At 35.1% G+C, this 57671-nt stretch carries 53 protein-coding genes (1 of these 53 running past the window's edge); 36 read left to right on the top strand and 17 right to left on the bottom strand.

Annotated features, from left to right (window positions below):
- On the top strand, positions 1-2429 hold the 3' portion of the coding sequence (locus UGRO018_RS06220; protein ID WP_416325604.1) for a YhgE/Pip family protein. It extends 118 nt beyond the left edge of the window; 2429 of the gene's 2547 nt are visible here — the last part of the coding sequence; the start codon falls outside the window, past its left edge; its stop codon occupies positions 2427-2429.
- 122 nt (positions 2430-2551) lie between these two features.
- On the opposite strand, the gene UGRO018_RS06215 is transcribed toward UGRO018_RS06220, so the two are convergent.
- Positions 2552-2986, bottom strand: coding sequence for a hypothetical protein (locus tag UGRO018_RS06215; protein ID WP_416325603.1), 435 nt, complete (start codon positions 2984-2986; stop codon positions 2552-2554).
- Positions 2987-3789: 803 nt separating this feature from the next.
- Between UGRO018_RS06215 and nadA the strand changes: the two genes are divergently transcribed.
- From nadA to UGRO018_RS06155, 12 genes are all read left to right on the top strand, one after another.
- A complete protein-coding gene (nadA, locus tag UGRO018_RS06210; protein ID WP_416325602.1) occupies positions 3790-4695 on the top strand; it encodes a quinolinate synthase NadA in 906 nt (301 codons plus the stop codon).
- 24 nt (positions 4696-4719) lie between these two features.
- Positions 4720-5937 carry an L-aspartate oxidase gene (locus UGRO018_RS06205; RefSeq protein WP_416325601.1) on the top strand — a complete coding sequence of 406 codons (1218 nt, stop codon included), beginning with the start codon at positions 4720-4722 and terminating at the stop codon, positions 5935-5937.
- Entirely contained in the window at positions 5906-6760 is an 855-nt protein-coding gene (nadC, locus tag UGRO018_RS06200) for a carboxylating nicotinate-nucleotide diphosphorylase (RefSeq protein ID WP_416325600.1), read from the top strand. The genes UGRO018_RS06205 and nadC overlap by 32 nt, the downstream gene beginning before the upstream one ends.
- A gap of 34 nt (positions 6761-6794) precedes the next feature.
- Entirely contained in the window at positions 6795-7343 is a 549-nt protein-coding gene (locus UGRO018_RS06195) for a transcription repressor NadR (RefSeq protein WP_416325599.1), read from the top strand.
- A 427-nt stretch (positions 7344-7770) separates the two neighbouring features.
- Complete coding sequence (locus UGRO018_RS06190; RefSeq protein WP_416325598.1) at positions 7771-8607, top strand: PRD domain-containing protein; 837 nt, start codon at positions 7771-7773, stop codon at positions 8605-8607.
- 81 nt (positions 8608-8688) lie between these two features.
- Positions 8689-10098, top strand: coding sequence for a PTS transporter subunit EIIC (locus UGRO018_RS06185; protein ID WP_416325597.1), 1410 nt, complete (start codon positions 8689-8691; stop codon positions 10096-10098).
- Positions 10099-10114: 16 nt separating this feature from the next.
- Complete coding sequence (locus tag UGRO018_RS06180) at positions 10115-10864, top strand: ChbG/HpnK family deacetylase (protein ID WP_416325596.1); 750 nt, start codon at positions 10115-10117, stop codon at positions 10862-10864.
- Positions 10865-11023: 159 nt separating this feature from the next.
- Positions 11024-11347 (top strand): PTS lactose/cellobiose transporter subunit IIA, encoded by a 324-nt coding sequence (locus UGRO018_RS06175; protein WP_416325595.1) that lies wholly within the window; start codon positions 11024-11026, stop codon positions 11345-11347.
- Positions 11341-12741: a glycoside hydrolase family 1 protein gene (locus UGRO018_RS06170; protein WP_416325594.1), complete on the top strand. Its 1401-nt coding sequence runs from the start codon at positions 11341-11343 to the stop codon at positions 12739-12741. Before UGRO018_RS06175 ends, UGRO018_RS06170 begins: the two co-directional genes overlap by 7 nt.
- Before the next feature lie 12 nt (positions 12742-12753).
- Positions 12754-13047 (top strand): PTS sugar transporter subunit IIB, encoded by a 294-nt coding sequence (locus UGRO018_RS06165; RefSeq protein WP_416325593.1) that lies wholly within the window; start codon positions 12754-12756, stop codon positions 13045-13047.
- Between the two features lie 26 nt (positions 13048-13073).
- Positions 13074-14375, top strand: coding sequence for a PTS sugar transporter subunit IIC (locus UGRO018_RS06160; protein WP_416325592.1), 1302 nt, complete (start codon positions 13074-13076; stop codon positions 14373-14375).
- 13 nt (positions 14376-14388) lie between these two features.
- Positions 14389-15183: a Nif3-like dinuclear metal center hexameric protein gene (locus UGRO018_RS06155; protein WP_416325591.1), complete on the top strand. Its 795-nt coding sequence runs from the start codon at positions 14389-14391 to the stop codon at positions 15181-15183.
- A 31-nt stretch (positions 15184-15214) separates the two neighbouring features.
- Here UGRO018_RS06155 and UGRO018_RS06150 read toward each other — a convergent pair whose 3' ends face one another.
- Positions 15215-17110: a BglG family transcription antiterminator gene (locus tag UGRO018_RS06150; protein ID WP_416325590.1), complete on the bottom strand. Its 1896-nt coding sequence runs from the start codon at positions 17108-17110 to the stop codon at positions 15215-15217.
- A 247-nt stretch (positions 17111-17357) separates the two neighbouring features.
- Here UGRO018_RS06150 and UGRO018_RS06145 point away from each other — a divergent pair, with 247 nt between their 5' ends.
- The 8 genes from UGRO018_RS06145 to UGRO018_RS06110 all read left to right on the top strand — a co-directional run bounded on the left by UGRO018_RS06145 (position 17358) and on the right by UGRO018_RS06110 (position 27471).
- Positions 17358-19295 (top strand): InlB B-repeat-containing protein, encoded by a 1938-nt coding sequence (locus tag UGRO018_RS06145; protein WP_416325589.1) that lies wholly within the window; start codon positions 17358-17360, stop codon positions 19293-19295.
- 162 nt (positions 19296-19457) lie between these two features.
- A complete protein-coding gene (locus UGRO018_RS06140) occupies positions 19458-20234 on the top strand; it encodes a hypothetical protein (protein ID WP_416325588.1) in 777 nt (258 codons plus the stop codon).
- Entirely contained in the window at positions 20231-21061 is an 831-nt protein-coding gene (locus UGRO018_RS06135) for a hypothetical protein (RefSeq protein WP_416325587.1), read from the top strand. The genes UGRO018_RS06140 and UGRO018_RS06135 overlap by 4 nt, the downstream gene beginning before the upstream one ends.
- Positions 21058-22296 carry an exo-alpha-sialidase gene (locus tag UGRO018_RS06130; protein ID WP_416325586.1) on the top strand — a complete coding sequence of 413 codons (1239 nt, stop codon included), beginning with the start codon at positions 21058-21060 and terminating at the stop codon, positions 22294-22296. The genes UGRO018_RS06135 and UGRO018_RS06130 overlap by 4 nt, the downstream gene beginning before the upstream one ends.
- A gap of 464 nt (positions 22297-22760) precedes the next feature.
- Positions 22761-23078 carry a hypothetical protein gene (locus UGRO018_RS06125; protein WP_416325585.1) on the top strand — a complete coding sequence of 106 codons (318 nt, stop codon included), beginning with the start codon at positions 22761-22763 and terminating at the stop codon, positions 23076-23078.
- A 55-nt stretch (positions 23079-23133) separates the two neighbouring features.
- Entirely contained in the window at positions 23134-25152 is a 2019-nt protein-coding gene (locus tag UGRO018_RS06120; protein ID WP_416325584.1) for a DUF1430 domain-containing protein, read from the top strand.
- Complete coding sequence (locus UGRO018_RS06115; RefSeq protein WP_416325583.1) at positions 25139-25765, top strand: ATP-binding cassette domain-containing protein; 627 nt, start codon at positions 25139-25141, stop codon at positions 25763-25765. Before UGRO018_RS06120 ends, UGRO018_RS06115 begins: the two co-directional genes overlap by 14 nt.
- A gap of 548 nt (positions 25766-26313) precedes the next feature.
- The gene (locus tag UGRO018_RS06110) at positions 26314-27471 is read left to right on the top strand and encodes a MupG family TIM beta-alpha barrel fold protein (RefSeq protein WP_416325582.1); all 1158 of its coding nucleotides are present in this window, start codon (positions 26314-26316) and stop codon (positions 27469-27471) included.
- 397 nt (positions 27472-27868) lie between these two features.
- Here the strand turns inward: UGRO018_RS06110 and UGRO018_RS06105 are convergent, their stop codons facing one another.
- On the bottom strand, positions 27869-28579 hold the full coding sequence (locus UGRO018_RS06105) for a hypothetical protein (protein ID WP_416325581.1): 711 nt from the start codon (positions 28577-28579) through the stop codon (positions 27869-27871).
- 336 nt (positions 28580-28915) lie between these two features.
- Here UGRO018_RS06105 and UGRO018_RS06100 point away from each other — a divergent pair, with 336 nt between their 5' ends.
- The 6 genes from UGRO018_RS06100 to UGRO018_RS06075 are packed head-to-tail and all read left to right on the top strand — an operon-like array spanning position 28916 to position 34440.
- On the top strand, positions 28916-29710 hold the full coding sequence (locus tag UGRO018_RS06100; RefSeq protein WP_416325580.1) for a PTS mannose/fructose/sorbose/N-acetylgalactosamine transporter subunit IIC: 795 nt from the start codon (positions 28916-28918) through the stop codon (positions 29708-29710).
- Complete coding sequence (locus UGRO018_RS06095; protein ID WP_416325579.1) at positions 29707-30546, top strand: PTS system mannose/fructose/sorbose family transporter subunit IID; 840 nt, start codon at positions 29707-29709, stop codon at positions 30544-30546. Before UGRO018_RS06100 ends, UGRO018_RS06095 begins: the two co-directional genes overlap by 4 nt.
- Positions 30546-30989, top strand: coding sequence for a PTS sugar transporter subunit IIA (locus tag UGRO018_RS06090; protein WP_416325578.1), 444 nt, complete (start codon positions 30546-30548; stop codon positions 30987-30989). Before UGRO018_RS06095 ends, UGRO018_RS06090 begins: the two co-directional genes overlap by 1 nt.
- Positions 30964-31452, top strand: a complete 489-nt coding sequence (locus UGRO018_RS06085) for a PTS sugar transporter subunit IIB (RefSeq protein ID WP_416325577.1) — start codon at positions 30964-30966, stop codon at positions 31450-31452. Before UGRO018_RS06090 ends, UGRO018_RS06085 begins: the two co-directional genes overlap by 26 nt.
- The gene (locus tag UGRO018_RS06080) at positions 31453-32517 is read left to right on the top strand and encodes a tyrosine-protein phosphatase (RefSeq protein ID WP_416325576.1); all 1065 of its coding nucleotides are present in this window, start codon (positions 31453-31455) and stop codon (positions 32515-32517) included.
- A 45-nt stretch (positions 32518-32562) separates the two neighbouring features.
- Positions 32563-34440, top strand: a complete 1878-nt coding sequence (locus UGRO018_RS06075; protein WP_416325575.1) for a BglG family transcription antiterminator — start codon at positions 32563-32565, stop codon at positions 34438-34440.
- 883 nt (positions 34441-35323) lie between these two features.
- On the opposite strand, the gene UGRO018_RS06070 is transcribed toward UGRO018_RS06075, so the two are convergent.
- The 6 genes from UGRO018_RS06070 to UGRO018_RS06045 all read right to left on the bottom strand — a co-directional run bounded on the left by UGRO018_RS06070 (position 35324) and on the right by UGRO018_RS06045 (position 42387).
- Positions 35324-36241: an ABC transporter ATP-binding protein gene (locus UGRO018_RS06070; protein ID WP_416325574.1), complete on the bottom strand. Its 918-nt coding sequence runs from the start codon at positions 36239-36241 to the stop codon at positions 35324-35326.
- Positions 36242-37327: an ABC transporter ATP-binding protein gene (locus UGRO018_RS06065; protein ID WP_416325573.1), complete on the bottom strand. Its 1086-nt coding sequence runs from the start codon at positions 37325-37327 to the stop codon at positions 36242-36244. It abuts the gene before it with no gap.
- 3 nt (positions 37328-37330) lie between these two features.
- Entirely contained in the window at positions 37331-38257 is a 927-nt protein-coding gene (locus UGRO018_RS06060) for an ABC transporter permease (RefSeq protein WP_416325572.1), read from the bottom strand.
- A gap of 1 nt (position 38258) precedes the next feature.
- The gene (locus tag UGRO018_RS06055) at positions 38259-39203 is read right to left on the bottom strand and encodes an ABC transporter permease (RefSeq protein ID WP_416325571.1); all 945 of its coding nucleotides are present in this window, start codon (positions 39201-39203) and stop codon (positions 38259-38261) included.
- An 84-nt stretch (positions 39204-39287) separates the two neighbouring features.
- Positions 39288-40919 (bottom strand): peptide ABC transporter substrate-binding protein, encoded by a 1632-nt coding sequence (locus UGRO018_RS06050; RefSeq protein WP_416325570.1) that lies wholly within the window; start codon positions 40917-40919, stop codon positions 39288-39290.
- A 481-nt stretch (positions 40920-41400) separates the two neighbouring features.
- Complete coding sequence (locus UGRO018_RS06045; RefSeq protein WP_416325569.1) at positions 41401-42387, bottom strand: Gfo/Idh/MocA family protein; 987 nt, start codon at positions 42385-42387, stop codon at positions 41401-41403.
- Between the two features lie 240 nt (positions 42388-42627).
- Here UGRO018_RS06045 and UGRO018_RS06040 point away from each other — a divergent pair, with 240 nt between their 5' ends.
- From UGRO018_RS06040 to UGRO018_RS06025, 4 genes are all read left to right on the top strand, one after another.
- Positions 42628-43017 carry a (deoxy)nucleoside triphosphate pyrophosphohydrolase gene (locus tag UGRO018_RS06040; RefSeq protein ID WP_416325568.1) on the top strand — a complete coding sequence of 130 codons (390 nt, stop codon included), beginning with the start codon at positions 42628-42630 and terminating at the stop codon, positions 43015-43017.
- The gene (locus tag UGRO018_RS06035; protein WP_416325567.1) at positions 43014-44177 is read left to right on the top strand and encodes a PstS family phosphate ABC transporter substrate-binding protein; all 1164 of its coding nucleotides are present in this window, start codon (positions 43014-43016) and stop codon (positions 44175-44177) included. Before UGRO018_RS06040 ends, UGRO018_RS06035 begins: the two co-directional genes overlap by 4 nt.
- 51 nt (positions 44178-44228) lie before the next feature.
- The gene (locus UGRO018_RS06030; RefSeq protein WP_416325566.1) at positions 44229-45470 is read left to right on the top strand and encodes an HD domain-containing protein; all 1242 of its coding nucleotides are present in this window, start codon (positions 44229-44231) and stop codon (positions 45468-45470) included.
- A gap of 115 nt (positions 45471-45585) precedes the next feature.
- Positions 45586-46155 carry a GNAT family N-acetyltransferase gene (locus UGRO018_RS06025; RefSeq protein ID WP_416325565.1) on the top strand — a complete coding sequence of 190 codons (570 nt, stop codon included), beginning with the start codon at positions 45586-45588 and terminating at the stop codon, positions 46153-46155.
- Positions 46156-46188: 33 nt separating this feature from the next.
- Here UGRO018_RS06025 and UGRO018_RS06020 read toward each other — a convergent pair whose 3' ends face one another.
- Genes UGRO018_RS06020 through UGRO018_RS06005 form a run of 4 tightly spaced genes read right to left on the bottom strand, consistent with a single transcriptional unit; the run spans position 46189 to position 49566 of the window.
- Positions 46189-46611: a winged helix-turn-helix transcriptional regulator gene (locus UGRO018_RS06020; protein ID WP_416325564.1), complete on the bottom strand. Its 423-nt coding sequence runs from the start codon at positions 46609-46611 to the stop codon at positions 46189-46191.
- Positions 46612-46660: 49 nt separating this feature from the next.
- Positions 46661-47893 carry a redoxin family protein gene (locus UGRO018_RS06015; RefSeq protein ID WP_416325563.1) on the bottom strand — a complete coding sequence of 411 codons (1233 nt, stop codon included), beginning with the start codon at positions 47891-47893 and terminating at the stop codon, positions 46661-46663.
- A gap of 1 nt (position 47894) precedes the next feature.
- Positions 47895-48209 carry a thioredoxin gene (gene trxA, locus UGRO018_RS06010; RefSeq protein ID WP_416325562.1) on the bottom strand — a complete coding sequence of 105 codons (315 nt, stop codon included), beginning with the start codon at positions 48207-48209 and terminating at the stop codon, positions 47895-47897.
- Between the two features lie 19 nt (positions 48210-48228).
- Positions 48229-49566, bottom strand: a complete 1338-nt coding sequence (locus UGRO018_RS06005) for an FAD-dependent oxidoreductase (RefSeq protein ID WP_416325561.1) — start codon at positions 49564-49566, stop codon at positions 48229-48231.
- Between the two features lie 230 nt (positions 49567-49796).
- Here UGRO018_RS06005 and UGRO018_RS06000 point away from each other — a divergent pair, with 230 nt between their 5' ends.
- The 5 genes from UGRO018_RS06000 (at position 49797) to recQ (ending at position 54793) form a co-directional block, all read left to right on the top strand.
- Complete coding sequence (locus UGRO018_RS06000) at positions 49797-50675, top strand: RES domain-containing protein (protein WP_416325560.1); 879 nt, start codon at positions 49797-49799, stop codon at positions 50673-50675.
- A 20-nt stretch (positions 50676-50695) separates the two neighbouring features.
- Positions 50696-51697, top strand: coding sequence for an NERD domain-containing protein (locus UGRO018_RS05995; RefSeq protein WP_416325559.1), 1002 nt, complete (start codon positions 50696-50698; stop codon positions 51695-51697).
- Positions 51698-51809: 112 nt separating this feature from the next.
- Positions 51810-52151: a PTS lactose/cellobiose transporter subunit IIA gene (locus UGRO018_RS05990; RefSeq protein ID WP_416325558.1), complete on the top strand. Its 342-nt coding sequence runs from the start codon at positions 51810-51812 to the stop codon at positions 52149-52151.
- A gap of 38 nt (positions 52152-52189) precedes the next feature.
- Positions 52190-52975, top strand: coding sequence for a Cof-type HAD-IIB family hydrolase (locus UGRO018_RS05985; protein ID WP_416325557.1), 786 nt, complete (start codon positions 52190-52192; stop codon positions 52973-52975).
- A 21-nt stretch (positions 52976-52996) separates the two neighbouring features.
- Complete coding sequence (gene recQ / locus UGRO018_RS05980; RefSeq protein ID WP_416325556.1) at positions 52997-54793, top strand: DNA helicase RecQ; 1797 nt, start codon at positions 52997-52999, stop codon at positions 54791-54793.
- 41 nt (positions 54794-54834) lie between these two features.
- Here recQ and UGRO018_RS05975 read toward each other — a convergent pair whose 3' ends face one another.
- Genes UGRO018_RS05975 through UGRO018_RS05960 form a run of 4 tightly spaced genes read right to left on the bottom strand, consistent with a single transcriptional unit; the run spans position 54835 to position 57544 of the window.
- Positions 54835-55260 carry a DUF3021 family protein gene (locus UGRO018_RS05975; RefSeq protein ID WP_416325555.1) on the bottom strand — a complete coding sequence of 142 codons (426 nt, stop codon included), beginning with the start codon at positions 55258-55260 and terminating at the stop codon, positions 54835-54837.
- Between the two features lie 10 nt (positions 55261-55270).
- A complete protein-coding gene (locus UGRO018_RS05970; protein WP_416325554.1) occupies positions 55271-55711 on the bottom strand; it encodes a LytTR family DNA-binding domain-containing protein in 441 nt (146 codons plus the stop codon).
- 11 nt (positions 55712-55722) lie between these two features.
- Positions 55723-56625: an ABC transporter permease gene (locus UGRO018_RS05965; protein ID WP_416325553.1), complete on the bottom strand. Its 903-nt coding sequence runs from the start codon at positions 56623-56625 to the stop codon at positions 55723-55725.
- A 1-nt stretch (position 56626) separates the two neighbouring features.
- Positions 56627-57544, bottom strand: a complete 918-nt coding sequence (locus tag UGRO018_RS05960; protein WP_416325552.1) for an ABC transporter ATP-binding protein — start codon at positions 57542-57544, stop codon at positions 56627-56629.
- Positions 57545-57671 lie beyond the last annotated feature (127 nt).

Below are 57671 nucleotides of genomic sequence, written 5' to 3'. Positions count from 1 at the left end.
ATGGAAATACAGGAGATATTCCGGTTGCGGTAGTAAATCAAGATCAAGCAGTGGAGTATCATGGCACAACATTGGATGTTGGAAATGAGCTTGTAAAAAATCTGAAAGAGAATGAATCAATGAAATTTTCATTTGTAGATGATAGCACCGCTAGAAAAGGATTAGAGGATGGAAGTTATTATATGATCATTTCCATTCCTTCTGATTTTTCTAAAAATGCGACGACATTATTAGAAGCACATCCGCAAAAAATGAAATTGGAATATCAAACAAATCCTGGTACCAATTATATTGCGACAAAGATGGATGATTCAGCAATGGCGAAAATCAAGGAAAGCGTGTCAGAATCTGTGACGAAAACTTATGCGGATACCTTGTTTTCTACAGTTAAAGACTTAAGCAATGGTTTAAAAGATGCAAGTGATGGCAGTGCACAGTTAAAAGATGGTGCCTATTCAGCACAAGATGGAAGTAAACAAATAAGTGACAATTTAAAGACCCTCGCAAGTAGTACATTGACCTTTGAAAATGGTACGGAAACATTAGAAAAAGGGTTATCGGAATATACAAAAGGCAGTGAAGCCATTGATCAAGGAGCAGGTAAATTAAAGGATGGTATTGCTTCTTTACAAGAACATTCAGGTACTTTGGTGAATGGTGTCGCTCAGTTAAAAAAAGGTAGTAATGATGTATCCTATGGTGTATCTAGCTACATGCAAGCTGTCAAATTATTGGATGATAGCAGTAAACAATTGATATCGCAAAATGCGGTATTGCTTCATGGTGTAACCCAACTATCACAAGGGAATCATGATATGTATCAAGGTAGTGAAGTAATCAAAAAGGGTATGGAAACAATGTCCGATACCATTGGTGAAAACTTAACAAGTAACGCACCTACTTTAGAAACACTTCAAAAAGGCAATCAACAAAGTATCGTCATGATGTCAAATTTAAAAACAGACGCAGAAACGTTAAAAAAGGTAATTGATCAAGCAAGTGAACAGCAGCAAAGCGTCATTGCTGCATTAACGAACATCAAAGATAGTACTACTGATAACGTAACAGCAACACAGTTAGAAGAAATGATAACTGATATGAATCAGACCCAACAAAACTATAGCGCATTATCTCAATCATTAGAAAAATTGATGACAAGTAGCGATGATATGCAAGCGTTGATTCAAGGAAATCAAGAAATGCTTCAAGGTCTAAGTGAAGGGCTTCAAGCCGTCAAACAGAATCTCGATAAGCAAGGCACAACCATAGATTCCATGGGCTTGATTCAAGGAGTGACAAGCCTACAAGATTCTTTGAAATTAATGGAGGAAGGGTTCAATGGATCTCAAGGTCTTACAAATGGAGTGAAAGCCTATACTGATGGTGTAACTGCGTTATCTAACGGAGTCACAAGTATAGATGAAAACAGTTCAACTTTAACGCAAGGCTCAGCACAACTTGCACAGGGAATGAATGATTTATATGAACAGATGCCTTCCCTGGCTAACGGTATTCAACAATTATCCTTAGGAAGCAATGATTTATATCAAGGAACATCAACGTTAATACAAAACAATCCGACCTTATTAAACGGCGCAAAGCAACTAAATGATGGTAGCATTCAGTTAGCATCAGGAGCTCATCAATTATCCCAAGGATCAGATACATTATATAGTGGATTGATTCAGTTAAACGATGGCACCTCAACACTTCAAACATCGTTACAAGAAGGCGCAAAACAAAGTGATATCAAAGTGAGCGATTCCACAACAGATATGCTGGCTAATCCAATACAATTAAATCATCAAGAGATTAGTACAGTAGAGAACAATGGTCATGCAATGGCACCCTATATGATGTCTGTAGGTTTATATGTAGCATGTATGGCATTTACTTTGATGTATCCACTGTTGAAAAATAATATTCATACAAGATCCGGACTGAAATTATGGGCTAGTAAGGCCGGTGTTATGTATGTCGTTTCTACACTTATGGCGGTAGTCATGATTGCTGCCTTGATGCTGTTTAATGGATTATCTCCATATCAAATAGGGATGACCTTTGCTCTTGCGGTTTTAGTGGCGGCAGCATTTATGTCCATGATCGTTTTCTTCAGTATCACATGTGGAAAGATCGGAAGTTTTATCGTATTGGTATTTATGGTTTTACAACTAGGTGGTGCAGCGGGGACATATCCTATCGAAACATCTGGAGCATTCTATCGTATGATTCATCCATTTATGCCATTTAGTTATAGTGTTGATGCATTCCGTCATACGCTTGCGTGTGGAGGAGCAATCACCCAAGATATTCTGGTATTTGTTGGTATGATTCTGGTATTCTCCTTATTATCCATTCTTTTCTATCGTTGGAAAGCCGGTATCAGTGAGGAACAATATGAATCTACGTTATTAGCAAAATTTCATTAAAGGATATAGACAGCCATTGATTTGACTGTCTTTTATATGATAGAAAATACCCACAAAGATGATGTCTATCTTTATGGGTAACGATCATACTTGGTTCCAAGCTTTTTATGTTATGGAAATCCTTATGAAGGATATATTGTTGCATCTAATGAAAAGTCTAATATAATTTCTTTATGATATTCTACTTTTTTATTATCGTTGGTTATCGCAGTCCCATTATAATTTAAAACTGTTTTACCATTTACTTCTTTGATATCTAAGCTGATATTAGATTCTTTGTAGCCATCCTTGACTTGTTGTATGACATTCTCATGTTGCATAATCAAATCACTAACATCATGCACGATGGCTGAAGCAGGATCATCATACCATTTCCCCGCAATAGAAATTGCCGGAGTATCTAGTTTGAGATTTTCTGCAATGCTACTACCTTCACTGATTCTTATATTGATTACAGGATGATAAGCACACCAAACATAATACCCACCTATACTACAAATCATTACAACCAAAATACCAACAATGAAAAGATACCTCTTTTTAATATGTTTTTTCATATGATCACACTCCATAAAAGCTTTACCTATATTTGCTTTCATCATAAAACGTTTTCTCATGTTAGTCAATCTTTAAAGAAAAGAGTGAAACATTTTGAGTGAAATTTATATCATAACATAAAAATCAGGAACAAATGTTCCGAAATGATTAAAACGCAAATTTTATGCATAACACGTATAGAAAAGTCAACGATCTTGGTTTAAACGTATCAAATGTTTGTTTATTCGTTAAGTGTTATCAATTTATGTAATTTTATATTATAACATCCATATTAGGAACAAATGTTCCAAAATGGATAAGATGCAGATTTTGCGTATAACACGTATCAATAAGTCAACGGTTTTTTGTTTAAACGTATTAAATGTTTGCTTATTCGTTAAGTGCAATCAATTTTTATGTAACTTTATATCATCTCTTAAATTCATTATATTATCAATAACAAATGAGGAATTTTACAATGAGTGACGATATTCTGCAACGAGTGAAGCATTTTGAGTGAAATTTATGTCATAACATGAAAATCAGGAACAAATGTTCCAATATGATAAAAATGCAGATTTCATGTATTAAAAGTCAATGGTTTTTTGTTTAAACGTATCAAATGTTTGCTTATTCGTTACATCATAAGTATTACCATACTGATTCTAATAAGTGTGATATCATCTTATGGACAATTTGTGTAATCTTTCTTTACAGGTGTCTTGTCATATGAAAGATGGTATGTTATACTGATGCGGATACATTAAAAAATAAGAAAGGGAGTTAAAGATACCGTTGTTCTTACAATGGTAAAATCTAGGATATGACAAAACAGGAAGAAATTAAACAGTTGAAAGAAGAAAAGGACGCCGTATTGCTTGCTCATTATTATGTGAATCCAGAGGTTCAGGAAATTGCTGATTATGTAGGAGATTCTTTTTATTTGAGTAAGGTTGCGGCTGAACTATCAAATAAAACCATCGTGTTCTGTGGAGTATCTTTTATGGGAGAAAGCGGAAAGCTTTTAAATCCAGAGAAAGCTGTATTGATGCCGGATGCATCAGCCGATTGTCCTATGGCACATATGGTCACGAAGCAAGAGGTTGAAGAAGCTAGATTACGTTATGAAGATTTAGCAGTGGTATGTTACATTAACTCAACTGCAGAGATTAAATCTTGGTCTGATGTTTGTGTCACTTCTGCTAATGCAGTACAAATTGTGAAAAATCTACCGAATAAGAATATTTTATTCATACCGGATAAAAATTTAGGACGTTATGTTGCTCAACAAGTGCCAGAAAAAAATGTTGTACTTGTCAATGGTTATTGTCCGATTCACGAAAAGATGTTGGCAAAAGAAATCAAGGATTTAAAAGAACGATATCCACAAGCTGAAGTATTGGCTCATCCGGAATGTAATGAAGAGGTAGTAGCACTTGCTGATTATATTGGTTCGACAACAGGAATTTTAAAACAAGCAACCAAAAGTGATGCTACTCAATTCATTATCGCAACAGAGGTTGGTGTACGATATGAATTGGAAAAACAAAATCCGACAAAACAATTCTTTTTCCCTGAAACAACACCGATTTGTGCGGATATGAAAAAGATTACCTTAGATAAGATCATACAAGTATTAACAACAGGGGACAATGATGCAATCGTTCCACAGGCAATTGTGGAACCTTCAAAGAATACATTAAAACGTATGTTGGAGCTGGCAAAATAAACGGCCTTAAAGGAGGCACGAAAGATGCAAAAGGATTTATATTATGATGTTGTCATAGCTGGCTGTGGTGTAGGAGGATTATATACCGCTTTAAATCTTCCGACATCTCTTCGAATTCTTATGATATGCAAAGAGGATTTAAAAAGCTGTGATTCTATGCTCGCTCAAGGTGGCATCTGCGTGCAAAGGGATCAAGAAGATTATGAGCCTTATTTTGAAGATACTATGCGTGCCGGGCACTTTGAAAACACAAAAGAAAGTGTAGATATCATGATACGTTCCAGTCGTGAAATCATCGATCATCTAATGGCATTGGGCGTCGATTTTGATAAGGATGAGCATGGTGAACTGTTATATACAAGAGAAGGGGGACATTCTAGAAATAGAATTTGTTTCCATAAAGATATAACCGGAAAGGAAATCACCACGACACTACTTGAACAAGTACAGAAACTTGCTAATGTTACCTTGATGGAATATACAAAAATGACAGATATCCTTGTGGAAGATGGTGTTTGTAAAGGAATGATCGCTGTTGATCAACATCAGGATACGTTGTACTTACACAGTAAATTCAGTGTAATGGCTACTGGAGGAATCGGTGGATTATATGCTCATTCTACCAATTATCCTTGTTTAACAGGGGATGCTTTAAACATTTGTAAACAACATGAAATTCAACTAGATCATTTAGATTATGTACAGATTCATCCTACAAGCTTGTTTTCAAAAAGAGAAGGAAGAAGCTTTTTGATATCAGAATCTTGTCGAGGAGATGGTGCTATTTTATTAAATGATAAAGGTGAACGTTTCGTTAATGAATTATTACCTAGAGATATCGTATCGAAAGCAATCTTTGAAGAAATGGAAAAGGATGGGAAAGATCATGTTTGGCTTTCCTTTGCGAATGTGCCTTTAGAAACGATAGAGAGTCATTTCCCTAATATATATGAAGAATGTATGAGAGAAGGCTATGATATTACCAAACAGGCGATTCCTGTAGTACCTGCTCAACATTATTTTATGGGAGGTATCCATGTAGATAGTAATTCCGAAACTACCATGAAACATTTATATGCAGTAGGTGAAACAAGCTGTAATGGAGTCCATGGGAAGAATCGTCTTGCCAGCAATAGTTTGTTGGAAAGTCTAGTTTTTGCGAAAAGAGCAGCTGTATCTATGACAGCTTGCCGGAAAGGAAGAAGAGAAAATGAATCCGATTACGATGCAGTTGGTTGCTGATAAATTTATCAGAATGGCTTTAGAAGAAGACATTAATGGAGAGGATGTATCTACCGTTTCCATAATGCCGGATTATAAAAAAGGTGAGGTACAGCTGATTTGTAAAGAGGATGGTATCATTGCCGGATTACAAATATTTGAACGAGTGTTTACAATGCTTGATCCGAATACTTGTGTTAAATTTGAAGTAAAGGATGGTGATTCAGTTACCAATGGGCAATTGATGGCTACCGTTACCGGAGATATTAGAGTGCTTCTTTCCGGTGAAAGAACTGCACTTAATTATTTACAAAGAATGAGTGGAATCGCAACATATACCAGAGAAGTAGCTGATATGTTAAAAGGTTCAAAAACGCATTTGGTAGATACTAGAAAAACAACGCCATGTATGAGAGTATTTGAAAAATATGCAGTACTAGTAGGTGGTGGTTATAACCATCGTTACAATTTATCTGATGGCGTATTGTTAAAGGATAATCATATCGATGCTGCAGGTGGTATCAAAGAAGCTATCGATGCCGCAAGAAAGCATGCACCTTTTGTTCGTAAAATTGAAGTAGAAACAGAAAATTTAGAGATGGTAAAAGAAGCAGTAAAGGCCGGTGCTGATATCATTATGCTTGATAATATGACACCTGCACAGATGAAGGAAGCCATTACTTGGATCGATGGTCGTGCAGAAACAGAATGTTCAGGGAACATTACAAAAGAAAATATTAAGTGGATCATTGATCTAGGTGTAGATTATGTATCAAGTGGAGCTTTGACACATTCTTCACCGATTTTAGATATCAGTCTGAAACATTTAAAGGTTGTCGAATAGTATTAATGTGATTCGAAGGGAGGTTGATAGTTACATGGCACAGGTTTTAAGTGGTACACAAAGACGAAAAAAAATTATTCAATTAATGCGAGAATCATCAACGCCTTTATCCGGAGGTGCACTTGGTAAAGAAACAGGTGTCAGTCGACAAGTAGTTGTACAGGATATTGCACTCCTTCGAACACAGGGTTATCCGATTATGGCAACAGCACGTGGATACTTATTGAATGATGCAAAACAGATGGTGCGTTTATTTAAAGTTCATCATACCAATGAACAACTTGGAGATGAGTTAGAAACAATCATTGATTTAGGTGGTAGCGTGTTAGATGTGATGGTCAATCATCGTGTATATGGAAAAATGTCCGCACCCTTAAATATTAAGAACCGTCGTGATATTCAATTATTGCTTCATGATTTAGCTACAGGGAAATCTACTCCTTTGATGTCTGTGACTTCAGGCTATCATTTTCATCATGTATCTGCAGAGTCAAATGAAATATTGGATGAGATAGAAGAAAGTCTAAGAAAAAAACAATATATCGCAGAGTTGTTTCCTTATGAGGAAGAATCGGAAGAATAAAACCTTATTTCTATCGTTATCTTCATCAGTAATTTTCGAATTACTGATGTTTTTTTCTTTAAAATGATCTTCTATTATTTTCTTGACCTATTTCTTACTTTGCGAAGAATCATAACCCCTTTCGCAATATCATCTCATCCTCTTTGATCCTCTTGTTCTGTTTCTTCTATGATCTGATCTATAGATTTTATTTTTTCTATTGACAATTATGAAAACGCTTGCTAAAATGTAAACACAACAGGGATTGTCACTCTTCGGGAGGCATCACCTTCAAGAAACAGGTAATATGTATCTTGGGTGAAGTTCATCTTGAAGAGTTTTTATTTGTTTCTAGCAAAGGGAAATGTGTTAAAATAGAAGAAAGAAGGGATAAACATAATTGGGCAAAACATAAAGTTGAGCATCATAAAAAGGAGCGTGTGAATCGATGAAGGTGATAAAAAAAATAAACAACAATATTGCGTTATGTATGGATGATCATCATCGAGAGTTGATAGCTGTGGGAACCGGTATTGGATTTCACGCCTGTCCTTATGAGATTGAGGATCTAAATGTGATACAACGTACCTTTTATGATGTGGATACCATGTATTACAATCTATTGAATGAGTTATCAATCGAAGTGCTTGAAGTTGCGGCCAAAATTGTTGATATCGCAAGAATGAAAATTGACAGTGAACTAAGTCCAAACGTTGTGTTTACACTAGCTGATCACATCAATTTTGCGATAGAACGAGTTAGGAAAAACATCCATATTCAGACACCTTTATATAATGATATTCAGCATCTATATGAAACTGAATTTGCATTAGGTGAAAGTGCAGTGAAAATGATCCAACAAACCTTAAAGGTCAAACTGCCTAAAGGGGAAGCGTGCAATATCGCTATGCATTTTGTAAACGCTGAAACTGTGACATCCATATCGTCACAGATGCCAAACAATGATGAAGTAATTCATGAAATCACTGATTTGATAGGGGCTGATTTTCAGATTCACATCGATAAAAATAGCTTTAATTATTCTAGATTTGTATCTCATGTGTTGTATTTATTAAAACGACAAGAAAAAGATGACAGCATATCCAGTGAAAATAAAACGATGTTTGATTATGTAAGGACACAATATCCGAAAACGTATGATTGTGTATTACATATCAAAGAGTATTTAACATCAGAAATGGATTGGGAGCTTCATGATGAAGAATTATTATATTTAATGTTACATATCAATCGATTATGTGCAAGAGAGGATTGTCACCGATAGAGCATCACCCTCAGCGCAAGGATTACATGATGATCATGTGGTTTTTGAGTTGAGGGTGTTTTTAATGAAAAGGAGAAAAATATGACAAAATATGAACAAATGGCAAGTGAAATACTTGTTGAAATTGGCGGTAAACAGAATGTGACCTTTGTGGCACATTGTATGACAAGATTACGTTTTAATTTAAAGGATCAAAGTAAAGTTAATGTAGAGAATATCAAGAAAATGAAAGGAGTATTGGGATGTCAATTTTCCAGTGGACAGTTTCAGATCATCATAGGGCAGACAGTGGAACATGTATATAAGGCTGTGTGTGTTCTGGGGGATTTTGAGGTGAGCAGTGCAATAGATGACGATGTTGTTAAGGAGAAAAAGAAATTAACACCTAAGGTTATCGGCAGTCAAATTTTAGAAGCATTGGCAGGTTGTGTTGTACCTTTGATACCATTGATGATGGCAGCATCTATGTTTAAGATGCTAGTGGCGGTACTAGGGCCAAGCATGTTGAATGTCTTAAGTGAAAGTGATGACTTATATACCTTGTTTACTTTCGTAGGGGATGCAGGTTTTTATTTCTTTCCTATAGTATTGGGCTATACTTCCGCAAAGAAATTCAATGTGACACCGGTAATTGGTATGTTTCTTGGCTGTATCATGATGCATCCGACATTTACCGCTATGGCAGTGGAAGGAACCACTTTTAGTGTATTCGGTATTCCATGTGCAGTACAAAATTATTCTTCAACACTATTACCCATCATATTGTCTGTTTGGGTCATGAGTTATATAGAGTCTTTCTTCAAGAAAATACTTCCACAATCTTTAAAAACAATTTTTGTACCATTCTTGAGCATCGTAATTATGTTGCCGATTTGTCTATGTGCATTGGGACCGGTTGGTTCATTTATAGGTAACTATATTTGTGATTTTTTGTTAGGATTAGATAAGATACCATATATTGGATTTATTGCGGTAGCGTTGATTGCGGCTTTATGGGAGTTCTTGGTCATGAGTGGTATGCATGTTGTATTCATTACTTCCTTGGTCATCGTATTTGCACAGGCAGGACAGGAAAACCTTGTATCTGTGGGAGGATGTATTGCTTCTATATCGGTTGCCGGAATGCTGATCGGTTCTTTCTTACGAATCAAAGATAAGGAAGAAAAATCATTGACCCTTGGTTATTTTATTGCCTCTATCATAGGTGGTGTAACAGAACCGGGCTTATATGGAAATGGTATGAAATTTAAGCGACCATTTATTGGGTTGATTGCAGGTGGCTTTGCAGGTGGATTGTATGCTGGTATTATGCATGTTACCTGTTATGCCATGGTACCGGTAGCAAGTTTTATTGGCTTAACGGCATTTGCTGGTGGACCTTCTATGAATATGGTACATGGAATGATGAGCTGTGCAATCGGCTTTGTGGTAGCCGCAATGGTAACTTATTTCTTTGGTTATGATGCGAACGATCCCGTAGTAAAAAAATAGGAAAGAGGATGATGAAATGAAAAAAATTTTGATTCGAGCAGATGATTTGGGCTATAGTGAAGGTGTCAACTATGGTATAGCAAAAAGCGTAAAGGACGGTATCATTGGTTCCGTTGGTGTTATGACAAATATGCCATCTGTTATGCATGGATTGGATTTATTGAAAGACGTACCAGTTTGTTATGGGCAACATACCAATATATGTGTAGGGAAACCTTTAACAGACCCAAAATTAATTCCAAGCATCACGAATGAATTCGGTGAATTTAAATCTTCAAAAGAATATCGTCAAGCGAAAGAGGATTTTGTGGTGTTAGATGAGGTTATTCTTGAAATAGAGGCACAATATCAACGGTTTATGGAGTTGATTGGGAGAAAACCGCAATATTTTGAAGGACATGCTGTATCTAGCGTAAATTTCTTTAAAGGACTGGAAATCGTAGCGAAAAGACATGGCTTAAAATATTCAGGTATGCCTGCAGAAGGAGAAGCTATGATAGTCGGTGATACTAAGGTTTATATGTGGTTGGAAAGTCAAAGACCGGATTATGATCCTGAAAAGACATTAAAACGTATGGTACAACAAGCACATGAGGATGCATGTGAGGTACTTGTTTGTCATCCCGGTTATTTAGATGCTTACATCTTAAAAAAGTCCTCATTAACGATACCCAGAGCATTAGAGGTAGAGATGGCATGTGATCCAAATATCCAAGCATGGTTAAAACAAGAAGATGTAACGTTGGTTACCTATGATGCTTTATGATCAAAGATAAAAACGACACTGTTAGAAGGATTCATTCTGACAGTGTTTTTTTTTGGAGATTTTCGTTTTTTAAGTTGCCGTTACCTAACGGCAAAACGAAATTTTAAAATGTTATCACTTTTGTTTATGATATAGGTGTCAAAAGAAAGGATGATCAAAATGGTTGAAACACAACAATTTTCCTTCCAGCTTATCTTACATAGTGGAAATGCGAGAAGCACTGCATATGAAGCTTTGGCAAGTTATAAAGCCCAAGATAAAGTAAATGGGGCACTCAAACTGGAAGAAGCAAAAAAAGAATTGATAGAAGCACAAAAGCTTCATGCGGAATTGTTAAGAAAGATGGCAAATGAAGAAGAGCTTGATCTTGATTTGTTATTGATTCATGCAGAGGATCACATTTCATCATCTGCAGTTGCAGTAGAAATGACATCTGAAATGATTGAGCTATATCAGAAATTGGAGGAAATAAAGCAATGTTAACGGAAAAGTTTCTATGGGGTGGTGCTTCAGCATCTTATCAATGCGAGGGAGCTTGGAATCTAGACGATCGTGTAGAGTCAATGTGGGATCATTACTTACATGAAGAGCAATTAGAAAATGGAGATGTGGCAAGTGATCACTATCATCATTTTGAAGAAGATATCAAAATGATGAAAGAGGGTGGACAGAATGCATACCGCTTTTCGCTGGCATGGCCTCGTATCATAAAAAATAAAGCAGGAGAAATCAATGAAAAGGGGATTGCATTTTATCACAAAGTATTAGATTGTTGTCATAAGTATGGAATAGAGCCATTTGTGACTTTGTATCACTGGGACTTACCGCAATATTGGGAGGAAACAGGAGGATGGTTAAATCAAGAAGTTTGTGATGCATTTGAGCATTATGCTAAGGTTTGTTACGATCATTTCCATGAAAAAATTACACATTGGGTAACGTTCAATGAACCAAAATGGTTTGTATGTAGTGGTTATTTGATAGGTAATTATCCCCCATGTTTCAGAGATACACAAAAAACGATCATTGCTGCTTATCATGTGATGTATGCAAGTGCATTGGGAGTAAGAGCATTTAAAGAAAGTGGTTATCCCGGTAGCGTAGGGATCGTACATAGCTTTACCCCGGTAAATGGTGTAGATGATACCATAGAAACAAGAATTGCAATGCGTTATGCAGATAACTATTGTAATAACTGGATTTTAGATACCGCCGCAAAAGGTGAAATACCGATCGATCTATTGAGCGAATTATCGAAAAACTATGATATTTCTTTCATGAAACCAGAACAGTTGGCAATCATACGAGAGAATACAGTGGATTTTTTAGGCTTGAATTATTATTCCAGAACTTTGGTAAAGCCTTATACAGAAGGAGAAACGACCTTTGTTGTGAATAATAGTGGAAAAGAGGGAAAAGGCTCTAGTAAGGTCATTGTAAAACATTGGTTTGAACAGGTAATGCATGATCCTAATAGTACCTATACAGAATGGGATACGGAAATTTATCCTAAAGGATTACAAGAAGGTCTAAAAGAAGTACATGAAAAATATGGATTACCGATTTATATTACAGAAAACGGCATTGGTATGTATGAGGATGTAACGGTTGAACAAGTACAAGATGATTATCGTATTTCTTTTATGGAAGATCACATCAATGCCATGATGAATGCTGCTGATGCCGGTGTAAAGATGATGGGTTATTTTGCATGGAGTGCTTTTGATTTATACTCATGGAAAAACGGATGTGAAAAACGATATGGGTTGGTAGCTATTGATTTTGAACATGATTTGATACGAAAACCAAAAAAGAGTTATGGATGGTATAAAGACATGATCACTGGAAACATTAAAATTCAAAGAAAGGATCTATAGGAGGTAATAAAGATGAAAAGAATTATGTTGGTATGTAACGCAGGAATGTCTACGGGAATATTAGCCAAAAGGATCGAAGAAGCAAGCAATGGTACCATGGAAGTAAAGGCTTATGGTGAAGCAGAATTTATGCAACATGTAGAAGGTGTAGATCTGATATTGGTCGGACCGCAAATTCGTCATCAGATTCCTACCATTAGTTCTCAAGTCAGCATTCCGGTAAAAGGAATTGCACCTCAGCATTATGGTATGATGGATGGTAAAGGTGTATTGAAAGAAATACAAAAGATAGTAGGGGAAAAATAAATCATAAAAGAAAGAAGGAGAAAATTATGACATTTCAATCATTAAATGAAAGAATTGAGAAACACATTCTTCCGTTAGCAAATAAACTAAGCTCCCAACGTCATCTTAGAGCGATTCGTGATGCTTTCATCTCTTTATTGCCTATTACGTTAATGGGTGGTGTGACCGCAGTCATCGGTGCTGCGCCTGTGACAGAAACAACGACCAATGGATTTTTATTGGCATGGGCATCCTTTGCTGAACAAAATAGCTTGTTATTGAATTGGATCAGTGCTTTGACCCTTGGTGGTATGTCTGTCTATGTATGTATGGCAATTACGTATTATTTAGCAAGACATTTTAAACTAAGCTTATTGACACCTATGATGTTAAGTGTTTGTGGTTTCTTAATGTTGGTTATGACACCTCAACAACTTGGTTGGGATGGTAAGGTCGTTGAAATATCCTATATGGATGGTAGGGGTATTTTACCTGCAATTCTGATTTCCATTCTGACAGTAGAAGCTTATAACTTTATGCGTTCTCATAATTGGGGAAGGATCTCTTTGCCACCAAGTGTACCGCCTTCTCTATCAGAAACCTTTGCGTCATTGGTACCGGGATTTATCGTTATTGCGGTCTATGTGGCAATATTTGCATTATTCAACGCTTTCGATACAACCTTCCCGGCCTTTATCTATACTGCGATGGCTCCATCTTTCCAAGCTGCAGATAGTTTGTTGTTTACTGTTATCATGACATTACTTGTTCATTTCTTTTGGTTCTTTGGAATTCATGATGCTGCATTATCCGGTATCCTTGCGCCAATTCGTGATGGGAATTTATCCATCAATGCAGCGGCAAAAGCGGCGGGAGAAGCTCTTCCACATGTATTTACAACACCGTTTTGGGTTTATTTCGTAGCAATCGGTGGTGCTGGAGCCTTACTAGCTCTTGCGATTCTGTTGTTTCGATCCAAATCTAAGCAATTAAAAACCATTGGTCGTATTGGTATCGTTCCGGCATTCTTCGGTATCGGCGAACCAATCATCTTCGGTGTTCCTGTCATGTTGAATCCATACTATCTGATTCCATTCTTATTTGCTTCTACTTTTAATGCAATCGTGGCCTTTGTCTTAATGAAAGCAAATTTAATAGGAAGAACCTTCTCTATGTTATCGTGGCAAATGCCAAATATCCCCGGAGCCTTCTTATCTACTCTGGATATCAGAGCAATGATCTTGGTTTGTGTTCTTCTGGTTATTGATATCTTGATCTATTTACCGTTCTTTAAAATGCATGAGCGACAATGCATTGCTTTAGAATCAGAAGAAGTCCAAGAGGAATAAAGGAAATCTATCTATGAACTATCAAGAGATCATTGCATTTTTACAGGCACAAGGAACATGGGTGAATCGAGATTTCCAAACAAGAGATCATATTCTGTTTGAAGCACAACAACAAACACTGCATAAAGTCGGTGTTTGTTGGGTAATGACAAAACAGGTTTTAAAACAGGCGATTCAACAAGAAATTTCTTTCATTATTACCCATGAGAATCCCTTTTATCAATGCTCCACAAAGATGATGAGTGCGGCAATACACTCTGCGGAAGAGAAAAAAAGATTATTAAGTGAGCATTCCATCACCGTATATCGCTGTCATGATGTATGGGATCTGATACCTCAAGTAGGAGTGAGTGATCAATGGGCAAAGCGATTAGGATTCACCTTTGATGAAAGAAAGATCACTTCCTATTATCAAAGCGCAAACATACCGGAAATGAGTGTTGCACAACTGGCAAAACATATCGCCAATGCATTATCACAGGATGGTGAAGAGGGAGTGTATGTTTTTGGAGATATCCATAAAAAGATTCATCGTATCGCTATCGGAACAGGAGCTGCGACCAATATCTATGCTATGCTTCCTTATCAACCTGATGCAGTTATTGTCAGTGAAGATGGTATGCAAACATATGATGCCGGACAATATGCAATTGATCAAAATATTCCCATGATTGTTGTACAACATTCTTGTAGTGAAAAGGCCGGTATCAAGGCGATGGTACCTTATTTATCACAACATTTTCCGGATATTGATGTTACTTATCTAGATGATGGTTATCATGTCTCTTATTTCCTGGGGAATAGCTAAATATATATAAGAAAGCTTTCTGTTATTATAATCAGAAAGCTTTTTCGTTATTTGGTAATGTATCATGATATTGGAATAATTGAAGGAAGGCATGAAAATGATCTTCTTTTACTAATTGTTTTACTCTTCCTACGTCATTTAACAAACTGACAAGCATTTGGAATAGATCATCAAAAGCAGTATCTTTTTCCGCTGATAAGGAAAACAGGAAAATCAAACGAATCTTACGATTATTCCAATGAATAGGTTGTTTTAGGATACAGATAGCCACAGCATTGCGAAAGGCACATTTTTCGATTGGATGTGGTATGGCAAAATAATTACCATAAGCAGTCGGTGCTATTTTTTCTCTCGCAAGAACTTTTTCTTCATAATGCTCATCACAATAGCCTTGAGATAAAAGCTTTTCGCAAAGGAAATGAATGGCATCTTCTTTTGAAGTGGCATCTACATTTGTAAAGAATAGTTCCTCATGGAAAAAGGAACAAATATCGATCTGTACTTCTTGTTTTCGTTGCTTTAATAATTGAACGATTCGTTTCATATCTTCATCTTTAGGAAAGCCATGGCAAACATAAAGTGGAATGTTGATAGCTTCTGATATAGGAAGAAAGGATATGACCATATCAGGATGGTATTCCTTGATTTTTTCTATATCAAAGATAGACAGTGTAGCACTGATCTCTATGGTCAACTCACTGCTTTTGATAAGCCTTTGTTTCAGAAAAGATACAGCAGCTTGACTGATCGGATTAATGATTACGACTTTACGATAGGTATTCTTTTGAATCTTTTCCACTGCATTCATGAGATGCAAGGTAAGATAACCTATTTCATCTTCTAACAATGTTGCTTGTTCTTTCTCTTGGATCTTCATAGCAATGTATACACTGATATCATATAACAGCGGAAAGTGTAGTTTGATATCTTTGATCAAAGGATTACTAAGATAGCTTTTCGTGCGAATGCGACTATCAAGACCTAATAAGTGAATTAATAAGTTTTCTTGGAATTCTTGATCTTGATGAAGATCTAAATCATATGTTAGATAAATATCATGAAGCAGTTCTTCTATGAACCCACGATACTCCTGAACTTTGGTATCCTGAATATCTGAGATCTTTCCCGAAAACAGGCAAGATAAATAACGAAGCTCCATATCAGATAGGGTAACAGAGAAACGTTGAGAAAGGCCTTGATAGAAATCTTGTGTAAGTTGATCGGCTTCCTCACTTGGTCGATAGCCATCAATACTTGTAATCTCATTGCCTTTATTGACACGTTCCAACATGATAGCGATATGTAAAATAAAGGATATAATTTCAAAGTCACGAAGCTTTAAGTGATGCTGTTCACAGAAGGAAAGGAAATAGGACTTAAGTTCATTGATATCACAAGAGTAGAAAAAGTCAGTGTAGTTACTAAGATTAAAATTATATTGATCCATTTCATGATTCATCAGATATGTATAAATCTGTCGATGCGTTTTTTCATCTCCATCAATATAGAGTTTATTGTTTTTTCGTTTGATTTGCATTTCAGGATTTCTTCGTTCAATGATTTGATTGATGCTGAATAATTGCTTATCCAATGTACTTTCGCTAATATAAAGCTCCTCTGCTAATTGGTAATAATCACATTCTTTTTGCGAAAGAATTTGTTTGATGATATGCAAATATCTTGTTCTTTTAGACATACCACCTTCCTCTTCTAACAGTTGTAGATGAGGACTTTTTTCATTGAGTTGATAACCTTTGCTTTTGATGGATAAAATTAAAGAAGGATAGCTTTGAGATATTGTTTTGATTTCATTTCTTATGGTGCGTTCTGATACTTTTAATTCTTTGGCTAATTGACTTGCGGTTAGCGTCTCTTTTGGGTGAAAACTTTGTAGTAATTTTAACTGTCTAAGCGTAAAAGGTTCCATAATATCTAATCCTTTCTATGAATACTATTATACAACTAGGTGAATCGGATATCTAACCATACAAGATAGAATCTTCATTTCCATCATATGTTTATCATACGTATTATTGATAAAGAAGCTTTATTTTGCTAGAACAACATGCTTTTTTATACTAATTTCTGAATACTTTAAAATTAAATGACAGGAAAAAACAGTATCAGTATAATAAAAAAGATTTTGTTTTAGAGCATAGGAGGAGAAAAAGAATATGAGTAAGAGAAAGAAGAATAAAAAAATAGCGAAAGCTTCTGTTGCTGTTGCGACAACATTAGGGATGTTCACCATAACACCGGTTATGGCAGAAGGAAGCAACATGAGAGCAGTACAAGAAGAAAGTGGAGAAACAAGTGCGAATTTTCATACAGAGAAGGATCGTATTAGAATGTATGTAGGTATGAATAATGAAATAGGTTCAGTGATTCGTTTAGAACATGATGAATTTCAAAATCTACATAATGGGGATGATGTTAGTTCATGGTTTAAAAATTTACCTGATGGTTTAACAGCGACAGTTCAGAAGAGGGAAAACTATATGAAAATTGACGCATATATTGTTTTTTCAGGAGAACCTAAAGAACCATTTTATGAAATTGTAGAAGCAGAGATACCAGAACAATATTTGAAAAATGCAAATCACTCTGTCAAAGTAAAAACGAACACTACCTTTGATATTGCATTAAGAGATGTTGCATTACAAGATATCAAAGTAGGTGACATCATCTATACAGGGGATCGCATTACAGGGATCAATGATCTTAATCATACCAATGGGTATCGTTTTTATTTCTTAGCAGCCGATGGGATATTTTATTCAAATACAGGATATGCCAGTGTATCAGATACATTGTTTTTAGATCCTAAAGGTAGTGAAACAAATGAGTGGTTAGTAAAAGAAATCAAAAGCGATATGAATATCGTTACGTTGACAGAAACAGCACAAAGCTATGCGCTTAATCTTCAAAACGGTGTAGCTTATGATGAAGAAGGAAATACCTTATCTGGTTATATCAAACCAGGTACCTTAGTATCAGTTGCTCCTGATAAAGAAGATGTTGCATTCCAAAAATGGACAGCTGTACATAGTGTACAAAAATTCGAAGATTTTTATGATGTTGATACACTATTAGGTGGTAATACTGAAAAAGCACAATTCATTATGCCGAATCATGCAGTGAATTTAAATGCAGTTTATAATTATAAGATCATCGTAGATGGTGGGAATGCTTACAATTATAAGGGGGAAAAAATTACGGCTTCAGATGCAGGAAAGTATGTGTATCTAAAAGCTGATGAGAAACCGGGATATGAATTTGTAGAATGGAAAGTGGATGGAGATCCGATTGACATTGATGATACAACATCGAAAGAAACGCAATTTTATATGCGCTCTTATACTGCGAAAGTAAAAGCGGTATATAAACAGATAGCACCTACCACCTATCAAGTAACGGTAGGCAATGATGGAAATGGTACTGCATCTGCTAATGTGGAAAGTGTAGAAGCAGGTACAAAGGTAACCCTAACGGCAACACCAAAAGATGGTTATGAATTTAAAGAATGGGAAGTTATTCAAGGTAATATTGAAGTTAAGGATGATACCTTCTTGATGCCGGAATCTGATGTAGAAGTCAAAGCAATCTTCCAAGAAAAAACAGTAGAAGATGAAGTGAACGATGAAGAAAAAGATGAAACAGCATTTACTATTATAAAGACATCTAAGAGTGAACATATTCTTGGAAGTAAGGAACATATGGTAGTTACCTTTTCTACAGCATTGGAGAATCTAACAGGAACGAAGTTGCCTAATGAAGCCTATAAATTAACTTCAGATGCTGAAATGACAATTGACAGCGCATACTTAAATACGTTATCTATCGGTCAACATAAAATTATCATTATGAACAATGGAAAACCTGTAACACTTAGCTTTACAGTAAAAGAAGCTGTGAAAGAGAAAGATGAATCAGATGTACAAAAGGATACTTCTCGTAATGAGAATACAACATCAGTAGAAAATAAGAAACCATCTCATACGATCAAAGAAACCGCAAGACAAAGAAATGATATGACGTTACTTCTTGCAGGGGTTGCGATCCTTGGTGGATGTTTGATGATAAAACAAAGAAAGAAAACAAGCACAAAATAAATAGAAAGCAGATCATTCGGTCTGCTTTTTGTATATATTGGAAGTAGTTTTCATAAAAAATGTACTATATTTTCCCATTAGATAAGTAATAGAAAGCAATAAAATTGTAATCTTTTGAAGATTAAAAGTATGATATACTAGACAAAGAAAGAAGGCATGGATATGTTATTAAAAAAATATGCATATGAATATATTGCAAGCATGATGGTAGCGGTGGTTGCCCTTTGCTATTATTTTGTAGATCATCAACTCATTGGTTTATGTATTTCAATAATCGCAATATTCGCTATCCTCTTTATTCAAAATATTTGTTCCATAAAGCTTTATGATTTTATTTATAACATACATAATGGACACTTAAGTACATTTGAAAAAAACAAACATCAATTGATTCATCGCCCGATACGTTTGTTAGAGAAGATACTTTATGGAACTATGATGGGAGAATACCTTTATCTTAGAGGGGATAAAGAGGAAGGAAAACAAATCCTTCAACAAATCATTTCTCAATACGGACAAAAGCATTCCATGATATATCGCCATTATGTGAAACAAGATCTAGCAATGCTTTGTATGTTTTTATTGGTAGAAGGCGATATTCAACAGGCGAATATTTATATGGAAAAGAAACAGGATAAGCCCAGTCCACTTCTTGCGATAGGAAATCTGAAAAATATCGACATCATATTTCAATTTACGCAAGAGGCACTACAATATGAAAAAGATCATCAACCAAAACGGTTGTATCATCTTAGGATGTGTTTAGAAAATGAACTTGAGCTTTATACACGTATGTATTTGATGATGTATCTTGCTCGTTGTTATGAAGTTGTAGATAAAGATATCGCACGAAGTTATTATCAGAGCGTAGCGATGTATGGAAACGAATTTGATATCAGAAAACAAGCACAGGCAAAATGCAAGGAGATGGATATATGATAGATTATCTTATGAGAAGAACCAATTACTATCGAATTGCGATTTTGTTTTTTCTTCTATCCTTGATACTATTGGTTTATTTAGCCTATCAAAAAGCTTATCTTCTTATGCTCATCTATTTTGGTATACAAGTATTGGTACTTATTATATTATTAATGAGAATGCTTGCTGTCGCAAAGAGGCAACTTGATACAGAGTGGATAGATCTTGTGAATGAGCAATTAGATCCACAAGCATTATTAGATCGATATGAAAGTCATCCTAAAGTGTTATCTTTTCCAGATGTGATAGCGAATCGAGCATTATGTTTTTACTTGTTGGGAGACTATGCTAAAGCAATCTTTATGACACAAGAAATGATTACGAAAGAAAAATCTTTATCTGTATTATTGATCAGTTGGTTGAATCTAAGCAATTATTATGATGCAAATCAAGAATTTGATATGGGAAAACAGGCATTAGAGGAAGCAAAAAAGCATTGGGGAACGTTACAATCTAAAAAAGGGTTACGAACGAATAAAGTTCATTATCAAAATGTTATCCACGCAAAAGAAACCTTTTATGCTTACTTGGATCATCATATATCTTATGAAGAATATCTTCAAACGATCAACCAACGTTTAACACAAGAGGTTTTAACAAGACGTACTCGTATGCAGCTTCGTTATACACTAGCTTGTATTTATCTTCAACACGGTGATTTAAAACATGCAGAATATGAAATGGAGTATCTAAACGAATTTGCGAGAAAAACGTATTTTTATAACGATGTTCAAACAAGATGGAAAAAATTAAAAATATCTGAAAGTGCAGGTGAATGGTTATGAAAATCATACGGCACTGGATCATCTTATTATTGGTAGAGTTTCTGGCATTGACAACCATTTATCTACTCGCTCCAAGCAAAACACCAAGTAATTCAAAGGTAGAAGAATCAAATATAAACACATCATCCAGTTATGGTGAATATAGCGTCAGTATAGAGGAATATGGAGAGCGTGGTATTAAAATCATAGCTTCTGAAAGTCAAAAAGAATCAGTAGAGGCGACTTATCAAATGAAACAAGCAGGTGTGAAAAGTAATATCCATTGGATGAATCCATCTTATGTTGTCATAACCATTCAAGATCAAAATGATACAATATCAAGTTATCAAGTACTATTTTATGAGGATAAACCGGCTGAAATCTTAGAAGGAAACAAGCAACCGACGATTGAGGAACCACAACAAAAAGAACCGGAAACAAACCCGGAAGTAACACCGTCTTCACCATCTGATATATCTATACCAGAAGTAACATCAGTAAAAGTAATCGCAAGTGATGCTGATATTGAGGATAGTTATGCCAATGCACCGGCAAAACCACAATCATCGCAGACAAATGATGAACAAATCAATCATGCTTCTGATGATAAACAATATGATTTAAAAATTGAAAGTGGTATCGTATCCATCACCTTAGATCATGGTATGACTTGGAAGCAAGTACCTATCAAAGCCAGCCGTATGCAAGACTTTTGGTTGACTTATTATCGTATGGGAAATCAAAGCTATTATATTGATGATTCCATGATCATGATTGCGTTTGCGCAAAAATATATGCAACCTCATATCATTGTTTCAATGGATCAAGGAACAACGTGGAAAGATGTACAGATCAATTGTGGTAGTGCTAGTATCCAACAAATTTCCATCAATGTATCTAAAGATGGTGGATATATCATCACAATGATGACCACTCATTCTATGATTCATGGCACTAGTAGTAATGGGGAAGATTGGAAATTTACGAAACCTATTTCATATCAGGAAGATTTCTCAGGCATGTACTCAATGGCTTTGATGAGTGATGGTACATTGCTTATTCCATCCTTTAGGGATGTCGCAATCAGTAAAGATGATGGAAAAACATTTACTCATCTAAAAGACCTTGATGCAAGTCTTGCGGAAAAAGTAGCTTATGATCAAACAATTTATGAAGAAAACGGTATGTATTGTATTCCATTACAAAACGGAAGCATCGCAAAAAGTAAGGATGGAATTACATGGATCATCGCTTAATGTGAACAACTTCCATTTGAAAAGGTAAATATATTAGAGGAATTTATAAGCAGATATACCAGGGTCACATTCCATCACGCAGATGATGAATTTAAATACAGTAAATGAAATCAATTTATTATGATAGAATTAAACTTATGAGTTATTACTTGAAACTCCTATTTCGAGAGAATATCAATGTTTTTCGAGTCAATATGAGCTATTTGGGAAGACGATAATAGAAAATCTTGTGTAGTTTCATGACACATGTATAGGCATTTGCAAAAAAACAGCATCATCTGAGTAAGTTCCATGATGCTGTTTTTGATTAGATATATCATTTGAGCAAGAAGTTGATGGTAATGCAGATTATCAAACATAAAATAACTATCTTTATAAATTATATCAAATGAATTCAAATAATACAAGACTTACTTTTATTAAATATAATGGTATACTGTAATTAAAGATGAGGTGATGAAAGTATGTCAAAAAAACTAAAGAACGTATTGCTGAGTATGTCATTTATTATACTTATTGCGATGCCATTAACCACAATATTTGCTCAAAACTACTTCTATCAAGATTCATGGACGGTAATCGAATTTAAAGACAGTTATACTTCAGGGAACAAAGTAACATATTTAACCAGATATAGCGCAAAACAAGTACGATGTGATGTTGTTATTCGTGCGAATGGGGCTTTTAGGACAGGATCAGGTTACCAAACAGCTAGAGTTGAGTGGTATACAACTGTAGATAATAATCATAAACACGAATATACAAGCACACTTGTAAACTAACAAAAGAAGGCTCAATGCTCCTAGAGCGTTGAGCTTTTCAAAAGGAGATAACGGTATGAAACACATAGAAAAGTTCGTTATAGCTTTGATATCAGGGTTTATTGTATTTATTTCAATGCAGTTTTCTATTGTGAATTCTCAAAACTATTATATGTGTTTTGGTGATGAGCAGGCAGAAATAGCCAGTATAAATATCCCGAGTATATTAACATCTGATCAAAAAGAACAAATAATTCATGTACTTGATTCAATAGAAAAACAACAAGATGATATAGTATTTTACACGTTATATGAGAAACTCCAAAGAAAAGTATATGTATCCTATAATGAGGGGAATCATTTTTTTAAAAAAATAAAGTTTCTTCAACCGTATACAATAGGAGCAAAGTATAGTAAGGAACAAACTATTTATTTTTATGATGAATTAGGACATCTTAAGATAGATGATTTATATGGAAATCTATATGTCCAAAGTAAAAATGAGGAGTTCATTTCAAAATTAAGCTTCGAGTTATATCAAATAGATCCAGCTTTAAATGCAGAAGTGTCAGGGCATTATACTATGGATGAACAAAAAGAAGCCATGTATAAAGATTGGCTGATTCAGTCCATCACTGGATTGGGTATCTTGATATTACTTTATTGTGCGATTTTATTGTTTGATATTATAAAAAAGCAACGAAAGATATCGTTGTATAAATTAAATGGTTTAGCTTTGAATAGCATTATGAAGGAGATTTTGTTAAAAAGAGTGATTTTATTCCTATTTATGTTTTTTTTGATTGTCATATTGGGATATGTTTTTATAGCAAATAATGGTATCCTAATGGATCAATATGTTTTTTGGCTTATGATAACATTCTTTTTAATGCTTATATTGATGGTGGGAGTTTATGGAATCTGTTTCTTCATCGTGAACAAAATGAAAATCTTAGACGGAATTAAAAATAAATACTCACATTTTATTATATTTACAATTCATTATGTTTTAAAGGGTATTTTTGCTTTTATCGCTATCCTATGTCTTATGATGAGTATGCAGTCATTTATAAGCCTAATAGATGAGTATCAATTAAGTACTACACTTTTAGAAAATGTGAATACCAAAATAAAGATTGATTCTTTTTCAAATCAGATAGGTGGTACAACGGAAGAGATGCTTGCTTATAGTAATAAAATTCAAGAGATAGTTAAAAATAATCAAGGAATGATTTATATCGACACATTCCAATATGATAAAAGACATAAAAATACATCTATGGATGAAGATGCATATGATATATTGAGCTATTTGAAAAATGGGATAAGAGTGAATACGACATATTTAAATTTGCAAAATATCAAAGATGTAGACAATCAAAACATTTCAGATGCTATATTGCCAGGGCAGTCCTATCTATTGATACCACAATCTATGATGGATAGACCTGAAGTTAAAACAGTAAAAGCAAATCCGAATTTTCAACATTATCAATTAATTGAGATAAAAGATGATCAGAGATGTTACACTTATCAACCGGGTTATATTGACAGTAAAGATGGATTTATATCAAATAATTATATAGTGATAGATGATCAATTTGATATATCTCACTGTTTGATAGATGTAGGAACACAGGATTTAGAATTAGGTTTTAAGAAATGGTGTCAAGTAGTTGGTATTGATGCTAATGATATCAATGTTTCAAGTGTAGAGAATGATTTAGCACTATACATGGATGAATTAAAGACCCAAGTATTAATCAATGTGATAGAGTTTGTCATGATTTTCTTAGGAATCGTATTTCTCATTTATCAGTATCTTACATGTTATATTGAAAAAAATAGAAGAAAAATATTTATTCATACTATTCATGGGGAAACACTACTCTATAAATATCAAGAATATTATAAAAGTCAGATGATTTTATATGCCTTAATAATGGTCTTCTTATTCGTCTTAGGATATCAGCCTGCGTTAATTTATGTTCCAGCTGTTTTGATATTAGATTTTATGTTTACATATCTTATTTCCTATTTTATGGATAAAAATGTTCTTGTATTAGAGAGGAGGGGCTATTATGATTATCGTTGATATTAAAAATCTAGCAAAGACATTTGATGATAACAGACTATTTGATCATTTGAATATAACGATTGAGGAACATCAAATGGTAGCGATTTGCGGAAAATCTGGTTCTGGGAAAAGCACATTGATTAATATGATTGGTGGTTTAGAATCATATGACGATGGAATGATATCGATCTTTGGGAAAAACATGAAGGAATATCGTTCCCGTGATAAAAGAAAGCTATATAAAGAAAAACTAGGTTTTTTATTTCAAAATTATGCACTCATAGAAAATGAAACAGTGAAAGAAAATATGATAATTCCAATTCGTCATCTTACAAAATCACAACAACAAGAAGAAATACAAAAGGTATTAGAGAAGGTTGGTCTTTTAGACAAAATGGATAGTAAGGTTTACACGCTATCTGGTGGTGAACAGCAAAGAGTAGCTTTGGCACGATTATTATTGAAGCCATGTGAATTGATATTGGCTGATGAGCCAACTGGAAATCTTGATGAAGAAAATAAAGAAATCGTTTTTGGTATCCTAAAGAATCTAACAAAAGAAAAGACGGTTATGATCGTAACCCATGATATGTCATTGGCAAAGCGTTGTGATACTATCATACATATATAAAATAACAAAAGGTCTGCCAGATATTAAGACCTTTTAAGTTGTTAATATTATTCTCTTTACTAAAATCAATGTTACTCCAACCAACAGCTATGATATTTTTGTCGAAAAATTCCTTAAAATCCTCTTCTTTAGAACCTTGTGCTCTAACCATATAGTAATTTCGCATTTTTTACAAACCTTTTTCTTTTTCATTCATAATGAATGCCTTTCCTTGTTGAAAATCTTCAATTAAATCATATCTAACAGTGTAATCAAGTGTATATATGTCAATCAAAAATATTTTTTATATAACTTTACACAAAGATAAATCAAGCCAAGGATAATGATGATAGGGAAAATGACTCGAAGAATCATATCTATCAGAAGGATGATCGTTACCATAGTTATCAGCTCCTTTTTTTACATTAATTATAGTTTACTTCAGAAGAAAAATAAAGGTTCTTTTTATATTTATTCCTATTTTTTTGCGATATAGATTACGATAAGTTTCACTTGAAGGAAATCTTTAAAACGCTTACAATAAATCTATAGATCGGAGGATGAGAATTGTGGAATTAGGAATCTCTTTATATCCTGAACAAGAAACCTTACAGGAGATGGAAGCATATATTAAGCTAGCTTCTCAATATGGGTTTACAAGGATATTTACAAGTATGTTTTCAGTACCGGGAGAAAAGGAAGAGGTATTGTCTTGTTTTCAAAAGCTTTGTAGTATGGCACATGTTCATCAAATGGAGGTTTGTATTGATGCCAATGCACAAATGTTTGATCGCTTTGGCGCAACTGAACATGATATCAGTGTATTCAAACAAATCGGTGTAGATGAAATCCGAATGGATTTTTGTTATGGTGATGAACGTGATGTTATCTTAGTTAACAACAAAGAAGGAATTAAAATTCAATTTAGTGCTTTTATGATCCAAGCAGTTCAGCCAGTCATTGAGAGATTAAATGGAAAAGAAGTGACTTTGTGTCATAACTTCTATCCAGAGCGCTATACAGGAGTACCGAAGAAAGAATATCGAAGAATCAATGAGATATGGAAAAAGTATCCTGTTAAAATCGGAGCATTTATTACTTCTAATGTAGAAAAAGCGCATGGACCATGGCCAGTGTATGATGGGTTGCCAACGATTGAAGATCATCGCAAACGTTCTATCAGCTATCAAGTAAGAGAATTTTTGGCTATGGGAGATACGGATATCTTATACTTTGGTAATGCATTTGCTAGTGAAGCAGAGTTAAAAGAAGCAATGCAAACGTTAAAACAACAGGATGTCGTAGAAGAGAAAACGGAATTTGAAAAGATGGTTGAAGCTGTCATACCAAATGTTGGAAAGAAAAGAGTCGTACTTCAGATAGATACGAAACAGGATATCAATGATATAGAAAGTAAGATATTGTATCAGTTTAAAAAACATTGTGATCTAGGTGATAGCAGTGATTATATGTTACGTTCTCGTATCACAAGAACTTTATATGGAAAAGAAAGCATTCCTTATCGGAAAATAACGAAACCTTATTTTACAAAAGGTGATGTCATGATCGTAAATGATAATTTAAAACATTATTGCGGGGAACTTCAGATTTGTCTTAAGGACATGGAAAATGATGGACAGAGAAATCTGGTAGGTCATTTAAATGAGGATGAAATGCAATTATTGGATTATATCACACCGGGCACATACTTTAGTTTTATCAAATAAAAGAAAACACGTCTTAACTGTTGAGACGTGTTTTTGTGTGGAAGGCAGTTGCTATAGTTCAAAGATGGATCGGCATGGTTGAACTTTCTTTCAGATTAGAAGTTTCTTTCACTTACGGTGTATAAACGGAATGAATGAACTTTGAAAAGTGAGGTATCATGGTTGTGAAAGTCCTACTTTGTTGAGTTCCAATACAATACAAGAAATCTAAACTAGTGCATTTCTGTGAAGAAGTGTGCGAAGGAGTTGTGGAAAGATGAGAGGTCCACAGATAGTTTGGCAGACAAATATAGTGTGAACTATGAGGGCGGCAAGAATGTTTGTTTTGTTGACCATAAATCATATCATCATTTCATAATGTTTAGATAGTAATAAAACAACGACTTTCATCGTTGTTTTAATAACATTTTTTACAAGGATCATATCCTTGTGCAATTGCTTCAGATTTTGTGATTTGATATGGGTTTTTCATTCGACTACAATTTGGATTAGAATGATATTTTGTACCATTTCCCGAACTGGCGATCCAAACGGTTGCCTCTATAGGATCACTTGGCACTTGTTGAGATTCTGTTTGACTTTGTACAGCATTTTGCTGTGTCTGTAAAGCTTTTTCTTCCTCCGCTTTTTTTGCGGCAGCTTCCTCTGCTTTTTTCTTTTCTTCTGCTTTTCTTGCTTCCTCTTCCGCAGCTTTCTTTGCTTCTTCCTCTTTTTTTACTCGTTCTTTATCAACTACTTGTACTTTGATAAGATTACTTTCGATCTTATCATCTTTCATATATAATGTATAATTACCCTCAGTACTTCCGGATTCGATATGGAGCGTAGTGTCATCTTGTGTTACTATAATTTCTTTATCACTTTTAATTTCAATGTTTGATATATCAGCATCCTTTGGTGAAACCGTAAAAGGAATCGTGAAATCATCTTGGACATCCATTTCAATCACTTCTTCAGGTACCGATATAGATTCAATTTTTATGGTTTTACTACAAGAAGCTAATCCTAACGATAATAATAAAATGAATAGAATTGAGATTTGTTTCCAAGATGTGTTGAAATGTTGTAAACATTTGGTGTGAAGATTTTTAAAAAATCGGTAAATCATGTTCATTCCCTCCTTGTGTCCCCCAACATTCAACCATTATGAAAAACCTTTTTTGTATGTGATTACTTTCATTATCATGATGAAACGTATCGGGTACTTGAATGACTTATTTATAATTACATTATATACCTATATGATGCTATGTTCAATCAAATATCATGTTTTTGTCACATGAAAAGTAGGGTTTTCTCTTACGAATAAGTTGTCCTAATTTTTTGCATCTTATAAATGTAAATTCTTTTTATGAAATGTTTGCGCTTACAATTACACAAACATTCCGTTGAGGGTCTGATCTTTACCGATTAGAATGTAAGTAGAAACAAGGAGGAAATTATTATGTTATTGCAGGCACTATTATTGGCATTATGGGCTGGTTATTGTTCTTTTGATGATCAAGGTCCTCAAATGCTTCGCCGTCCGCTATTGGTTGGACCAATGGTAGGAATCATTCTGGGGGATCTTGAAACTGCATTGGTTATCAGTGCAACTCTTGAATTAATGTGGATGGGACTTGGTAACATGGCCGGATACCAAACACCGGACATGATCGTCGGAACGATTGTTGGGACATCTTTTGCGATTACCAGTGGCTCAGAAATTGCGGCTGGTGTAGCGTTAGCAACCACCGTTGCTGTATTATCACAACAATTAATTCTAATCGTTGGATTTATTCGTCAGTTCTTTGCACCTTGGGCAGATCGTTTGGCATTAACAGGAAATTTTAATTCATTATTGAAGATTGAAGCAGCTGGTGCTCTCTTACAATTTGCTGTTCGTGCGATTCCTACCTTCCTAGTCATCTATTTAGGATCAGGTGTGATCGATCAAGTCTTGGCTTACATTCCGGCAGAAGTATTAAGCTCTTTGAATGTCGCAAGTAGAATTCTACCAGCGGTAGGTTTATCCATTCTTATGACCATCATTATGAAGAACGGTATGTGGGCATTCTTGATTTTCGGATTTGTTTTAAATGCTTATCTTGGTTTAGATATCTTACCTATTACGTTGATCGCATTGGCTTTTGGTACATTATATTTATGGATCATGCAGATCAAGGATCAACAGCAAGCAGCACCTGCACCAGTAGCTACTACAGCTGATGTAGATGGGGAAGGAGAATATGACCTATGAGAAAAAAGAAAGAAGCACAGACTACAGGAATTTTAACAAAAAAAGATTTAAATAAAATGTTTTGGCAGTTACAAATTTGGGGTCTAGGTACTGCAATCAATAATGTTACTGCACAATCCATTGGCTTTGCGACTGCGCTGGCTCCTGTATTAAATAAGATATATAAAGATGAGCCTGAAGAAGTACGTGTTGCGGCTATGCAACGTCATTTGGAATATTTCCTATCTCAAAATACCGCTACCGGTATGATATTGGGTATTACAGCGGCTTTGGAAGAAACGACTTCTATAGATGAAAAAGAGGCGGTTGTTGCGGTAAAAGCAGGAATGATGGGACCTTTGGCTGGTATCGGTGATTCTGTATTTAAATTGACCATACAGGCGATTGCAGGTAGTATTGGTGCAGTTTATGCATTACAAGGAAATTTCTTAGGTGTTATTTTGATGTTTGTCATCTATAACGGTATCAATATTGCCATTAAATATGGTGGTATTATTCTTGGATATCAAAAAGGAATGGAATTTGTTACTTCCGGAGAACAAGCGAAAATGATGAGTAATATCATTAATTTAGCTACTATGGTTGGTGTCATCGTGTTAGGTGCATTGATATCATCTTCTGTAAAATTCAATATTGGTTATGTGATTCAGGTAAAGGAAACTGTTGTAAATATACAAGAATTATTAGATGGTGTTATGCCACATGTACTGCCTTTACTTATTACGATCGGTCTATATCAAATCAACAAACGAGTACCTCGTAAATGGTTGATCGTTATGATATTTGCGATATTGATCATCGGTACGATTTTAGCAATGGTCGGAGTGATCGCATAATGGCTAGACAGGCATTGATCCTTGCATCTCATGGGGAATTTGCGAAAGCCGCAAAAGAAACCATGGAGATGATCATCGGACATGAACAAGAAAATATAGGGACTGTATTGGTAACAGAAGGAAAACCATACGAAACGGCATTATCAGAAATAAAGGAACTATATGAAACATTAGACACAAAAGATGGATGTATTGTGTTAACTGATATCTATGGTGGAACTCCAGCAAATGTCGCTACTTATTTAGCAATCGAACATATGGAGGATGTGCGTGTATTCTCCGGATTGAATGTGCCTTTGTTATTGGAAGTTGTATTGGATCAAACAAGCTCCCTAACAGAAATGGAAGATAAAATAGAAACAATTCATAAAGACACCTTAGTGAATATCAGTAAAAAATTGAAAGGGATGAATGAGAATGGCAATCAAGTGGATTCGTATTGATGACAGATTGATACATGGACAGGTCGCAACTAGTTGGCTTCGTCATGTGAATGCAGAGCAGGTAATCTGTGTGAATGATGCTGCTGCACAAAATCCTGTACAAGCGCAGGTGTTAAAGATGGCAGCTCCGGATTTATTGGTACATGTGTTTGGTGTACAGCAGTTCGTAAATATTTATAAGAAAAATCCAATCAAACGTTCAACGTTCTTGATTCTGGGAAGTACATCAGATGCATTGGCATTAAAACAAGGTGGTGTACCAATTGACTATATTAATTATGGTGGTATGAGAAGTCGTCAGGATCGTCACTCCTATGCACATGATTTAAGTTTTTCTCCAGAGGAAGAACAAGCATTAGAAGAGCTGATCAAAATGGGAGTACAGGTGGAATATCAAATAGCAGCGTTTGATGAACCGGTGAGTCTGGAAAGCGTGTTGAAGAAGGCGAAGGAGCAGAAGTGAATGTTCGCAGAGGTTTATAAAACAGAGGATGATCAATTATCCTTCGAACTTCATGATAGAGCAAGTGCTGCCTCCTATCGTATCTATGCACATAAAGATGCACAAAAGTGTATAAACGAAAGTTGTTATATCGGATCAGGTGAAGGAAATCAAACAGTGATTTCTTTCCCTGATGCTTGTAAAGAGCGTTATTACTTTACGTTGGCTTTTGATGATGGAACTCAGTGTTTATGTGGATTTCGTATTCTTCCAATTGATGGGATGTACAATTTTAGAGATTTAGGTGGTTATATCGGAAAAGATGGTAGACCTCTTAAATGGGGATTATTATATCGAGGAGATCATTTGTATAATATCGCATCTACAGGTATCCCTTATTTAGATGAGGTAAAACTCAATAGTATCATCGATTTCAGAGGAGAACAGGAATGGAAATCATCTCCTAATCAACTGGGACATCGAGATATCAAACAATATCATTTCATTCCTGATGGGAAAATAGCGGCATTCGCCGGATCGTTACAAAATGGAGAACAGATGGACCACCATGCGATGCAGATAGCATTCGCAAAGGAACAAGTAAAAAAAGATCCTGATATGGCAAGGAAATCTATGATGAACCAACAGATAGAATTTGTGAACAATGAATTGAGCCAACAAGCCTATCGTGACACCCTAACATTAATGGCACAAGCAGATGCTGCGCCATTATACTTCCATTGTAAAGGTGGAAAAGATCGCACGGGATATGCGGCCATGTTATTGTTAAGTATCCTTGGTGTTGATGAGTCAGTGATCATGTATGATTATCTATTAACAAATCGTGCCAGAGAAAAGAAAAATCAACGATATTTGGCAAATTTCAGAAAAATGGCACAAGGAGATGAAGAGGTCGCACAGTATTTGTTCTCTTTATTTACTACAGAAGAAGCGTATTTAAATGCAGCAATACAAGAAATCAAAACACATTACGGCTCAATTCTTGCCTATGTGAAACAAGTTCTCCATATCAGTGAGGAACAGATTCAGACCATACAAAGTCTATACTTGGAAAATGCGCTGTGATACAATGAGAACATATCCTTACCATATCATCAAAGGAGGATTTCTATGTTGCAGTTAAGTTTACGTCAAATAAAGATTTTAGATCATCTATTACGAAATGAGGTCTCACATATAGATGATCTTTTGGCTTATGCACAGATATCCAATCGTACTTTACAGTCAGAAATCCTAATCATCAATCAAGAATTGGAACGCTGTCAAAAACATATCGTGATCAATTCGAATCGTAATCGTGGTTATAGTGCGGAACCTAATGATCAAAACAGAGAAGCTTATGAATCTTTGAAATATCAATGTAGTGCATATTTGAATAATGAGGTAATGTATCACTATGGAGATAATCCAAGAATTGCCTATCTCATTCGCAAGTTTTTATGCGCAAAGGATTATGTACGAGGCGATGATTTGATTGATGAGATGAATATCTCTATGGCTACTTTGACCAATGATCTTCGTTATGTTAGAACGATATTAGATTTCTATGGCATTTATTTGAATAGTACACCTTACTATGGGATGAAGATAGAAGCAGATTCTTATCAAGTAAGAAGTTGTTTGATTGATTTCTGTGATATTTATGATAGTTATCTAGAACAATATGATTTTATGCCGATGGCAATAAAACGATATCAAATTGATCCTACTCATATGAAGGATATAAGAATCAAACTTGCGAAGATATTACAACAATTTAATATCCATTTACGTGATTTAGAATTCCAACGCTTATATTTCTATCTTCTCATCAAGGTCAATGGGTATGATCTTTATCCTTTTGATGAAGGGTTTATCATTCAAGGAAATGATGCATTTACCTTGTGCGCAAAAATGTTGTTAGAATGTTTTCATATAGAGGAATCAGAGTTTAAATTTATCAAATTGTTATTGTTGACAGGATCACAAAACCTTCCAAAGGAACTAATGGAACAAGGTGAATTAGGAAATCATTTGGCACAGATCATGGGAGATCTACAATTGACACTCTCTAAGACCATCCATCTAGATATCGGTAGGAAGGTTCATATACTTGATTTCCTAGAAACCTATGTATATGAATTCCTATTGATGAAGAGAAATGGCATCAGAGTAATGAATAATCGCATGAATACTCATGAAATCGTGAGAATGGTACCTGTATCCACTTCATTGAGTCTTCAGATCTTGGAAATGATAAAAAGAATCACGCATTTTGATTATATCGTATATGATGTGTTAAATTTAACTGTACAATTGTTCAACGCAATTTTCATCGTCAATAACGAATATCATATGATCCATGTGGCTTTTATCGGACAATTTAGCGGAGATACAAGCGTATCTACAAGTAATCGTGTTATGACTGCAGAACGTTATAATATTCATAGGGATTTTTATTCCTTTTATGAAATTGATAGCATTGATTTTACAAAATATGATTGTATTTTTATTGTTGAGGCAAAAGGTATGCGTTTGACGAATTGCCCGGTGAAAGTATTCTATGTAGATTATTTTAACTATATGGATGTAACAAGAAGATTTTATAATGAAGTGTTGGCAAAACATCGAATTGAGAATTTTCTATTGTACAAAACAGACAATAAAGTACATCTTTCTATCCCAAATGAGAAAGGTAATTGGCTCAATGAATTGATGGAATCTTTATCCTCTTATGGTTATGATCATATGGATGCTAAGGCGATGATTCAATGGTTGATAGAACAAGATACAAGCATGTATCAAATGGATCCTTTGGTCATTTGTTTGCTTTGGAAAAAGGAATTAGAACATACCTTATTTATCTATGATATAACGAATCCAATCGTTCTACATGGATTTACGATATCTCAGATTCAAATCGTTGTCATGGATCCAAACGATAACGTGCTCGCTATCAAACAGGCGGATTCTTATGTTCGAAGAATGCAGGATCACAGTCTATTATAAAAGACAGCCATATTGACTGTCTTTTCTTTCATCATCGTTTGTTCAGTTTTATACAACTATAGATCAAGCAAATGATGATAACGATGAAAGAAACCAACTGCATGATACTGTTGATATAAATAAAGAAGTTTGACATTACTAATATAGTATAAACTATTTTGAGTCAATAATAACGTATTCTATCAACGAAAAGAAAATTAGATTATGAAAGACTCATACCTTTAAATTTTTATGGGAATTTCTCAACTAAAATAGTCTTAATTTCGTTTTCATTCATTAAATAAGAACTTTCCTCTTTAGCTAATCGGTTAAAAGGTGTACATATATTAAAAACCAAGAAAAGACAGATAATCTATGATACTTTTTAACTAATTTATATAATGCCAAAAGAGAAGTGACAACGCTTACATGTTGTGTTTTTCTTTTTATTGAGTTAAAATAAAGCTAGATTAAGGAAGCTGATAGAAAGGAGTCGTATATTGAAATGGCTGTAAAGCCTGTAATATACAAATAAAATCATGGAGAAGATAAAGAAAAATTTAAATCTCATTCTAATTGTTGTTTCTATGATATTACTTTTTTGTTCTTATAGTAGATTAACAGTAGCTGTTTCGTTGGTTGTTACATCTTTTTACTTGCTTCTCATTGGCTTGTTTTATAAAAAATGATTACTTGTTACGGCTTTTATGAATACATTTTTCCTTTGAATAGAAGAAAAAAGAAATGGAATAATGGGAATCTCTTGTAATAAATGATATGATATCGTATTGATACTGGGGATTTTTAAAATGTCTTGTTTCATCTTGATAAGACATACGGAAGTTAAAGTATACAAACATAAGGAAAAAACCACCTAGTTGGTGGTTTTCATTTCATACTTTCACTATTTTGTCCATTCACGTAATTCATCATCTGTCGCTAGGACATGATGAGTACCTCCAATGAGCTGATCTTTTCCCGCATGGTAATCTACACCACTGCTGGAATAGTCATAAGTAAATGCTTTTCTTGTTTTTTCTACGACCGGATTCGGTGTAGGAATGGCACTCAATAAGCTTCTTGTATATGGATGAATTGGATTATTGAAAATTTCTTCGGTCGTTCCGGTTTCGACAAGATGTCCCAAGTGTAATACACCGATTCTATCGGATATATATTTTACCATACTCAAATCATGTGCAATGAATAAAATACTCGTACCTGTTTTTTGTTGGATTTTCTTCATTAGATTTACAACCTGAGCTTGAATAGATACATCAAGTGCAGAGATTGCTTCATCGGCGATGATCAAATCAGGATTCATGATCAAGGCTCTTGCAATACCAATACGTTGACGTTGTCCACCGGAGAATTGATGTGGATAACGACTCGCATGTTCTCTAGAAAGACCAACCAGTTCCAGCATTTGATAAACCTTTTCCGCACGTTCTTCATGCGTTGTATAATCATGATGAATATCAAGCCCTTCCGCAATGATATCCATAACTTTACGACGAGGATTCAAACAAGCCATTGGATCTTGGAAAATCATTTGCATCTTTGTATGCAACATTTTAGATGTTTCATTGCTCATTTTGCCTGAAATATCTTGTCCGTTAAACATGATTTTTCCATCCGTGGGTTTATATAAACGGATCACACTTCTACCGGTCGTAGACTTTCCACTACCGGATTCACCAACCAGTCCATAGGTTTCTCCGGGCATGATTTCAAAGGAGATATCATCTACAGCTTTTACTGTAAATTTACGACTTACCTTGAAATATTGCTTAAGGTGCTCAACTTTTAAGATTGGTTCCATTTATTTCACCCCTTCCTTCTGCATTTTCTCCAGTCGACGTTTTAAGGATTCCGGCATATCGACTTTCGGTGCTTTTTCATGCATTAACCAAGTTGCGACTTTATGAGATTTAGAACCAGGAACATCAAACATAGGAGGTTCTTCTCTTAGATCGATATTCAACGCAAATTGATTTCTAGGTGCAAAGGCATCACCTTTTACTTCTTTGGTCAAGTTTGGTGGAGTACCTGGAATGGTATATAATTCATCATCATCAGTATCCAGATCCGGCATGGCACTTAATAGTCCCCAAGTATAAGGGTGACGAGGATCATAGAAGATTTCATCAATGGTACCTGTTTCAATGATCTTACCGGCATACATGACATTGACAAAGTCCGCAACTTTTGCGACAACACCTAAATCATGTGTAATATAAATAACGGATAAGTTTTTCTTTTTCTGAATATCTTGAATCAACTCTAATATCATGGCCTGAATAGTAACATCCAGTGCAGTTGTAGGTTCATCACAAATCAAAACATAGGGATCACAGGATAATGCAATTGCAATGACAATACGTTGACGCATACCACCTGACAATTGATGAGGATAGTTTTTCATACGTTTTTCTGCATCTGTGATACCAACCAATTTTAATAACTCAACAGCTTCTTGATATGCTTGCTGTTTGCTTTTCTTATAGTGATAGATCATAGGCTCCATAATTTGTTTTCCTATGGTCATTGTTGGATTCAAAGATGTCATTGGATCTTGGAATACCATTGCAATCTTTCTACCACGAATTTCTTTTTGTTTCATCTTTTCTGACATCTTGACGATATCTTCTACATGTTTTTCTCCGGTATATTCATCATACCAAGTATATTCAATAGAGCCACTTTCAATGGTACCATTGTTCGCAAGGATACCCATGATTGCTTTTGTGGTAACGGATTTACCACTACCGGATTCACCGACGATTGCAATTGTTTCACCTTTATATAAATCTAGGTTAACACCACGAATGGCACTTACTTTTCCACTATCTGTTTTAAAGGATATATTTAAGTTTCTTATTTTTAAAATTCTTTCTCTTTCTGCCATATCCTATCCCTCCTTCATCGTTGGGTCTAAGGCATCGTGCAGACCATCACCAAACAGATTGAAGCTTAGCATCAAAAGTGCTAAAACAACTGCCGGAATAACCATCATATATGGATAGACAAGGATGAAGTTAAATCCATCATTGATCAAAGATCCCAAAGAAGCATTAGGTTTCGGTATACCCAAACCTACGAACGCTAAGTAAGCTTCATAGAAGATTGCATTAGGAACGCTCATCATAAACATAATGATTAACTGTCCAAAGATATTCGGCAAGATTTCTTTGAAAATGATAAAGATATGACCGGCACCCATGGTACGAGAAGCCAATACGAATTCGTCTTCTTTTACCTTTAATACCTGCGCTCTTGTAATACGAGCCATACCGATCCATTCTGTAAACATCAATGCAATGATGATCGTTGTCAGCGATGCTTTTAATACCATCATCAAAAGGATCAAAATAACAAGTGTTGGAATAGAGTTGATAATTTCTTGGATTCTTTGCATTACAGAATCAACTTTTCCTCCAAAGTAGCCACTGATCAAGCCATAGATCATACCGATAAATACATCGATCAATACAGCGGCAATCGCCACAAATAAAGAGATTCTTGAACCGGACCATACTCTAACAAACAAGTCACGTCCATAATTATCTGTACCAAACCAATGTACAGCATTTGGTGTGATATTGGCGATTTTGGTATTCATGTCATCAAATTCCCATGAACTTAACATCGGTACAAAAATCGCAAGTAAGATAAATATGATAATAAAGATAGCACCGAAAACGGCACCTTTATTTTCACAAAAGCGATGAAGTGCATCTTTCCAGAATGGTCTGTCAGGAAGAACTTCATCTTTGATCAGTTCTTGTGGTTCTGATACAAATTCAAAGTCATTTTCTAAAAATGTCATATCTTCCATATTAATCATCCTTTCCTAATCTAATACGAGGATCAATCAATCCATATGCGATATCAATGAACAACGTCATAATGATATACATCGCTGCATATAAGAAGGAACAAGCAACGATGATATTTACATCATTGGCATGAATACTATTGATCAAAAGCTTACCAAGCCCAGGTACGCCGCAAATATATTCAACTACCATAGTACCTGTCATCAAATTGACTAGGATCGGTCCTAATATCGTGATGACCGGTATCAAACTATTACGTAAGGTATGACGCATGATCAAGGTTCGTTTATCCAATCCTTTTGCTTTTGCCAAGGTGATATACTCACTATTCAAAACAGATATCATTTCTGTACGAGTGAAACGTGCAACATTGGCAATGACACCCATAGATAGGGCAAGCATGGGAAGAATGGAAGATACGATCGCATTTCTCGGACTATAGGATGCAGGTAATATTTTTAACATATTTCCTAAAAAGATAACCAATAATAGTGCGAATACAAAGGATGGTATAGAAACACCTAAAACAGAAATACCTGTCGCAAGTGTATCCCAAAATGTGTTTCGGTGTAAAGCCGCAAATACACCTAACGCCATTCCAATGATAGTACCAAGAATACAAGCACCGATTCCCAAAGAGAATGAAATTTTTGATGCTGAAGTTAATAGTTCAGCAACTGGGTATTCTTTATATAATGTATAAGAAATTCCGAAATCTCCATGCAGCATATTGACTAGATAATTCACAAACTGTTCCAAGATTGGTTTATCAAGTCCATATTTTGCCATAATGACCGCCCTTTGTGCAGGACTTAGCTTTTCATTATTGATTGGAGATCCAGGAAGCATTTTTGTGAGGACAAACAGCACCACAAGAATGATAAATAGTGTGGCAATTGCAATCATAAGTCGTTTTGCAATATATTTTAACATGGATTTATCCATAGAATTCCTTCCTTTCCTTTAAACAAATAGAAACACATGATAGCAAGCTATCATGTGTTTTCTTACTATTCCAATTTAATTGTTTTATTCAGCGATATCAACGTAGTTAAATGTATATGGAACACCAACTGGTTTGTGCACCAATCCGGTAACCTTAGTATTGTGAAGTGCTGCGGAACCTTTTTCAAATACAGGAATGTACGCAAAGTCTTCCATTGCGATCTTCTCAGCTTCGATCAAAGATTTCCAACGAGCATTTGCATCATTTACATTTGCTTTTGCTTCATCCATTTTTGCGTCAAAATCTTTGCTTGTGTATTTACCATAGTTATTGTTATTGCCTGTTAACAATAGATTCAAGTAAGTTGTAGGGTCAGCATAATCAGGTCCCCAACGTGTTAATGCAATTTGGAATTCACCGTTTGCTTCTCTATTATAGATACGGTCATTCTTTGTAGTTGAAACCAATTCTACTTTTAAGCCTTTGATCTTACTTAAAGCATTTTGTAAATATTCTGCCATTTGATCCATAGGAGATTCATCAGTACCATACAACAACTCAACGGTTACACTGTCTTTGCCTAATTCTTTTAAAGCAGCATCCATGTATTTCTGAGCTTCTGTTGTATCATAAGCTGTGAAAGTATCCGCAGAATCACGGAAGTCTTTTCCATCAGGTCCTGTAGATAAACCGGCAGGAACGAAACCTCTTGCAGGTTGAGAACCATCTTTTAATACGCTATCTGTGAAATCTTTACGATCGATTGCATAAGAAATTGCTTTACGTAGATTTAAGTTCGCAATATTTTCATTTTCGAAATTTAACTGAAGATAGAATAAGTATCCTTCATTAAATTGTTCAAATGTATCTTGACCACTGTATTTATCAACTAATTCAGAGTTGATCGTACAGTAATCGTTATCACCATTATCGAATGCCATAGCAGCTGTTTTAGGATCTTGAACCAGTTTCATGATCAAAGTATCAAGTTTCACTGCATCTTTGTTATAGTAATCAGGATTCTTTTCAAAGACAGCTTCTGTACCTTTTGTCCATGATTTCAATACGAATGCACCGTTAGAGATCATATTGTCAGCATCAGCACCATATTTGTCACCTTTTTCTTCAACGAATTTTTGGTTCTGTGGATAATAACAAGGGAATGTCATTAAATCCAAGAAATAAGGTACTGGGTTGTCTAATTCAACAACCAATGTCTTATCATCTTTTGCGGTTACACCTAATGTTTCTAAGTCAGCATCACTAAGTTCTTTACCGTCTTCTTGTTTTTTCATGATTGCATCAGCATTTTTAATGCTTGCGCCATCTGAACCCATCATGTAAGCATAGTTACCGGAGTTTTTGATGATTCTTCTCCAAGAATAAACGAAGTCGTTTGCTGTAACCGGATCACCATTAGACCATTTTGCATCTTTTAATGTAAATGTGTACGTTAAGTTATCATCACTTACCGTATACTTATCTGCCAATGCATTTACTGTTTTTTGATCTTTATCCAATCCCATCAAGCCATCTGTCAATGCATGCATTGCATTGAATGACATACCATCATCGCCTACTGTTGAATCAAGTGAGATGATATCTAGTTCACTTGCAAAGGTAAATGTTTTTCCATCAGATGAGCTGTCAGAACCACATCCTGCAAGTGAGAAAACCATCAGTGCACAGGTTAATATGGACACTAATTTTTTCATTCCAATTCCTCCTCTTTTTTTCATTGATAATAAAAGTGTTCAATGCTTACAGTGTAGTTTTTCTGTGTCTGTTCGTCATTGAACACTTTCATAGTTATCATTATAAGGACTTTTCACAAATTTGCAACACTTTTTTCACAACTTTTCAAAGAAAATGTAACCAAAATGTGATGAGTTGTTGAAAACTGTTTCATAATATAGGGAATAGCACAAATATTGCTTTCTTATAGTTTGAATGCCATATTTGTTCAACAATTGAAATCACTTGTTTTCATACTGTGATATTTTTAAATGAAAACTTTGTGACAATTAGATGAGATCGTACCTTGTTCTATCTAAAATATGACGAAATGATGAAAATTGTTACAAAATGCTAAATCATGAAACAATGTATCTATTGTTTGCTTTTTCTTATATTAAAAAGGACAGCGTTTGCTGTCCTATCTGCTATATATTATGGTAGAGAATATTGCCTGATCAACTAATCATTTTGATCTGCTTCAAATTGGATACCACCATCTTTTCTTGCAGCTTCATAAACTTCCATGACAATTTGTGAATACTCAAGTAGTTCCATGCACCTTTCATGGTCTTGTTGATCTATGATTTTAATGAAATCTTTTAACTCATAGTATAAAGCATCTTCGTTTTGTTCAAGTGTCAAGTCAATACTTTCTGTACCGATATTCAAAACGGCATGACTGCATTTACTAGTTTCTGAATTGACACTGATATAGCCTAGCTCTCCTTGAATCTGAGCTATATTATGACTTTTTGTATCCTTACATCCTACACAAACAGCTTTGAAGGTATCATATTCGAGAATAGCCACTCCACTGGTATCAATACCATTTTCATGTTTGTTAGGAAAGTAATGAACATGTTGAGGTTTACCGAACAATCCCATTACGAAATGAAGATTGTAAATGTTAATATCTGATAATGCACCACCACTGAATTTCGGATTAAAGACATTTGGCGTTTCTCCGGCTAAGAATTTATCATAACGAGAAGAATATTGAGAGAAGTTACATTGTACCATGCGTATGGTTCCCAATTTTGACAATTGTTTTTTGATTTCAAGATAATTTGGCATATGGATGGTAACGATTGCTTCAAAAAGAAAGAGCTTCTTTTCTTTTGCGATTTGTTTTAAATCCATGAACTCTTTTACATTAGATGTAAACGGCTTTTCACAAATAACATGTTTACCGGCTAACAATGCTTCTTTTGCATAGGGATAATGAAGACTGTTTGGTGATGCAATGTATACAGTATCTACATTTTGATCTGTGAGCATTTCCTTATAATCTGTATAGATGGTCTTAATACCATATTTTTTGGATAATGTCATTGCACTTTCTTTTTTTCGAGAGAACATCGCAACAGCAGTTGCACCTTCATTTTGTTGTACTGCATTTAAAAACCAATCCACGATAAAACCTGTACCTATCGTTCCTATTTTCATAATGAGCCTCCTTTATTCTATGAAGCTATTATAACACTAAATGTGATCATTTTTGTTTGTTTTAAGATACTATCCTCTATTTTCCTAAGATAACAAGAAAAGAAGGTAAAAATGACGGATGGATTTGCATCATTATCAGTTACACTTATATGGTTATTAAGAAAAATTCAGTTTTGCAATTCATTTTACAATTGTAATTCTTACTCAGTTTTGTATAATGTAGTTAAGAGAGGTACGCTTATGAAACAATTAGAAGTAGTATGTGGAATCATTCGTCAAGAGCATCAAGTCTTAATTGCGAGAAGAGGAAAAGGCGTACATGAAAATATGTGGGAATTTCCCGGTGGTAAGGTCGAACCAGGTGAAACAAAAGAAGCAGCACTGGTAAGGGAATTAAAAGAAGAACTAGATGTAGATGTCAAGGTTGATTTCTTCTTACAAGATGTGATGGATGTCAGAGAAGATCTTTGTATTCACGTTTCTGCATATGTTTGTACCTTAAGGAAAGGAATACCCACTTTACATGTTCATCATGAATGGAAATGGGTAGATAAAGCTACCTTAAATTTATATTCTTTTGAACCAGCGGATCAATGTATCATTGAGCGTGTGATAGGAGAGGTTTTATGAGTATGATGATTTTGATTGCATCCATTATCCTTACTTTAATTTCATTACCAATCGTTTTTCAATTCGTGTTATTCGCAAGTTGGTCAACAATACATATGTATCTTCAATGGATCTTTCTATTGTTAGCTGTTTTGGCTTATGTTTGGCTTTGGGCAAATACGATTTATTACATGCGTCATAAAAAATGGATGAGAATGAAATTACAACTGTTATCCTTAAGCGGTATATTATTATGTTTGGCAATCATCCTAGTGACAATGTCATATGATGCATGGCAAAATCGTTATGAGGTATTATCTGATGAAGTAGATCTAACCCAGTATCAACCGTTTGAAAGTGATAAACTGGCAACGTTGAAACAACCATCTACACTAACGATCAGTGAACCGTTACCTGTCATGGATGGGGCAACTGCATTATACCCTGTATATGCTTCCTATGCGCAAGCGCTTTATCCAAAGAAAACGTATCAACAATATGATTCTGAGGTTTTATGTACAACTACACCTACTGCTTATGAAAATCTTTTGAATCATGTGGCGGATATCATTTTTGTGGCGGGGCCAAGTGAGAAACAGAAAGCAATGTTTGATGAAGCGAAAGAAGAGATGGTGTTGACACCAATCGGAAAGGAAGGCTTTGTGTTCTTTGTTCATAAGGATAACCCGATCAATGAATTGAGCATTCAACAAATTCAGGATATTTATGAGGGTAACATCACCAATTGGAAACAGGTTGGTGGAGCAGATGAGGAAATACTGGCATTTCAACGTCCTGAAGGAAGTGGTTCACAAAGTGCATTATTAAGGTTGATGGATGGAAGAACTTTAAAACCGGCAATAGAGGAAGAAGTACCATCCGGTATGGGTGAAATCATTTCCAAAAGTGCGGATTATCGAAATCGTGCGAATGCCTTGGGATTCTCTTTTCGCTTTTATGCCAATGAGATGGTAGGAAATAATAAAATCAAGCTATTAAAGATCAATGGAATAGAACCGAATGAAGAAACGATTCGAAACGGAAGCTATCCTATTACCAATAGCTTTTATGCTATCACATTAAAAAGTAACACAAATCCAAAGGTGAAACAGATGTTGGAATGGTTGACATCTCAACAGGCAAAAGAGTTGGTAAAGAAAACCGGTTATGTTAGTGAATAAGCAGAAATCGTTTTCATAAAATAGAAAAGAAAGGCTATAGGAGGTGAAAGTGTGAAACAAACAGATGAAGTAAAAGTGATGCGAGATCCCATTCATGGCTATATCCATGTGAATCTTCAAGTTGTCTGGGATTGTATCAACGCAAAGGAATTTCAAAGATTAAGAAGGATCCATCAATTGGGAGGAGATTTTCAGGTATATCATACTGCGGAACATTCAAGATTTTCGCATTCACTTGGCGTCTATGAAATCGTTAGAAGAATGGTAAATGAAATATCCGAGCTGAAAGAAAATTTGACTGAGTATGAAAAAGCAACGGTTATGTTAGCCGGGTTGTTACATGATATCGGACATGGTCCATTCTCTCATGCCTTTGAAGGAATTTCCCCTTTGAAGCATGAGGAATATACAGTAAAAATCATCATGGAGGATACGGAAATTCATCATATCCTTGCGGCTGTAGATGAGTGTTTACCAAGAGATGTCGCAAGTATCATCACCTATCAACATCCAAAAGAGTGTATGAATCAAATGGTAAGCGGTCAATTAGATGCAGATCGTATGGATTATCTGTTAAGGGATGCTTATTTCACAGGAACCAGTTATGGTAACTTTGATTTAGAGAGAATCTTACGAACCATTCGTGTACATGACGGTAGGATCGTGGTAAAGGAAAGTGGAATTCATAGTGTAGAGGATTACATCATGGCACGCTATCATATGTATTGGCAGGTATATTTACATCCTGTCGCAAGAAGCTATGAATCCTTGTTATCGATTCTATTTCGGCGATTAAAAGATCTGTATCAAATGGATTCCTCAATCAAAGAGATCGCCCCTATGTTTGCGCCTTTTTTGAGTGGTGAATGTGCAGATGTGAAAGCATTGTATCGCTTGGATGAACCGGCAGCACTATATGGCTTTTCTTGTTTGATTCAAGGAAAGGACTTTATTGCCGCAGATCTTGCATATCGTATATTAAATAGAAAGCTATTCGAATATCAGACAATACAAAGTGATGAGGATGTAAAAGATATTATCACATATGTGAAAAAACTTGGATATGATTCAACCTATTATGTTCATCAGGATGCAGTATCTCAAAAACCATATTCTCCTTATGCAAGTAATGAAAATGGTCATAATATTTGGGTGTTAGAAAAGAATGGCGAGGTTGTAGAGCTATCCTTAGCGAGTGATATCGTAAAGGCGTTGATTCATGCAGATCTAAAAGAGGAAAAGAAAGTGTATTATCCACTGGAACGATTATCCTTTAGAGAGGATGTTATATGAAACCATGGTTCATAGATGTTGATGTACAGAATGCGTAGGTAAGTGATGCATTGCATAGATAGGAACAGATATCACATCAACTTATGTCACAAATACAAAAATATGGAGAAGGAATATGAAACATAAAGGTACCACACCGTTATATACAAGTCGTTTGATATTACGGCCATTTAAAGAATCAGATGCAAAACCTATGTTTGAACATTGGGCAAAAGATCCTGCGGTCACAAAGTATTTAAGATGGACACCACATGCTTCCATAAAGGTCACAGAAAGCATAGTGATGGATTGGGTAAACCAATATCAAAATAAGAATTTCTATCAATGGGCAATTACCATCAAGGAATATGGAGATCAACCAATCGGAACGATCAGTGTCGTTGATCAAAAGGAAGAACTGGATTTGGTACATATTGGCTATTGTATCGGAAAAAAGTGGTGGGGAAAAGGTATCACCACGGAAGCTTTTAAGGAAGTCATTCGCTTCCTATTTGAAGAGGTACAAGTACGTCGTATTGAATCCCAACATGATCCTCATAATATTGGATCCGGCAAAGTTATGGAACATTGTGGTTTACAACAAGAAGGGATCTTAAGACAAGCAGATGTTAACAATCAAGGAATTTGTGATGCATGTATGCATGCTATTCTTGCATGTGATTATGAAGAACAGAAATCAAAATAGAAAAAAGGTCACCATTGATTGGCGGCCTTTTCATTAGCGATTTTCTACGATAAGATCCTTTGGATCGATGATTTCTCCGGTATCTTCATTCATATACGCAATCTTTACATTGGCATTTTTGAATTTCAAACACTTATAGCTTTTATCTAGATGCTTATCGCCCCATATCAAAATAGCATTATAAATGTCATCCATATCTTCACTTTTTTCGGTAAGTTCATATTGATAACGAGGTGGATGTTGAGAATATAAGGAACATTGTAATAAACCATCTTCACAAAGATCTTTTAATCGTTTGCTTAATAGATTTGTCGGAATACCTTCCAATGCTTCTTGTAATTCTTTATAGGTATGTCTTCCGTTTCTTACCGTATGTAAGATCAAAAGTGTCCACTTATCACCGATCAAATTTAGACTTTGCGCTATGTTACATGGTAAGTCATATTGTTTTTTCATGTCATCACCTTCCTCGTTATTATAATGAATTTTTTTGAAACTGTACAGTTTATTTTTCTGCTTGTAGAGTTTGATCAATGATTTGTTGCATGATATCCTTAGTCAATTGTCCCTTCGCAATACCATAAGGCACTCCGTTTTTTTGAATCATGGCAGTCGTAGGATAGCTGTGAATACCAAAAGCGGCACTCAAGGAGCCATCATCAAATAATACCGGCATCGTATATCCTGTTTCATCAAGAAAATCATACACGCTTTGACTTCCATTTTCTTCTCCTGCCGGATAAACAATCGTTAATACCGCAACATCATCACTATCTTTGTACTTTTCATATAACTCTTGTATATGAGGCATTTCTTTTTGACATGGTGGACACCAGGTTGCCCAAAAGTTTAGGAAGATGACTTTGCCTCGATAATCTTCAAAAGATACTTTGTTTCCCTTTTGATCAGTCAATGTGTAATCCAAAGGAGGAACTTCTTGTTTCTCATCAGTAGGCTGTTTTTCTTTTTCTTCGCTCTGTTTTTGTTCCTCTTTGGTTGGTGTACTACTTTGAGAGCTTGTAGGTGTTGGACTTAAGTAGCTGGATATGGTATTCATCTTACCTGTAAACATAGCGATTCCCATAAGAATTAAAATGATTGCGCCAGCTTTTACCGTAACATTCATGATGTTCTTATGTGAAGATAACCAGGACAAAGCTTGATTGGTAAAGATACCGAGGATCAAAAAGGGAATAGTTAAACCAAGGGCATATAATAGCATCAAAAGATTACTGATCAAAAAGCTTTGTGCACTACCTGCCAGAATCAGAATGCTGGATAAGGCAGGTCCGATACAAGGTGTCCATGCGAAACTGAAGGTAAATCCCATCGCAAATGCAATGAAAATATTCATCGTTTTCTTTGGTTTGATGCCGATTTTAAATGTACGTTCTAATGTTTTAAATTTTATGATCCCTAATTGATGAATGCCCAATAAGATGATAAGAACACCACCGATTCTGGAAAACAGTAGCATATGAGAAGAGAAGAAACTAGAAAAGATACTGAATGAGATATTCATCAAAAAGATGGCAAAGAAAATACCGATGATAAAACATAGGGTAAACAATAGTACCTTACGTTTCGGATGTGCTTCCTCATGGTTGCTGTGGCCAGCCAGATAACCCATGTAGATTGGTAGTAAAGGCAACACACAAGGAGAAAAGAAGGACAGAAGTCCTTCGGTAAAAACGAGAAGTAAGCTAAGGTTGCTTAGGACGTCGTTAGGATGTAACATATTATCCTTCGATCAATTGAACTAACTTCGGATATGGCTGGTATCCAAGTGCACTTTTCACAACAGTTCCATGTTTGATTACGAAGAGACTAGGGATAGATTGTACTTTAAAACGTGCAGCTAATCCCGGTTCTTTATCAACATCAACTTTCAATACTTTGACCTTTCCACTATAAGAATCAGCTAGTCTTTCTATTTCAGGTGCTAACATCTTACATGGTCCGCACCAAGATGCGAAGAAGTCTACGAATACGACTTCGTTATGAGCGATAAGTTCGTTAAATTCTTGTTCATTTGGGTGTAATACATTTGACATAATAAGTCCTCCTTTTTATTTATTTTACGTTTGAGAATAAATCGTTTAATGCTTCACTCATTGTTGGGTGTGTGAAAATGTGATCACGAATTGCCTGATATGGAAGTTTTTGATCCATTGCCAAGGCAACAAAATTAATGATCTCTTCAGATTCCGCACAGAATAATACACAACCCAATATTTGATCTGTTTTTGCGTCAATCACTGCTTTCAATAAACCGTTTGGTTGAGAAATGACGTTTGCTCGAGGAATCGCAGCAGCGCTCATTGTCGCTATCTTTACTTCGTACCCTGCATCTAACGCTTCTTGTTCACTTAAGCCTACTCTAGAGAAGGTAGGTGAAATGAATACAGAATAAGCAATATTTCCACGATGATTGGTTGTACGTGTTCCATTTCCAAATAGATGATCCTTTACGATACGATAATCATCTAAAGAGATATAAGTGAACTGTAAGCCACCTTTCACATCTCCCATTGCATAGATATGAGGAACATTCGTCTGAAGATGCTCATTTACCAAAATAGTACCTCTGGTATCTGTGTTTACACCTGCTCGTTCAAGGTGTAGGGAAGCGGTATTTGCATGTCTTCCTGCGGCTAATAAAACGCCATCAAAGACTTGCGTATGTGTTTGATGAGATGCATCATCATAAGTTAGAACTACAGATTCACCATCATTTTTAACCTCTTTTACCGCACTGGAGAAAACAAAGGATACCCCTTGGTTTTCTAATACCTTTTGTATTTCATCGGCAATATCTTGATCTTCCCGTTTTACTAAACGATCTCCATGTTCAAATACGGTAACCTTACTACCGTAACGAGCATACATACTGGAAAACTCTAGTCCTATATAACCGCCACCGATGATTGCCAAGTGTCTAGGTAATTGCGTTAACTTCATTAACTCAGCACTGGTATAAATATGTGTGGTTTCTTTGATCCCCTTGATATTTGGGATATTAGGTTTTGATCCTGTATTGATAAATATATGATCACCATAAAGCGTTTCATCCAACTCATCATTATGGATGTGTACTTCATGATCACTTATAAAGTCTGCCTGCGCTGTGAATATCGTGACTTGATCCAATTGATCTAGTTTATCAAAGTTTTTCTTTCTCAGTTTTGTGATAAGTGTTTCTTTATGTTCTACTGCTGTTGGATAGTCATATTTATCTGCTTGTATGATCAATGATTTTGATGGGATACAGCCTTCGTTGATACAAGTTCCACCATACATTTGATTACTGCGTTCGATCATAGCGACCTTTAATCCACGTTTAGCCATATCTCCTGCTAAGGTCTTACTGCCTTTCCCAAAACCAATCATGATTGCGTCAAATTTTTTCATATGCATAAGCCTCCTTGCTTTACATCCATACTATAACACCATAAATTCTTTTTGTAAAGTAACTTGAATAAATAAAGTTATAAATTTTTCGAATCCTATAAAAAGGAATGTTTTATTCGTTAGAGGTTGATCTTATTGTAAAGTAAGAAAAATATAGAAAGCTATACGTTATAAAAAAGACCGGAATGATAAAAAATATGGTACACTGATACATGAAGGCTGGTGATAGGATGCAGTTATCAAAGGTTTGGGATCGGATCATTCAAGAAGAGGTACTTGATATCGTAGTAGAGAAAGATGCGGATACCAGAAAAGCTTATATGGATACCACAAGGAAAGTTCTTCGTATCATAGAAGATAGTAAGACTTTAAAAGAAGCTGAATTCAAGACCTTGAAACGTATCCGTAATAAAGTGAATGATATCTGGATCAATTATCTATATGGTAGAGTCAATACCGCATCTTCACAAATGCAAAATTTAATACATACCAAAATAGATGATGGTACTTATATAGATTTATTCAAACAACGATCAGAACTCAATCAAATATTATATCGAGGGAGAATATCGAAGAATTTATTGACTCAGGAATCTGATTTTTATCATATACCTTTTGATCAACGCTATCTGATTGGAAACCAACGTTTTAGTTTATCGGGGATACCCTGCTTATACGTCGCATCTAGTAAGGAATGTGTTTATGCTGAATTAGGCACAACACAGGATGTACAATTATGCCAAATGAACCTTAACCACAAGGTTTCTCTATTTGATCTTACCATACAAAAACAAGGCTATTCCTCAAGACAGGAACAATTACTTGCATTTTATAAATTGCCGCTTCAATATGCATGTTCCATTCGAGCATTAGACAATGAGGGAGCGACGTTTAAGACGAATTATATTATTCCTCAACTGGTGACTGCGACCTTATATAATATGAATGAAGGAATTCAAGGTATCTGTTATGTTTCTTTGAAAGCTAATACATTGCTTGATGAAGATAGAAAAAATTATGTATTTTTACCTGAATATCGATTGGGTAAAACTAAATATGATATGGATCTGATGTCAGGATTTACCATTCAATTGTTATCAATGAAGTAAAAGATAAAGGGGAGAACATTATGAAATTATTTAATAAAATGAGAGAACCAATATTTTTGAAAGAAAGTTCTAATTTGTATGATCAGTTACAAGAGTTAAAGCTTATAGAACCGAGATTAAATGAAGAAGGTAAAAAATTAATACAACAAGATATTCGATTGTTAGAATATGGATTAATCGGAGAGAAGAACATTGCTTTTGAATTACGTAATAGCCATATGCCAATGGTCATCTTACATGATATCTATTTAGAACATGAGGGTTTACAAGCGCAAATAGATTATATGGTTTTTACAAGAAAACTATGTTTTGTTTTAGAATGTAAAAATCTTTATGGAGATATTACAATAACCAATACTGGCGATTTTATCAGAACTATGGAATTTTCCGGTAGAAAAAAGAAGGAGGGAATTTATTCACCGATTACGCAGAATCAACGTCATATGGAATTATTGAAACAAATTCTGATCAAACAAAAGAATGGAAAATTGAAAAGAGTATTAGTTGAACGTTATTTTTATGATACTTATAGGAGTGCTATTGTATTGACAAATCCTAAGACCGTATTGCATACAAAGTATGCGCATAAAGACATCAAGAACCAAGTCTTTCGTGTAGATCAATTGATTACTTATATGAAAAAAGCAAATGAAAAATCAGATTCATTTTCAAGCTCGGATGAAGAGTTAATAAAATGGGCTCAGCGTTTCTTGAATGCTCATAAGGAGAAACAAATAGACTATGCTGTAAAGTATGAACCTTATTTAAAGGACAATCAGGTAACTGAGGAGTCATTAGAAGAATCAGAATTGTATCATAAATTAAAAGAATATCGCTTAATCAAAAGCAGAGAAGAGAATATCAAACCATATTTTATATATAATAATCTTCAATTAAAAGAATTAATTTTAAAAATGCCCATGAACAAGAATGAATTATTGTATGTATCCGGATTCGGTGAGAAAAAAGTGGATAAATATGGGGATGATATCCTTAGTATCTTATTAAATGATAAGCAATGATCAAATAAAGGTTAGATTTAATATCAATCGTATCTATAAAATTATAAAAACAAGGGTGTCTTCAAATCAAAGATATGGTACAATAAATCTACATAAAGGAGATGCGTATCGTATGAGTCAATCAGAGCTGGATATTTTAGAGATTATTTCATGTGTCGGACAGGCAAGGAGCGATTATATCGAAGCTATTGCGGAAGCAAAAAGCGGGAATTATGAAGCCTGTAATGTATTACTGAAGAAGGGTAATGAGATGTATGCGAAGGGACATCATTTACACCAGCAATTAGTGCAACAAGAAGCAGGAGGAGAGCGGGTTGAGCTGACTCTGTTACTGTCGCATGCACAGGATCAGTTGATGAGTGCAGAAGCATTTAAAATCCTTTGTGATGAGTTTGTCGATGTGTATCGACGTTTTGATGAACTTGAAAACAGATTAGAAATGGTACAGGGCTAAGAAAACTTAGTCCTTTCTTTTAGAAAGGGGTTTAATTTATGAGAAAAGTATTCTTTTTTGATTATGATGGTACACTGGTAAATAACGATACCAAACATATTGCGCCAAGTGCAATTAAGGCATTAAAGGAATTAAAACAGCAAGGACATCTATTATTTGCGAATACCGGCAGAACAAAAGGGATTCTGGATCCGGAAATCTATGACTGGCCATTTGATGGTATGATTTTAGGTTGTGGCACCTATATCACCTACCATGGAGAAGTTTTATTGGATAAAGAAGTCCCACAAGATCAACATGTACAAATCCAAGCACTGATACGAAAATATGATGGAGAAGTTTTCTATGAAGGAAAGGATCATTTATATGTGAGTGATCAAATGACAAATGAGGATCTATTAACCATGATCCAACGTTATAAGGAAAATCATGTGAGTATTTTATCTGAACAAACAAACGATAAATCATTTAGTAAGCTATTTGTATGTATCAAGGATATGGAGAAAAAAGAAGGTTTTCGAAAAGAGATATCATCTTTATTCAACTTTATAGATCGAGGAAAACAACGTTGTGAATTAGTACCGAAAGGATATTCAAAGGCAACAGGCATACAATTTATTTGTGACCATTTGAAGATAGATTTACAGGATTGTTACGTGTTTGGTGACAGCAATAATGACTTACCAATGTTTGAATACGTTTCTCATAGTATTTTGATCGGCGGAGAAAATCCGGAATTATCAGATCGTGTCATGTTTGCGAGTGATGATGCAGATCATGATGGTGTCGCTAACGCATTAAGACATTTTGGTTTTATCAAATAAGATGTCGAAAGGAGCAGTTTTATGGATATTTTCCAGACATTAAAAAAGTATTTTGGATATGATTTTTTTCGTAGCGGACAACAGGAATTGATCGAGCATATATTACAAGGACAGGATGTGTTGGGCATCATGCCAACAGGTGCAGGTAAATCTATCTGTTATCAATTACCGGCAATGATGATGGAAGGAATCACACTTGTGATATCACCTTTGATTTCTTTGATGAAAGATCAAGTAGGAGCATTGAATCAAAGTGGAATTAGAGCCGCATATCTGAACAGTTCTTTGAATATGAACCAATATCGCAAGGCATTACAAAATGCAAGGGAGTATACATATAAAATTATTTATGTAGCACCTGAACGTTTGATGAATGAAGCCTTTTTGACATTTGCGAAAAGTGTAAAAATCGATATGGTATGTGTAGATGAGGCACACTGTGTAAGCCAATGGGGACAAGATTTTAGACCTCAGTATCTTCAGATAAAAGAATTTGTAGAAGCCTTACCTCAACGTCCAATCGTTGCGGCATTTACTGCTACTGCGACCAATCAGGTGAAAGAAGATATTCAAGTGATGTTGAATCTGAATCATCCTTTTGTGTTATCGACAGGTTTTGATCGTAAGAATCTTTATTTTGCGGTAGAAAAACCGAAAGATAAGTATCGAGCAATATTAAAATATTTGAAAGCTAATCCCAAACAAAGCGGCATTATTTATTGCCTTACCAGAAAATCAGTTGAAGAGGTTTGTGACAAGCTTTGTCGAGATGGATTTATGGCAACCCGATATCATGCCGGATTAAGTGATGAGGAACGCAGTGCTAATCAAGATGCGTTTCTTTACGATCAAAAATTGATCATTGTAGCTACCAATGCATTTGGAATGGGGATAGATAAGTCTAATGTCAGGTTTGTCATTCATTACAATATGCCAAAAAATATGGAAAGTTATTATCAAGAAGCCGGACGAGCAGGTCGTGATGGAGAACGTGCAGATTGTATTTTATTATATGGCGCAAAGGATGTACATACCAATCAATTTTTGATCGAACAAGGCAATGCAAGTGAGCATATCGAAGAATCTATGCGAAAGGATCTATTGGAAAGAGAACAACAACGTTTAAAATCAATGACTTTTTATTGTTCTATTCCGGGTTGTTTGCGTCATTATATGTTAAGTTATTTCGGTGAAAAAAGCGAAGGCTATTGTGGCAATTGTTCAAACTGTATGAATCAGTATGAGGAACAGGATGTTCGTAATGAAGCATTGATGATCCTAGAATGTATTCAAGCAACCAATCAGCGTTTTGGGAAAACCATGATCATTGATATTTTGAAAGGTAGCACAAATGCAAAAGTAAAGAATTGGCATTTTAATGAACTTTCTTGTTATGGAAAATTAAAACATTCATCAAGACAACTCTTATTTCAGGTGGTCGATCATTTATTATTTCATGAGATCATCAAGCAAAGTGATGAATATGCACAATTACAACTTTCTGATACCAAGACATTTGAAACAGATAAGGCGTTTATGATGAAAATCATTAAGGAACAAGACAAAGGAAACGTGGTAGAGACGATAGAAGATAGCTCCTTGTTTGAACAACTACGTGTATGTAGGGCAAAGCTTGCGAAAGCAAATCATGTTCCACCTTATATCATATTCTCGGATCGTACCTTGCATGATATGAGTCAAAGAAAACCAAAGACAAGAGAAGCAATGCTCATGGTCAATGGGGTAGGTGAAGTCAAGTATGATAAATACGGAGAAGACTTTTTAAAGACGATCTTATCATATGAGTCTTCCATATAGATAAAAAAGCACGCTAGTATAAAGTGTGCTTTTTCGTATATCTATTCTTTTTTCTCAATGTATTCCTTTAATTTTTGATTCATAATGCCTGTTTCTCTTTTAGATCTAACTTGTAATATGCTCACGATAAGGATAAATATGATTGCTATCATGAGCATCATACTTAGGATCATCGTGATATCATCCTTAGGAAACCATTCAAAACATAACCCACTCGTTAATACAATGACATTAATATAAATATAATGTAGGATAAACCTGATATAAGTTTGTTGTTTACTTCGTGCTTCTTTGATATGCAGAAAATTACCTAGGGTACAAAAGAAACTGCAAATAAGAAGCTGCCATAAAGTATTAGAATCAATGGTGGCACCTTGCCAGAAGATTGAAATATAAATCGCAGATCCGATCAGTGAACAGGTCGCAACGCTTGTGAAAGTGAATACAAGTTCTCTTATTTTTTGCATAGCATACCTCCTAAAGTCCCAGTAGCGTTTTTAATGCTGCTACATATTGTCGTGAGATCATGATTTTTTCACCGTTTAATAAAGTAGCCTCTAAACGACTGCCTAATACAGGAGATAGAAACTTGACTTTATTCAGATTCACGATCACTGATTTTGATACTCTGAAATAATCGATACCTTGATATTGTTGTTCCATTTCATATAATTTCTTTTTGATTTCATAGACATCTTTCTCTGTATAAAGAAAGGTTCTATGATCCACAGATTCAATATAATAAACATCTGTAGGTTTGATCCTGGAAATTTGACCATCTTTGGTAACTGTCAATAGCTCATCATTGGTTTTGAACTGTTGAAGTAGTTTCCATAGGTTCTCACTAAGAGAATCGCAACGAACGATGATGGTATCCTCTTCTTCTTTTGATTGTTTTTCTTCAATGATGATTTTCAATAGAGTCCCTCCTATCGATCAAAGGCTGTATGTTTCTTCAATAGAAACAAAGAAATCCCTAACGTAATTATAGCACAAAGACAAAGAACAAAAATCTGTAGATGACCAGATAAGATTTCACCTTGTAGATGAATGGTAATGCCCATCATTTCTTGATAGCCATTACTGTAGGCAACAGGTAATGTTTCAAATACGTGTTGTATGGCATCTGTTGTCAGTACCTCACGCATGAGTGCTGTTTCATGAAGAAACGGTAACGCTTTTAAGAATGTTTGTATCCCACTCGGTAACATTCCCATAGGAAGATAGATTCCACCTAGAAAACCGATCAAGGTTCCGGCAAGAGTGGAAAAAGCGCCCCAAGCACGATCACTTCTTACAAATTGTGCCACTAATAAAATCAGACAACTGGATACGAAAACACAAAGAAGGATCAACGCAATTACTTGAATCAATTGAGGCAAAGATACAAAAGAATAGCCGGTAGAAGCTACATAAAGTGCAGATAACAACAAGATAAAAAGACACATGATAAATCCAGTCAATATGGCAGCTATCAAATAGGAAAGAATCAACGTTCCTCTGGAAATAGGTGAAGCATAAAAACTTTCTAGTTTATGTTCTTCTTTATCTTTGATATAAATACCAATCATCGTGATCGGATTGGTAAAAGCATTGACTACCAAGATACCGGCAATGGTCCATAGGATGATAACATGATTGGCATCTGCTTCATCAATGACACCTTGTGCAGATGAAACAAGCTGTATCAGATTATCCTTATTCATATCACCAAGAAATACCAACATCAAAATCAATACGATCAATACGGATAATAAGGAGAAAAATACAGCGGAACGATCACGAAAATATAATAACATATGGCGCTTGGTCAATTGATATAATGTATACATATCATTGTTCCTCCTTTAATTGTTTACCCGTCACATTCAAAAACAAGTCATCCATGGTACCTTGTAACACCTCGAAGCCTTGGATATCTGTTTGTAGTTGTGTAAGAAGGGGAAGTGCTTCTATGGTTTGATTTAATTCAACCAATATTTTTTGGTCTAATGTTTTATGTTGAATCTGATGATGTGCTAACTTCATACTGAGTGCTTGTATATCTTTTGGAACTAACAAAAGACGATCTTTGGCGTAAACCTCTTTCAGTTCATAAGGGGTTCCATATTCCATCAGATTACCATGGTCAATGATGGCAATATGATTTGCTTCTGCGGCTTCTTCCATATAATGTGTCGTTAAGAAAACGGTCATACCCATTTCCTTTTGTAATGCTTCGATACATTTCCACACCGTTTTTCTAGTAGCGGGATCTAATCCTGTCGTAGGTTCATCCAAAAAAAGAATTTCAGGAGAATGCATCAATGCACGGGCGATTTCACATCGACGTTTCTGTCCTCCGGAAAGCTTAGAAAACTTTCGAGATAAGATGTCTTCCAAGTTTAATAAATGACTCACTTCTTCTAGGCGTTGTTTTAATGCTTTGGCGTCTGATTCATATAAGGAACCTCGAATAAATAAGTTTTCCTTCACGCTAAGCATATCGTCTAAACAGTTTTGTTGGGATACGATGCCGATCTTGTTACGTATTTCTTGATTCTGTTTTCCTAAGGGATAACCACAAATCGTTGCTGTACCATTTGTTGGTGGAAATAAGGTACATAGCATATGAATGGTTGTGGATTTGCCTGCTCCGTTGATTCCCAAAAACCCGAATAATTCTCCTTTTTCTACATGAAAACTGATATCTTGTACAGCTTTGACATCGCCATAATATTTTTGTAAATGTGTTGCTTCGATGATGTGCATATACATTCCTCCTCGTGTGCATTTACTTTAACATAGTATAATCGACTACGCAATTGAGCGAATGCTAAGTGGTAAATATGAGTTGATAAGAGGTAAGATACTATCACTAGGTTGCAAAACTTCATAA

The organism is Hoskinsella mucinilytica, from assembly GCF_045223415.1.
Classification (GTDB): Bacteria; Bacillota_I; Bacilli_A; order Erysipelotrichales; family Erysipelotrichaceae; genus Hoskinsella; species Hoskinsella mucinilytica.
The sequence above is the reverse complement of the archived record's forward strand: the minus strand, read 5'-3'. Positions and strand labels throughout refer to the sequence as shown.

Excerpts from the sequence above, each read along its gene's own strand:
- UGRO018_RS06075 (WP_416325575.1), top strand. The coding sequence starts at position 32,563 with ATGTTGCAGTTAAGTTTACGTCAAATAAAGATTTTAGATCATCTATTA.
- UGRO018_RS06180 (WP_416325596.1), top strand. The coding sequence starts at position 10,115 with ATGAAAAAAATTTTGATTCGAGCAGATGATTTGGGCTATAGTGAAGGT.
- UGRO018_RS06070 (WP_416325574.1), bottom strand. The coding sequence starts at position 36,241 with ATGGAACCAATCTTAAAAGTTGAGCACCTTAAGCAATATTTCAAGGTA.
- UGRO018_RS06025 (WP_416325565.1), top strand. The coding sequence starts at position 45,586 with ATGAAACATAAAGGTACCACACCGTTATATACAAGTCGTTTGATATTA.
- UGRO018_RS06190 (WP_416325598.1), top strand. The coding sequence starts at position 7,771 with ATGAAGGTGATAAAAAAAATAAACAACAATATTGCGTTATGTATGGAT.
- UGRO018_RS06150 (WP_416325590.1), bottom strand. The coding sequence starts at position 17,110 with ATGGAACCTTTTACGCTTAGACAGTTAAAATTACTACAAAGTTTTCAC.
- UGRO018_RS06085 (WP_416325577.1), top strand. The coding sequence starts at position 30,964 with ATGGCAATCAAGTGGATTCGTATTGATGACAGATTGATACATGGACAG.
- UGRO018_RS05985 (WP_416325557.1), top strand. The coding sequence starts at position 52,190 with ATGAGAAAAGTATTCTTTTTTGATTATGATGGTACACTGGTAAATAAC.
- UGRO018_RS06095 (WP_416325579.1), top strand. The coding sequence starts at position 29,707 with ATGAGAAAAAAGAAAGAAGCACAGACTACAGGAATTTTAACAAAAAAA.
- UGRO018_RS06065 (WP_416325573.1), bottom strand. The coding sequence starts at position 37,327 with ATGGCAGAAAGAGAAAGAATTTTAAAAATAAGAAACTTAAATATATCC.
- UGRO018_RS06120 (WP_416325584.1), top strand. The coding sequence starts at position 23,134 with ATGAAACACATAGAAAAGTTCGTTATAGCTTTGATATCAGGGTTTATT.
- nadA (WP_416325602.1), top strand. The coding sequence starts at position 3,790 with ATGACAAAACAGGAAGAAATTAAACAGTTGAAAGAAGAAAAGGACGCC.
- UGRO018_RS06185 (WP_416325597.1), top strand. The coding sequence starts at position 8,689 with ATGACAAAATATGAACAAATGGCAAGTGAAATACTTGTTGAAATTGGC.
- UGRO018_RS06105 (WP_416325581.1), bottom strand. The coding sequence starts at position 28,579 with ATGATTTACCGATTTTTTAAAAATCTTCACACCAAATGTTTACAACAT.
- UGRO018_RS06045 (WP_416325569.1), bottom strand. The coding sequence starts at position 42,387 with ATGAAAATAGGAACGATAGGTACAGGTTTTATCGTGGATTGGTTTTTA.
- UGRO018_RS06005 (WP_416325561.1), bottom strand. The coding sequence starts at position 49,566 with ATGAAAAAATTTGACGCAATCATGATTGGTTTTGGGAAAGGCAGTAAG.
- UGRO018_RS06035 (WP_416325567.1), top strand. The coding sequence starts at position 43,014 with ATGAGTATGATGATTTTGATTGCATCCATTATCCTTACTTTAATTTCA.
- UGRO018_RS05990 (WP_416325558.1), top strand. The coding sequence starts at position 51,810 with ATGAGTCAATCAGAGCTGGATATTTTAGAGATTATTTCATGTGTCGGA.
- UGRO018_RS06140 (WP_416325588.1), top strand. The coding sequence starts at position 19,458 with ATGTTATTAAAAAAATATGCATATGAATATATTGCAAGCATGATGGTA.
- UGRO018_RS06175 (WP_416325595.1), top strand. The coding sequence starts at position 11,024 with ATGGTTGAAACACAACAATTTTCCTTCCAGCTTATCTTACATAGTGGA.
- UGRO018_RS05975 (WP_416325555.1), bottom strand. The coding sequence starts at position 55,260 with ATGCAAAAAATAAGAGAACTTGTATTCACTTTCACAAGCGTTGCGACC.
- UGRO018_RS06160 (WP_416325592.1), top strand. The coding sequence starts at position 13,074 with ATGACATTTCAATCATTAAATGAAAGAATTGAGAAACACATTCTTCCG.
- UGRO018_RS06100 (WP_416325580.1), top strand. The coding sequence starts at position 28,916 with ATGTTATTGCAGGCACTATTATTGGCATTATGGGCTGGTTATTGTTCT.
- UGRO018_RS06050 (WP_416325570.1), bottom strand. The coding sequence starts at position 40,919 with ATGAAAAAATTAGTGTCCATATTAACCTGTGCACTGATGGTTTTCTCA.
- UGRO018_RS06020 (WP_416325564.1), bottom strand. The coding sequence starts at position 46,611 with ATGAAAAAACAATATGACTTACCATGTAACATAGCGCAAAGTCTAAAT.
- UGRO018_RS06130 (WP_416325586.1), top strand. The coding sequence starts at position 21,058 with ATGAAAATCATACGGCACTGGATCATCTTATTATTGGTAGAGTTTCTG.
- UGRO018_RS06080 (WP_416325576.1), top strand. The coding sequence starts at position 31,453 with ATGTTCGCAGAGGTTTATAAAACAGAGGATGATCAATTATCCTTCGAA.
- recQ (WP_416325556.1), top strand. The coding sequence starts at position 52,997 with ATGGATATTTTCCAGACATTAAAAAAGTATTTTGGATATGATTTTTTT.
- UGRO018_RS06000 (WP_416325560.1), top strand. The coding sequence starts at position 49,797 with ATGCAGTTATCAAAGGTTTGGGATCGGATCATTCAAGAAGAGGTACTT.
- UGRO018_RS06135 (WP_416325587.1), top strand. The coding sequence starts at position 20,231 with ATGATAGATTATCTTATGAGAAGAACCAATTACTATCGAATTGCGATT.
- trxA (WP_416325562.1), bottom strand. The coding sequence starts at position 48,209 with ATGTCAAATGTATTACACCCAAATGAACAAGAATTTAACGAACTTATC.
- UGRO018_RS06205 (WP_416325601.1), top strand. The coding sequence starts at position 4,720 with ATGCAAAAGGATTTATATTATGATGTTGTCATAGCTGGCTGTGGTGTA.
- UGRO018_RS06195 (WP_416325599.1), top strand. The coding sequence starts at position 6,795 with ATGGCACAGGTTTTAAGTGGTACACAAAGACGAAAAAAAATTATTCAA.
- UGRO018_RS06060 (WP_416325572.1), bottom strand. The coding sequence starts at position 38,257 with ATGGAAGATATGACATTTTTAGAAAATGACTTTGAATTTGTATCAGAA.
- UGRO018_RS06090 (WP_416325578.1), top strand. The coding sequence starts at position 30,546 with ATGGCTAGACAGGCATTGATCCTTGCATCTCATGGGGAATTTGCGAAA.
- UGRO018_RS05995 (WP_416325559.1), top strand. The coding sequence starts at position 50,696 with ATGAAATTATTTAATAAAATGAGAGAACCAATATTTTTGAAAGAAAGT.
- UGRO018_RS06165 (WP_416325593.1), top strand. The coding sequence starts at position 12,754 with ATGAAAAGAATTATGTTGGTATGTAACGCAGGAATGTCTACGGGAATA.
- UGRO018_RS06145 (WP_416325589.1), top strand. The coding sequence starts at position 17,358 with ATGAGTAAGAGAAAGAAGAATAAAAAAATAGCGAAAGCTTCTGTTGCT.
- UGRO018_RS06170 (WP_416325594.1), top strand. The coding sequence starts at position 11,341 with ATGTTAACGGAAAAGTTTCTATGGGGTGGTGCTTCAGCATCTTATCAA.
- UGRO018_RS05960 (WP_416325552.1), bottom strand. The coding sequence starts at position 57,544 with ATGCACATCATCGAAGCAACACATTTACAAAAATATTATGGCGATGTC.
- UGRO018_RS06215 (WP_416325603.1), bottom strand. The coding sequence starts at position 2,986 with ATGAAAAAACATATTAAAAAGAGGTATCTTTTCATTGTTGGTATTTTG.
- UGRO018_RS06155 (WP_416325591.1), top strand. The coding sequence starts at position 14,389 with ATGAACTATCAAGAGATCATTGCATTTTTACAGGCACAAGGAACATGG.
- UGRO018_RS06055 (WP_416325571.1), bottom strand. The coding sequence starts at position 39,203 with ATGGATAAATCCATGTTAAAATATATTGCAAAACGACTTATGATTGCA.
- UGRO018_RS06015 (WP_416325563.1), bottom strand. The coding sequence starts at position 47,893 with ATGTTACATCCTAACGACGTCCTAAGCAACCTTAGCTTACTTCTCGTT.
- UGRO018_RS06125 (WP_416325585.1), top strand. The coding sequence starts at position 22,761 with ATGTCAAAAAAACTAAAGAACGTATTGCTGAGTATGTCATTTATTATA.
- UGRO018_RS05965 (WP_416325553.1), bottom strand. The coding sequence starts at position 56,625 with ATGTATACATTATATCAATTGACCAAGCGCCATATGTTATTATATTTT.
- nadC (WP_416325600.1), top strand. The coding sequence starts at position 5,906 with ATGAATCCGATTACGATGCAGTTGGTTGCTGATAAATTTATCAGAATG.
- UGRO018_RS06040 (WP_416325568.1), top strand. The coding sequence starts at position 42,628 with ATGAAACAATTAGAAGTAGTATGTGGAATCATTCGTCAAGAGCATCAA.
- UGRO018_RS06115 (WP_416325583.1), top strand. The coding sequence starts at position 25,139 with ATGATTATCGTTGATATTAAAAATCTAGCAAAGACATTTGATGATAAC.